The 57671-nt window shown below is 42.3% G+C and carries 44 protein-coding genes and 1 pseudogene (1 of these 45 running past the window's edge); 18 read left to right on the top strand and 27 right to left on the bottom strand.

Features of this window, described 5'->3' with window-relative positions; genetic code table 11:
* Window positions 1-20: 20 nt before the first annotated feature.
* Window positions 21-377: an IS3 family transposase gene (locus tag ACTQ9S_RS04620; RefSeq protein ID WP_440454050.1), complete on the bottom strand. Its 357-nt coding sequence runs from the start codon at window positions 375-377 to the stop codon at window positions 21-23.
* A gap of 952 nt (window positions 378-1329) precedes the next feature.
* Between ACTQ9S_RS04620 and ACTQ9S_RS04625 the strand changes: the two genes are divergently transcribed.
* Window positions 1330-3783, top strand: coding sequence for a hypothetical protein (locus tag ACTQ9S_RS04625; protein ID WP_440454051.1), 2454 nt, complete (start codon window positions 1330-1332; stop codon window positions 3781-3783).
* Between the two features lie 3 nt (window positions 3784-3786).
* Window positions 3787-9510 carry an RHS repeat-associated core domain-containing protein gene (locus ACTQ9S_RS04630; protein WP_440454053.1) on the top strand — a complete coding sequence of 1908 codons (5724 nt, stop codon included), beginning with the start codon at window positions 3787-3789 and terminating at the stop codon, window positions 9508-9510.
* 750 nt (window positions 9511-10260) lie between these two features.
* Here ACTQ9S_RS04630 and ppiC read toward each other — a convergent pair.
* Window positions 10261-10539 carry a peptidylprolyl isomerase PpiC gene (gene ppiC / locus ACTQ9S_RS04635; protein ID WP_350655732.1) on the bottom strand — a complete coding sequence of 93 codons (279 nt, stop codon included), beginning with the start codon at window positions 10537-10539 and terminating at the stop codon, window positions 10261-10263.
* Between the two features lie 277 nt (window positions 10540-10816).
* Window positions 10817-10945, bottom strand: a pseudogene (locus ACTQ9S_RS04640) (transposase); the annotation flags it as partial.
* Between the two features lie 460 nt (window positions 10946-11405).
* Here ACTQ9S_RS04640 and ACTQ9S_RS04645 point away from each other — a divergent pair.
* Window positions 11406-11933: a peroxiredoxin gene (locus ACTQ9S_RS04645; protein ID WP_440454055.1), complete on the top strand. Its 528-nt coding sequence runs from the start codon at window positions 11406-11408 to the stop codon at window positions 11931-11933.
* 330 nt (window positions 11934-12263) lie between these two features.
* On the top strand, window positions 12264-12581 hold the full coding sequence (locus ACTQ9S_RS04650; RefSeq protein ID WP_440454057.1) for a DUF1244 domain-containing protein: 318 nt from the start codon (window positions 12264-12266) through the stop codon (window positions 12579-12581).
* Window positions 12582-12674: 93 nt separating this feature from the next.
* Here the strand turns inward: ACTQ9S_RS04650 and ACTQ9S_RS04655 are convergent, their stop codons facing one another.
* From ACTQ9S_RS04655 to ACTQ9S_RS04675, 5 genes are all read right to left on the bottom strand, one after another.
* Complete coding sequence (locus ACTQ9S_RS04655; protein WP_440454059.1) at window positions 12675-13112, bottom strand: SRPBCC family protein; 438 nt, start codon at window positions 13110-13112, stop codon at window positions 12675-12677.
* A gap of 78 nt (window positions 13113-13190) precedes the next feature.
* Window positions 13191-14183: a 23S rRNA pseudouridine(2604) synthase RluF gene (gene rluF / locus ACTQ9S_RS04660; protein ID WP_440454061.1), complete on the bottom strand. Its 993-nt coding sequence runs from the start codon at window positions 14181-14183 to the stop codon at window positions 13191-13193.
* A 361-nt stretch (window positions 14184-14544) separates the two neighbouring features.
* The gene (locus ACTQ9S_RS04665) at window positions 14545-15258 is read right to left on the bottom strand and encodes a DarT1-associated NADAR antitoxin family protein (protein WP_440454062.1); all 714 of its coding nucleotides are present in this window, start codon (window positions 15256-15258) and stop codon (window positions 14545-14547) included.
* A gap of 180 nt (window positions 15259-15438) precedes the next feature.
* Entirely contained in the window at window positions 15439-16086 is a 648-nt protein-coding gene (locus ACTQ9S_RS04670) for a glutathione S-transferase (protein ID WP_440454064.1), read from the bottom strand.
* Window positions 16087-16458: 372 nt separating this feature from the next.
* Window positions 16459-16956, bottom strand: a complete 498-nt coding sequence (locus ACTQ9S_RS04675; protein WP_203226492.1) for a hypothetical protein — start codon at window positions 16954-16956, stop codon at window positions 16459-16461.
* A gap of 616 nt (window positions 16957-17572) precedes the next feature.
* On the opposite strand from ACTQ9S_RS04675, the gene ACTQ9S_RS04680 reads away from it, so the two are divergent.
* The 5 genes from ACTQ9S_RS04680 to ACTQ9S_RS04700 all read left to right on the top strand — a co-directional run bounded on the left by ACTQ9S_RS04680 (window position 17573) and on the right by ACTQ9S_RS04700 (window position 22967).
* Window positions 17573-18772 carry a sugar transporter gene (locus tag ACTQ9S_RS04680; protein ID WP_440454066.1) on the top strand — a complete coding sequence of 400 codons (1200 nt, stop codon included), beginning with the start codon at window positions 17573-17575 and terminating at the stop codon, window positions 18770-18772.
* A 407-nt stretch (window positions 18773-19179) separates the two neighbouring features.
* The gene (locus tag ACTQ9S_RS04685; RefSeq protein WP_440454068.1) at window positions 19180-20442 is read left to right on the top strand and encodes an MFS transporter; all 1263 of its coding nucleotides are present in this window, start codon (window positions 19180-19182) and stop codon (window positions 20440-20442) included.
* A gap of 132 nt (window positions 20443-20574) precedes the next feature.
* Entirely contained in the window at window positions 20575-21258 is a 684-nt protein-coding gene (locus tag ACTQ9S_RS04690) for a glutathione S-transferase family protein (protein ID WP_440454070.1), read from the top strand.
* Window positions 21259-21293: 35 nt separating this feature from the next.
* On the top strand, window positions 21294-22154 hold the full coding sequence (yghU, locus tag ACTQ9S_RS04695; protein ID WP_440454376.1) for a glutathione-dependent disulfide-bond oxidoreductase: 861 nt from the start codon (window positions 21294-21296) through the stop codon (window positions 22152-22154).
* Window positions 22155-22382: 228 nt separating this feature from the next.
* Complete coding sequence (locus ACTQ9S_RS04700) at window positions 22383-22967, top strand: TetR/AcrR family transcriptional regulator (protein WP_440454072.1); 585 nt, start codon at window positions 22383-22385, stop codon at window positions 22965-22967.
* A 17-nt stretch (window positions 22968-22984) separates the two neighbouring features.
* On the opposite strand, the gene ACTQ9S_RS04705 is transcribed toward ACTQ9S_RS04700, so the two are convergent.
* The 11 genes from ACTQ9S_RS04705 to maiA all read right to left on the bottom strand — a co-directional run bounded on the left by ACTQ9S_RS04705 (window position 22985) and on the right by maiA (window position 37220).
* Window positions 22985-23716, bottom strand: coding sequence for an ABC transporter ATP-binding protein (locus ACTQ9S_RS04705; protein ID WP_440454378.1), 732 nt, complete (start codon window positions 23714-23716; stop codon window positions 22985-22987).
* A gap of 28 nt (window positions 23717-23744) precedes the next feature.
* Window positions 23745-24968, bottom strand: coding sequence for an ABC transporter permease (locus ACTQ9S_RS04710; protein ID WP_440454074.1), 1224 nt, complete (start codon window positions 24966-24968; stop codon window positions 23745-23747).
* A complete protein-coding gene (locus ACTQ9S_RS04715; RefSeq protein WP_440454076.1) occupies window positions 24965-26242 on the bottom strand; it encodes an efflux RND transporter periplasmic adaptor subunit in 1278 nt (425 codons plus the stop codon). Before ACTQ9S_RS04715 ends, ACTQ9S_RS04710 begins: the two co-directional genes overlap by 4 nt.
* 121 nt (window positions 26243-26363) lie before the next feature.
* Window positions 26364-27215, bottom strand: coding sequence for an HpcH/HpaI aldolase/citrate lyase family protein (locus tag ACTQ9S_RS04720; RefSeq protein WP_440454078.1), 852 nt, complete (start codon window positions 27213-27215; stop codon window positions 26364-26366).
* A 159-nt stretch (window positions 27216-27374) separates the two neighbouring features.
* On the bottom strand, window positions 27375-28661 hold the full coding sequence (gene amaA, locus ACTQ9S_RS04725; RefSeq protein ID WP_440454080.1) for an L-pipecolate oxidase: 1287 nt from the start codon (window positions 28659-28661) through the stop codon (window positions 27375-27377).
* 17 nt (window positions 28662-28678) lie between these two features.
* Complete coding sequence (nhaC, locus tag ACTQ9S_RS04730) at window positions 28679-30142, bottom strand: Na+/H+ antiporter NhaC (RefSeq protein ID WP_068035120.1); 1464 nt, start codon at window positions 30140-30142, stop codon at window positions 28679-28681.
* Between the two features lie 223 nt (window positions 30143-30365).
* Window positions 30366-31856: an L-piperidine-6-carboxylate dehydrogenase gene (amaB, locus tag ACTQ9S_RS04735; RefSeq protein ID WP_440454082.1), complete on the bottom strand. Its 1491-nt coding sequence runs from the start codon at window positions 31854-31856 to the stop codon at window positions 30366-30368.
* Between the two features lie 159 nt (window positions 31857-32015).
* Window positions 32016-33425, bottom strand: a complete 1410-nt coding sequence (gene hglS, locus ACTQ9S_RS04740; protein WP_440454380.1) for a 2-oxoadipate dioxygenase/decarboxylase HglS — start codon at window positions 33423-33425, stop codon at window positions 32016-32018.
* A 137-nt stretch (window positions 33426-33562) separates the two neighbouring features.
* Window positions 33563-34939, bottom strand: coding sequence for a 2-aminoadipate transaminase (locus ACTQ9S_RS04745; protein ID WP_440454382.1), 1377 nt, complete (start codon window positions 34937-34939; stop codon window positions 33563-33565).
* A gap of 299 nt (window positions 34940-35238) precedes the next feature.
* On the bottom strand, window positions 35239-36201 hold the full coding sequence (locus ACTQ9S_RS04750) for a LysR substrate-binding domain-containing protein (RefSeq protein WP_440454084.1): 963 nt from the start codon (window positions 36199-36201) through the stop codon (window positions 35239-35241).
* A gap of 377 nt (window positions 36202-36578) precedes the next feature.
* A complete protein-coding gene (gene maiA / locus ACTQ9S_RS04755; RefSeq protein WP_440454384.1) occupies window positions 36579-37220 on the bottom strand; it encodes a maleylacetoacetate isomerase in 642 nt (213 codons plus the stop codon).
* A 292-nt stretch (window positions 37221-37512) separates the two neighbouring features.
* Here maiA and ACTQ9S_RS04760 point away from each other — a divergent pair, with 292 nt between their 5' ends.
* Window positions 37513-38370, top strand: coding sequence for an IclR family transcriptional regulator (locus tag ACTQ9S_RS04760; protein WP_440454086.1), 858 nt, complete (start codon window positions 37513-37515; stop codon window positions 38368-38370).
* 87 nt (window positions 38371-38457) lie between these two features.
* Here the strand turns inward: ACTQ9S_RS04760 and ACTQ9S_RS04765 are convergent, their stop codons facing one another.
* The 3 genes from ACTQ9S_RS04765 to fahA all read right to left on the bottom strand — a co-directional run bounded on the left by ACTQ9S_RS04765 (window position 38458) and on the right by fahA (window position 41578).
* On the bottom strand, window positions 38458-39522 hold the full coding sequence (locus tag ACTQ9S_RS04765) for a TRAP transporter substrate-binding protein (protein WP_440454087.1): 1065 nt from the start codon (window positions 39520-39522) through the stop codon (window positions 38458-38460).
* A gap of 59 nt (window positions 39523-39581) precedes the next feature.
* Entirely contained in the window at window positions 39582-40157 is a 576-nt protein-coding gene (locus ACTQ9S_RS04770) for a VOC family protein (protein WP_440454386.1), read from the bottom strand.
* Between the two features lie 137 nt (window positions 40158-40294).
* Window positions 40295-41578: a fumarylacetoacetase gene (fahA, locus tag ACTQ9S_RS04775; RefSeq protein WP_440454388.1), complete on the bottom strand. Its 1284-nt coding sequence runs from the start codon at window positions 41576-41578 to the stop codon at window positions 40295-40297.
* 406 nt (window positions 41579-41984) lie between these two features.
* Here fahA and ACTQ9S_RS04780 point away from each other — a divergent pair, with 406 nt between their 5' ends.
* Complete coding sequence (locus ACTQ9S_RS04780) at window positions 41985-42662, top strand: DUF421 domain-containing protein (protein ID WP_440454089.1); 678 nt, start codon at window positions 41985-41987, stop codon at window positions 42660-42662.
* Window positions 42663-42795: 133 nt separating this feature from the next.
* On the opposite strand, the gene nhaC (ACTQ9S_RS04785) is transcribed toward ACTQ9S_RS04780, so the two are convergent.
* From nhaC (ACTQ9S_RS04785) to hppD, 4 genes are all read right to left on the bottom strand, one after another.
* The gene (gene nhaC / locus ACTQ9S_RS04785) at window positions 42796-44199 is read right to left on the bottom strand and encodes a Na+/H+ antiporter NhaC (RefSeq protein WP_068326901.1); all 1404 of its coding nucleotides are present in this window, start codon (window positions 44197-44199) and stop codon (window positions 42796-42798) included.
* A gap of 91 nt (window positions 44200-44290) precedes the next feature.
* Window positions 44291-44644: a 4a-hydroxytetrahydrobiopterin dehydratase gene (locus ACTQ9S_RS04790; RefSeq protein ID WP_350655753.1), complete on the bottom strand. Its 354-nt coding sequence runs from the start codon at window positions 44642-44644 to the stop codon at window positions 44291-44293.
* A 154-nt stretch (window positions 44645-44798) separates the two neighbouring features.
* Window positions 44799-45644 carry a phenylalanine 4-monooxygenase gene (phhA, locus tag ACTQ9S_RS04795; protein WP_068326895.1) on the bottom strand — a complete coding sequence of 282 codons (846 nt, stop codon included), beginning with the start codon at window positions 45642-45644 and terminating at the stop codon, window positions 44799-44801.
* Between the two features lie 136 nt (window positions 45645-45780).
* Window positions 45781-46887, bottom strand: coding sequence for a 4-hydroxyphenylpyruvate dioxygenase (hppD, locus tag ACTQ9S_RS04800; RefSeq protein ID WP_068326892.1), 1107 nt, complete (start codon window positions 46885-46887; stop codon window positions 45781-45783).
* A gap of 146 nt (window positions 46888-47033) precedes the next feature.
* Between hppD and ACTQ9S_RS04805 the strand changes: the two genes are divergently transcribed.
* From ACTQ9S_RS04805 to ACTQ9S_RS04830, 6 genes are all read left to right on the top strand, one after another.
* On the top strand, window positions 47034-47963 hold the full coding sequence (locus ACTQ9S_RS04805; protein WP_068035100.1) for a LysR family transcriptional regulator: 930 nt from the start codon (window positions 47034-47036) through the stop codon (window positions 47961-47963).
* Window positions 47964-48170: 207 nt separating this feature from the next.
* The gene (locus ACTQ9S_RS04810) at window positions 48171-49367 is read left to right on the top strand and encodes an amino acid aminotransferase (protein WP_440454091.1); all 1197 of its coding nucleotides are present in this window, start codon (window positions 48171-48173) and stop codon (window positions 49365-49367) included.
* Window positions 49368-49843: 476 nt separating this feature from the next.
* Complete coding sequence (locus ACTQ9S_RS04815) at window positions 49844-50284, top strand: hypothetical protein (RefSeq protein WP_440454093.1); 441 nt, start codon at window positions 49844-49846, stop codon at window positions 50282-50284.
* Window positions 50285-50550: 266 nt separating this feature from the next.
* On the top strand, window positions 50551-52737 hold the full coding sequence (locus ACTQ9S_RS04820; protein WP_440454095.1) for an FAD-dependent oxidoreductase: 2187 nt from the start codon (window positions 50551-50553) through the stop codon (window positions 52735-52737).
* 214 nt (window positions 52738-52951) lie between these two features.
* Window positions 52952-54259 carry an ABC transporter substrate-binding protein gene (locus tag ACTQ9S_RS04825; RefSeq protein ID WP_440454097.1) on the top strand — a complete coding sequence of 436 codons (1308 nt, stop codon included), beginning with the start codon at window positions 52952-52954 and terminating at the stop codon, window positions 54257-54259.
* Entirely contained in the window at window positions 54256-56034 is a 1779-nt protein-coding gene (locus tag ACTQ9S_RS04830) for an ABC transporter permease (RefSeq protein WP_440454099.1), read from the top strand. The genes ACTQ9S_RS04825 and ACTQ9S_RS04830 overlap by 4 nt, the downstream gene beginning before the upstream one ends.
* A gap of 50 nt (window positions 56035-56084) precedes the next feature.
* On the opposite strand, the gene ACTQ9S_RS04835 is transcribed toward ACTQ9S_RS04830, so the two are convergent.
* Window positions 56085-56837: an IS5 family transposase gene (locus ACTQ9S_RS04835; protein ID WP_440453480.1), complete on the bottom strand. Its 753-nt coding sequence runs from the start codon at window positions 56835-56837 to the stop codon at window positions 56085-56087.
* 275 nt (window positions 56838-57112) lie between these two features.
* Here ACTQ9S_RS04835 and ACTQ9S_RS04840 point away from each other — a divergent pair, with 275 nt between their 5' ends.
* Window positions 57113-57671, top strand: partial view of an ATP-binding cassette domain-containing protein gene (locus tag ACTQ9S_RS04840; RefSeq protein ID WP_440454100.1) — the 5' portion only. It continues 86 nt past the right edge of the window; the window shows 559 of its 645 coding nt (coding positions 1-559); the start codon lies at window positions 57113-57115; its stop codon lies off the right edge, out of view.

The raw sequence follows: 57671 nt of genomic DNA on the forward strand, positions 1-57671 counted from the left end.
ATAGCGAACAACCTATAATTTTATTTTATAGGTTGGATAACATTACGGCTGTTAGTGGTCATCTTGTTCTTACCGCGCCAAACCCCTTGCAATCCATGCTGCTTCATTAGACGATCAACAGTACAACGAGCAACCTTTATGCCATTAGCTTTCATCTGCTGCCAGACTTTACGAGTGCCATAACGACATTTTCTATCCTGCCAGATGCGCTTAATCTCGCTGATATAGAATTCGTCATGCTGGCTGCGCAGTGATCGTTTTTCAGGATGAATTTCCAAGCCTTTAGCAAGACGATAAGTCGATGGAGCAATCGGTAGAGCCCTACAGATAAGCTTGATTCCATAAAACTGTTTGTTGTCATCGATGAAATTGATCATTACTTGGGTGGGCTAAAAAAGCGACCACCTTGGGTATGATCTAGTTAGCTTGCTTCAGCTCTCTCTTCTCACGTTCAAGCTCTTTGATGCGCTGACCTTGACTTTGAGCTTATACAGCTTCAAAAATGGTTTGTTCTATGTGCTTTTTATACCATGATCGTAGATTTTCAGGCGTGCAGCCAATCTTTGAGGCTATGGCTTGGATGGCTGACCATGTGAAGGGATAATCGCTTGATGCTTCAATCAGCATGTGAACAGCGCGTTCTTTAATCTCAGTAGTGTAGGTTTGTCTTCTTATTGTCGTACTTTCTCAGAAAGTTAACTCTCCGACAGTCTCAGGGCGATTTTTAGTGATCAACAACTTATGTGAGAATGTTTTAAGGTTTAATTTCACAATATATCTATGGGTTTTCAATATTGAGGATAATTTTTGATATTAAAAATACCTCTTAGAGCTATACCTAACAAAGCTTTAAGGGGTTAATACGTTTTAAGATTTTGTTAGATAAGATAATTAAACTTATGGTTTATATATAATGCGTATTACGTTCTAACTTAGAGTAACCCTAAATCCACACTTATAATTGTAACTGATTAATACAAAATATACATTTAGTCAAACTCAATATAGTGTAGGTTATTAGTATGTAATGAAAATTATTATCATTACTGATAAAGCTAGTGCTTCACGATTTCAGTCACCTGCGGAAAAGTATTCTAAGCTAGGTTTGGAATTTAATTATCCCCTAATTTGAAATCTGAAATCATTTGGTGATAACTAATATTTAATAGCGCTCACAATGTCTATCAAGCTTGGGAAACAATGTAATTGGATAAATGTAATTAAATATTGGTCACTCTCTAATTTATACATCATCTGGGATTCCACACTACCCATATTTGATGAACGTAAAAAGTTTTGGCAGTTGGCAAAACTTTGAAGGAGAAATGTATGTCAGGACAATATTTTAATTTACCTAAGAGTATTCCTTGGAGACAAATTGCCGTCAGCCCAGATATGATGGATGAAAAGTTCTGCAACAAACGATTTCCATTTCCTTGGCGATCTTCAATGGCCATATCAGTTTATGAACCTAAGCCTGAAGAGTTACCTGAAGAGTTATGTGGAGATCAAATCACTTATATTAAGGTTACTACTTCTATAACAGGCTATCAGCCAACCAAAGAAGAAATAGGTTTGTTAGACCATATTGTCGGTCCAACTGGAGTTCAATTTCCTGATTTTCCGGAGGAAGGTTTTAGAGGTTTTATAGATCGAATAGCACAAGACTACTTTGCTTGTTATGGAGTTATGCTTAACGTTGCGGTCTTCCCAAGTTCTAACAAAGCTCTATTAGAGCGTAATAGAATAGATTTTTCTAAACTACGAGAACAAGGCGCACCAATCGACGCTCCCCTATTGAAAGTGGGAACCAAGCTAGAAGACCCATACGAAGAAAGCGGGGTAAGCTTTAACTCTGGTCAACCATCTAATGACCTCGTTAATCTTATAACTTTGGATAACAACACAGATGCTGAACTTGACCTAAAAAAAGAGATGGTTATAGAAATTCCGGATACATCGGGAATAGCTGCTGTAGAAGCTAAAATCATTTATTTAGAAAGTACAGTTGTGAAGATGGAAGCGTTTTCTGCAGATGGTTTGGTTGGTACGAAATCATCAGAGTTGGAACCTAGTCAAGTTCATAAACTAATCATTGAAGCAGAAGGTATTCAAAAAGTAATAATTACTACATCTGGAGGTAAATCCTCACTTCTCGAATTTGCCTATTTTGTATTAGGAAAAGAAGAAGCAACTGATTTAGAGAATTTCCCTCACATCATTGACTTTGAACCCAAGCGCCGTGATCTTTATCAAGCCGCAACTGAAGCTGGTGAAGTTCTTACAGGATCAAGATCCGCATTATCGACAAACAAAGCGCTCACTCATACTGAGAGCACTGAAAACAGTGTTAGCTTTGAGGCTGGAGTGAAGGCCGTTATACCAATTCCAGAATTTCCTATTGGTGTAAATGCGTCTGTTTCAACTAAACAGACGCATAAAGAAACTGATCAAGACCAATGGAGTGTACAAACAGATGCCTCTCGTGAGAGACGCGAAACACAAGGAACTACTACACAATTAAGCCAAATGTACAACCTATTAACAGGTTACCATGCTGGTACAAATCGAGCTGTGTTCCTTAGTTTAGCACGCCCTCATGTACTCCAGCCCACAGATTATAGGACCTTTGTTCAAGGTCTTCGAGCAATTGAAGGAATGCAAGAATACTTCTTAATTGTTTCAAGACCAAAAGGAGTTAAAGGCCTTTGCATAGAAGCCTCACTTGAAACGGGACATTATCCAGAAAACGCAGTAATTGTCGAACCTCCAGAGGAGTATTACGAAACTCATTTTGATTTTCCCGTTCCTACTATGCGAGTGCCCGGCGGAAGTGGATCAGACGCTTTAGGGAATGGCGCAGGTGATGGTAAATGTGAAGATCTTAGTTTTATAAGGCCTTTACCAGAAGATTTTATTGTCGATCAAAGGCAAGAACGAAAAATAAAAGAAGGTGAGGATATTGATTCTGGGTGGCAAGAAGGGCATCCAGGAGTTGCCTTAATTTCTGGTCATAGCGAAAATGTTACAGCTTTGAATTATAGTGTTATAGCGGGAACACTTGTAGTGTCTGCAAAACTTTGTAGTGGTAGAGGTAGTAGTTCTGTGGGTGGTGGAGCTGCTGGGGATCTAGCAATTTTTCAAGGTGCTATTTTCCGAGTATTTATGAGATCAGAGCTTCCAAAAACCAGTCACGCAGAGTCTCATGCAGATATAGGAAGCCTATTTATTACTAGTCGTAAACTTTGTACTTGTTTCAAATCAGGAAAATGTATAGAGATTATCCCACCACCTCTTACTCCTCCACCTGAACGGGAAGAAGACCCTGATATTATTGAATTCATAGTCGATGAGCCAAAAATCAGAATTAATAAAGCATTAATGACTAAAAGTGCAATTCGTCAAAATAGAGCACCACTTGCAAAAGAATTTCTCTCAAAAGTACAGTCCGCACTAACGAGAAGTCACAATAGTATAAGCCGCCATTCATCAGACGACAAAGTAGGGTTTTTAGAAAGTGACTATTTTAAAAATCAGATTAAAGACATTTTGCCGAAGGAATATTTAGAAACTCCTATATCTAAGATTAAGGGACTACCGGAAAGAGTAATAAAGACTTTAGGAGCTAGCCTAACAGTTGATCAGGCTTTATCCATCGACTTGGCGCGATTCTCTCGAAAAACAGGCCTAGGTGTAGAAGAAGCATCAAACGCGAGACGCTTACTTTTGGGTATATCTATACCAGATGATAAAAGTGGCAGGCCAAACAGCAAGGAGCAGTAGATTATGAATACATCTAACTGTTCTAAATTAGAAAATCTTAATGACCAAACTAATAATGAAGATGAAAATGAAGAATATCAAGCTCGCTATATCGATGCAATATTAGAGTGTTTTCCAGCCTTAGCAGAAGAGCTTGCTGCGGCTCAGAAAGAAGGAAGAGATCCTGTTGATGTCGCGAACTTCATTGCAGGTGAGATGAGTCAGTCGAGCAATCCTGCATTGGAAATTGAAATATTAGAAAAGCTGATTCCAATCACAGAAAAAAAACAGCCTGTTCGCGCAGACCAACATAAAGATAACTTGGCCGATGTCGGTGCTGATCCAGTCATGATGTATAAAGGTCAGTTCATTCACAATGTAGATGACATACGTATCAATGGCGCGGGTATTGATTTTGTTTTTAGCCGCCGCTATAGAAATCAGACCATATTCAATGGGCCGCTTGGTTATAACTGGATACATAACTTTCACGTTTGGCTAAGGGAAGGCTCATCCTCTATTTTCCTATCTACAGGTGATTTTCGTGAAGAAACGTATATAAAACATCCCCGTTTCGGCGAGACAATAAATAATGAGTTTGATTACTGGATGCCACCGGATGGAAGCCATGGCGTTTTCTTCGCAGAAAACGGCTCCTATGTACTTCGTCAGCCAAATGGTGCGCGGCAAGTATTTGAAGTTGATCCAAAACACAGTTTTTTACACCGATTGGCAAAAATAGAAGACCGTTTTGGAAATCATTTAACGCTCAGTTATGATCCCGCTACCGACCAGTTAAAAGATATTGAAATAAACCATCCGGGAAGATATGTTCAATTTGCTTACGATACGCAAAACCGTATTTGCTCTATCAGCGATTATACCAATCGACAATGGAATTATACTTATGACTCTATCGGCGACTTAATTGCAGTTACTTCACCTTCAACAGACCGCTACAAGTGCGGCCTAACAGTTTGCTATGAATATAGTTCTACATTCCAAACTGGAGATTTGCAACATAACTTAACTCGAATAATTGATGCAGCCGGCCAGATATATCTTGAAACAGAATACGGTAGTTCTCCTGAGCTACAGAATTACAACCGTGTCACTCGGCAACGTCAAGGCGGCGGTCAATATCAATTTACATATGAAATCATCGATCAATTTTTTGATGCTGATTATCCAGCAGAACAGCGACCAACGAATAAAACCACCCTGATTGAAAGAAATGGTCAGTCTTTATGTCACATATATAATAAGTTTGGAAACTTATTGCAGCGGGAACAATGTGTCATTGAGAATGGTCTACTGCGAAAACTAATCGAACAGTACCGTTATGATCGAGATGGCAATGTCGTTTCATCACTGAGTCCTGAAGGTGTTTTGACCCAGCATATGTTCGGACGGGATTATTTTACCCGTCATCATCCGTTGATGGAAAATGGAGATATTCCAACAGAGCAATTGACATGGAAAGAGCGACAAGCTTTTAGTCGTATACTTACCACAACTCGCCGTGGCGGCTATGCAAATTTTAATAGCCTTACTTTAACGCAAGGTATATGGGGAAACTTCCCAGACATTCTTGATGGTCACTTCCCTGCAACTATAGATCGAAGCCAAGATATCGTTGTCAAAATGACTTATGAAGATGAATTTGGTCAGCTACTCACTATTTCTGATCCCCGATATACTGAAAGTGCTAATCCTGATGCTAACGAACTTCAACCCTATAAGGATACGCTCACTCATTATTCCTACACTGGCCTCACCAAACTTCTTTCAAAAGTTGAATACCCTCAGCCACACTTGCCCGATAATCAACCACAACCAATCGTTGTCGAACTATTTACCGATTATGATTCAAAAGGCCGATTGCTACGCTCAATAAATCCAGTTGGCGTTGTTACACAAAGTAGTTTTTTTGAAGATCAAAACGAATTATCTTTTGGACATTTGCAGCAGATCGTTGTCGATGTCGGCGGCTTTGACATTACAGTGCGTAATGAGGTAGATGAGCTTGGTCGTATAACTGCTGTTCATGCGCCAAAATCAGTAGCTACAGCTGACGGACGATTAGTGACTCACACTTCATATAACGAGCTCGACCAAGTTATCGAAACAACATCCACAGCTCCATTTAATTTCAAAGCCCAAAAGTTTTATGATCGAACTGGTAAGTTGGAAAGATTAGATATAGATTTAAAAGATGAATTTGGGCAAGCAGAGTTAGGTGGGTCAAGCGTCGCTACCTTTTGCTATGATGAAGAGTTTAACTTAGTTAAGACCACAACAGGAGGTATTGATTTAGACACACACCTCGTCACAAAGCATGTTTATGACAGTGCTGGTCAACAAATCCTGACCATTTTACCTAAGAGTAATCAAATCCGTACTTGTTATAACGAACGACAATTACCAGCCTCTCAAACGACTGGAGCAGGATCGGAAGATGCAGCCACAACAAAGATAGAATATGACGGCGATGGACGAGTACATCGTTCATTTGATGCTCTTGGTAACCCAACGACGTTCGAATTTGATGTATTTGGCCGTGCTATCGCCACAGTAGACTCTTTGGGTCACATCACACGAACTGACTACGACAAAGCCGGTAATGTTACCTGCGTACGATTCTTCGAAAAACAATTCAACGGTTACTTTTTATTGTCTCGTAGTGAGACCGAATACGATGAGCTCAATCGTGCTATTCGTAATGGCGTAGATCGCTTTGAAGAACCATTAGGCCCATTTTTATTAAGTCAGCTTGATACCATAATGTTAGATTCACCCAATCCAGCTGGTTTAGTCGAAACTAAAACAATATATGACGCTAATAGCAGAGTTGTAAAAACTGTTGATCCGCTTGGGCGTGAAGTACATTTTGCATATGATAACCTCGATCGCCCTACTCTTGTTACCGACTCACTAGGTAATCAAACTCTCACTCAATATGATGAGCATAATAACGTCATTCGCACAGACCAGATTGGCAGTGTGCTTGCAGAAGACGGAACAGAAATTAGTAAACGATTTTTTGCAAGCAGTTCAACATTCGATGAACTTGATCGTGTGACAAGTCAAACAGACAGTCTAGGAAATACCACTCGCATATTTTACGATAGCCGTGACAATATGATACGACTGATTGATCCACTAGGAAATGAGACAAAATCAACTTTTGACGTTTATAATCGGCTCATTAAATCCACTAATTTTCTAACCGATACTGGTATAGGACCAGTCACACCAGCAGCAATACCAGTGATGACGAAACAAGAATATGATCTTAACAATAACTTGATATCAGTGACTGATGCCTTGGGTCGAAAAACCAGATATGAGTATGATGCGCTCGATCGCCGTCGGGCCATCATTTACCCGAATGACAGTACGATGCTGACTGACTACGATGAAAATAGTAATGTAATTCGTACGCAGGACAATAATGGCTTACAGCGCTTTTTTACACTTGATGCGTTAAACCATACGACACGCATAGATGTGAATACAATTAATTTATCTACTGATCTCGTAGTTGCTGGAGCAACTTTTGAACGCTATGAGTATGATGGTCTTGATCGTTTGATGATGGCCGAGAATAATTTTGCTATTTGTTCTTTCCGATATAATTCACTGAGCTGGCAATTGCAAGAGACTATTACATATACTGTAAATGAAGCCCCGCTTAAAACTCCCTTCACCATCACTCGAAAGTTCAATGATGTCGGTGCTCTTACAGATTTGACTTACCCTAGTGGGCGCAGTCTACACATAGATCGGGATGGCTTAAACAGAAGGACAAACACACAAAACATCGCAAATGGAATTGATTATCCTGGCGACTCAGCATCGATTGATATTCGTCCAATTGCTCAAATGATTTACGCGGGTCTACAACCTGATCAATGTGTTTTTGCTAACGGGGCCAGCACAAGCTATCGACATGATGGTGGTGGGCGCTTGACTGAGATAGCTCACAATGGCCCGAATGTAGCGCATTTAATAATCCAATACCTTTACGATGCCGCTAACAATGTACGTATACGAAATGATGTGCTGACAGCTGGCACCCGTACGGAACGCTTTGCTTATGATTCAATTTACCGACTCGCGCATGAATTTAAGCCAGATACAACTGAGTCCTTTGACTTATCTAATTTTGGAATATCAAATACGGAACTAGCAAACCCGTTACCCAATCGCCAATCCGCTATCACGACCTTGATAGGTGCGTTAGAGCTGCCTCAAATACCGAAAACCTATGATTATGATCTAGTCGGTAATCGTGATATTGAAAGAACGTCTGATGGTAATAGTATCAATTATGATCCCGATCAATTGGATCAATACAGGTCTCGCGGTAACACAAACTACACCCATGATGACAATGGCAACCTTAAGGATGATCAACAGCAATTCTCTACTTACGATGCGCTCAACAGACTAGTGCAAGTATGTGCAGATAAAGAATGTATAAATGAAATTGCTGTCTTCTGGCACGATGCACTTGGGCGCCGTATTCTTGAGCAACTCGGTGGTCATGTTACCCAGTTAGTTTCTGATGGAGATGACGTTATTACTGAGTATCGAGATGGCAGCCTCTTTGCGCAATATGTTTATGATGATGGTATAGATAACCCTCTACACATTGCGACTAACGGTGTTGAGCATTGGTATCATACGGACTTAGTAGGGTCGATACGTCTGCTGACTGACGCTGACGGTGATTCATTTGGAGGATATCGCTATACGCCCTTTGGGGAGTTAATTGAATTACCGGTTAATGATACTTATAACCCTTGGCGTTACACAGCTCGGCGATTGGATGATGAGCTTGAAACGTATGACTATAGGTCACGGCAGTATGACCCAAAGCTTGGTCGATTTGTGCAGCGGGATCCATTGGGAATGATAGATGGAACGAATTTATTTAGTTATACAATTAATGATCCTTTGGTTTTTTCCGACAGCAGCGGAACATCCAGAAATGAGTATAGTTATTCAGGAACCATGGAGGAGCCCCCCTCCTTGACTCTTGAACAATCAAACTGGGGCAAGATGGAGACAGATGATTATATCAGCCTAAAAAGGGACGATATGTATTTTTGGCGTGAACGATCTAATCGAAAATTTTCTAACATTGTTAACAGTACATTTCCTTATTTACATCCGATTACAGCAGGTGATTGGTTTGGGTCGGAAGTAATAGCAACTTTCGGGGAAGCACCAATGAACCTACCTTATGAAACTGCCAAAAAAGCAGAGTCCGCAGGAGAAAGTGCAGCTAAGGCATATCTTGCACCAAGTCTGATGATAGCAATAGAACACAGTGCAGAGGCGGTTTTTTCACTTGCTGATGCCTTTATCAATACGGCAGGGGGTTTTACTGCAGGGCCACCTTTGCAAAAAGCTGTACTTAAGCCAAGTCCGAGGTCCATGAAAACAGGAAGTGGTAAGCGTCAAAGCAGTGGAGGCAATAGAAGCGGAAAGGAAAATTATCATAGAGAAGTTTTGAATACGGAGGAACACACTAAGTGGAGCAATTATATATACGAAGATAGGTATAAGGGGGCTCTTAGACCACGTGGGAGAATATTTGAAAGTATGGTCGAAACGGTAACTCCAAGGGGGCCCATAAAAGAGTTAGGAGAGTTGGGTGAATATTTCTGGGAGGTGATCGGAGTTCGACCTTTTACAAAGGGAAAAGCAAAAGGTAGATTGGGGAAAACTGGAGAATAGAGACGTATTGGATGTTGAGCAACAGAATCGCAAGAATACATGGGCCGCAAGTCGCAACGTGATTAAAAATTTGGTGGTGTTCTAAAAAGTATGCTGGCGATAAAAGTCAATAAGAAATCTATGCTACGTTCTCTGATTCTATAGGGCATTCAAGGCTTCAAGAATTGTTCAAATTTTAATCAGCATACTTTTTGACACACCACCAAATCATTAACTATCAACAAAAGATGCATCACATAGCTGATCAAAGCAGAAGAAAGACTTCCTTTATTATTCTGTTTAAGTTGACTAATCACAGTTAGCACATAGTCATTATAACTATCTAAGCTTGTAACCTCACCTTCAAAACTAGGCATGTCCTTTTCAAACTCTTGAATTTTTTTAGCTTAGCCGTATCATTTGCAACCGATCGATTAACCTTTTTGACAACCCTCTCTCGGATGCATCGAAAACTGTCAATCAATTTTTGGATATTTTTGGTGGTAAGGCGATTTAGAAAGAAATAGAGCACATAATATAGAAAACCCAGTTTGAGATGATTTCCCAATGCTATGCTTACTTAGACGATGTTATATGTGAGTACTGCAATTATCCTTGTCTGATTGAAGTAGCTGTATATGTGAGCATAATTTTTGGCAGACAGATAAGTATTAATCATAAAAAAGCCAGACAGCTTAGTTGTCTGGCTTTTCTTGTCCATCATCTATTAAAAACAGTCCAAAGCCTCTATGCCACTGCAGACTCTAACGCTTACGTCCTGTAAAGCACCTTAACCACATGCCAGCCAAATTTGGTTTTCACTAAATGTGGGGTAAATAGTTCGCCGTTGAAGCAGACTTTATCAAATGCCGGTACCATGTCGCCTTGTTTAAACTCACCTAAGCTGCCGCCTTTTTTACCTGATGGGCAGGTTGAGTGTTTCTTAGCCAGCACATCAAACTGGGCGCCTTTTTTAAGCTTGGCAATAATGTCGTCAGCCAGTTCTTTGTGTTTTACTAAAATATGTAATGCGCTAGCTGTACGAGCCATAATGTAAACCCTTCATAAAATATCGATTATCGGAGCATTATATCACTACTTACCTTGGTTGCTAAACTCACTTGTACGCTCTACTTCATAAAAAGTCATTATCTACACAGGCGCTACTCTTTGGATGAGAATCGATATCTTTTGAGTGTCGCTGCCACTACACCATAGGCTTTATAATGCTGATGTGATTCATTACTTCAAAGTGAAACGTCCCGATACTGTCGGAGACTCAATATGCTGAGAGAATACGACAACCTCCATTCGCTGTATTTTGTCAGTTAGATAATGTCTGCATGGCTATATCTAGCTGCTTTGCAGTCGCTGAAACATTACCTTTGTTATCTGCTATCTATTCGATGATTTCAGCTTTGAAAGCTGCACTGTAGCGTTGCTTTTTCTTGGTCATGATAAACTCCTCATAGAGTCGTTAGTTTACCAATTTTAGTTGTACGGTTTCTTCAGCATAGCTCAATCCTCTTTCAGATGTATCAGAGACTGTCAGTCGATTTTTAGATGGGATTGGTAGTAAGGTGAATTGGTAAAAAGTGGTGTGAAGCGCCTCAGTATAGTCATATACTCTCAGAATCTTGAGCCTACACCAATCCTTAGGGCAGTTCAGCAACCACTATATTCAATAACTTGTCTTCTGCATCTTTCCCTTTTTAGTCAGGGTTTGGAAGGTAGCTCAGTTTACGAGAAGGCCAAAGCAGCTAGCGTAGCTTGTAAGGTCTAAAAAAAGTCATATATTTTGATAGCTTATATAGTGAATATCAGCTTAAAGATTTGCTTATGAACTACTATAACTATTATCATATAAATGCTGGATTTTGAAAACAAAAAGACAATAACCTAAATCGGAGTAAATAATGATTACCCATGTACCTGATGTGACTTTCAAAACCCGTGTTCGTGATGAATCTATCGAAGGAGACAACCCATTCAAATGGCATGACCTAACCACAAATGAGTTATTTGCCAATAAAAAAGTGGTTGTGTTCTCATTACCAGGTGCCTTTACGCCAACATGTTCGACCAGCCATCTACCTCGCTATGAAGAGCTTTACAATGAGTTTAAGGCGTTAGGCGTAGATGAAATCGTTTGCATTTCTGTCAATGATGCGTTCGTCATGTACCAATGGGGCCTAAAGCAAAACCGTGAAAACGTTTTTTTGCTTCCCGATGGTAATGGTGAGTTCACCCGTAAAATGGGTATGCTTGTTGATAAGAGTAATCTTGGCTTTGGTATGCGCTCATGGCGTTATTCGATGTATGTCGACAATAAAGTCATCAAAAAAGTGTTTAAGGAACCTGATTTTGGCGACAACTGCCCAATAGACCCATTTGAAGTATCAGATGCAGACACTATGTTAGAGTACTTGAAAAGTAATGCTTAACCACATTGACGCTTGACTGTTGTTATTAAGTGTTATCAGGCATCGATAGATGCTCTAATACTATCAAACTGCCGAACTGCGTAGCCCTTAAATGTAGTCCTTAAATATAAGGGCTACGCAGTTTTTTTATGGTTTTTAAAAGAATGGTCTCTCAAACCCGTGGTCAGCCCTTAGAAGAGTAAGTTGTAAATATAGATAAACTGTAAATATAGAAGAGAATCATTTGATATTATTACATCTGTAATAGGCGGGCAACCAATATATAGGTTACCATTGCTTTTAAGACACCATACATAACCACAAACACGCATTAACGCTAAGGAAAAATTTATGGCAAGATTAGAATCAAACATCGAATTAGAAGCTGCGGCATTTCGTTGCTTATTAGCTCACTTAGACGAGCGCAAAGATGTACAAAACATCGATCTCATGAACCTTGTCGACTTTTGTCGTAACTGTTTATCCAAATGGTATAAAGCGGCTGGTGAAGAGCGTGGTATCGAAATCGACTATGAAGATGCGCGCGAACTTATTTATGGTATGCCTTATTCTGAGTGGAAAGAGAAGTATCAACAACAAGCCACACCGGAGCAATTAGCACGCTTTAATGAAATTGAAGCTGCCAAGAACAAGACTAATCAAGAATAACAGTAGTTGCCCGTACTCCATGAGCTATGCTTAGATCAAACCATAGAAGGCACTACTAAAAGACTGAGATAGAAAGTAAACGTTGCCGCTAACTTAGCGGCTTTCTAAAGACTTGAGCATACTATTAAAAACTATCATGCCTTGTTTCTGCATTTTGCGATCGAACAAACCCCCGATCAGTGGCACAACCAGTCGGCCTTCAGACACCCAAGTCACGTGTGTGGTTCCATCCCCTAAATCTTTTAAATCAATAATGCCCTTGTAGTGTTCCATTTTTATAGGCTTGGCTTCTTCGATTTGATATTGCATATGAATAGGACGCTCAAACGCAGTAATTCGCTCCCATACTTTAAAGGCTCCGGTTTGTACCGTTCGTAAAGCGCCAGTGCCATTGCGCTCTTCATCACCTTCAGTCAACAACTTAGCAACACCTACAGATTTAAATAACGCATAACTGGCATGGTCACTTAGTGCTTCAAATACCTCGTCAATCGGTTTTTTGACAATACGTTCTACTTTTATTTTAAACATAATATTATCTCGTCAAGGTTAAAGTTCTCTAGCTTATTGCCATTTCAAAAATGAACGAAGCAATCACACTCTAAAAACCTACGACCGTGAAGACCGCTTAGACCCTCGACCTTTTGCAGGGCGCCTGCCATTTGCTGCAGGTTTGCCATTGCCCCCAACCTTCTTACCATAACCAGAAGGACGCCCACCTTTAGAACCCGCTGGTTTTCCAGCACCGTCTTTAGGGTGTTTACTATTCCCCTTTGCTGCGCCCCTTGGTTTTGAAGACGCCTTTGACTTTGAAGAGGTATCAATGCGAGGTTTTTTTCGTGGCGCATTACGAGATTTCTTGGCCGGAGCACTAGCATTGGCAGAAGAATCTTCTATAGATTTAAGTAGTACAGACAACTCTTTTGGGGTTAAATCTCGCCAATCTCCAACTGGAAGACCCTTAAGATTCACATTCATAATCCGCGTACGCTCAAGCTTCACGACTTCATAGCCAAAATGCTCACACATGCGACGAATTTGACGATTCAAACCTTGTACTAGCGTGATGTTAAATACGTTAGGCGCCACCTTAGTAACCGGGCACTTTTTCGTCATCTTTCCCAAAATAGGCACGCCACCAGCCAAACCCTCAATAAAATTATCCGTTATCGGCTTATTCACCGTCACCAAATATTCTTTTTCATGGTTATTGCCAGCACGTAATACCTTATTAACCAGATCGCCATTACTGGTCAAAAAGATTAAACCCTGAGAATCTTTATCCAAACGGCCAATCGGGAAAATACGTACGCTATGTCTGACAAAATCAACAATGTTATTTTTCTCGGAGCTTTCCGTGGTGCTTACAATGCCGACTGGCTTATTTAATACAATAAAAACAAAGTCATCAGCTTCTTTCGGCTCAATGAGCTGCCCGTTTACTTTTACTGTATCTCCAGCAACCACTTGCTCACCCACCGAAGCACGCTTGCCATTGACGTACACATTGCCTTGTTCAATAAAGCGGTCAGCGTCTCTTCGAGAGCAAATACCGCTTTCGCTGATGTATTTATTTAAACGAGTCGAGGAAGCGTTAAACATAAAGCACCGTTTTTACCTAATGAAAAGCCTTCTTTGCTAAGAAAAAAGCCTAAATTGAATGGATCATCAACAACGAAATAGCTCACATTATATAGGAAAGTCAGTGCCCATTTCAGGAGAGATGGGCAAAATCCTAGAAATGTATCCAGAATCGTATAAATCGAGATGGCGTTGAAAGAGCTTCTTCATGATGTTAAAAGATCAAAAAGCTTATACGAATTAAAAGACGTAGGACGGACAAACGAAGCTACTCTCTAATCGAAAAACGGCAGTGAAAGCAGATCTTTCATTTTAAACCGCCCCAATATTTTCGTATTAACTCAGAATGTTTCGTCTTCGACAATCTTGGGACGGTTCACTATCAAAACCACCCCTCTTCCAAAAGATGCTCTGTATTACTCAGTTTAAACTCAGTATGTAGATCGTAAAACGTTCCTGGATCTTCAACATTACCGAGCAACTCTCGCTTACTGAGCGCCACAAACATCGCCAGCGAATAAGCCGCACAATGGATAGACTTTTTTGGATTAAACTCAATATCAGTAAAGGCTTGATATTGCATCACTTCTTCATGGAGCTGAGGGTTTTGCTTTAGCGCATTGATATACAGCCAATCATAAAACGCAGTTAGTGGCTCAAGACCCCACTCTACACCAAAATCATTGTAGCCAATAAGCTGACCTGAGTCGTGTAAGCGCTCATCTTTTTTGGCTTGTCTTGGCGGGGCTGTCAGCAAGTCAGTATAGGGACCACCCTGTTCAAAAACCTTACTGGCCTGAAAGATGTTTTCGACACTATACTGCCCGCCGCTATGCTCATCAGTGAGCTGTAAGCTGAGTGGACTCAGCAAAAAGCTTAACTTATTGCCAGACTTACTAGATAGCTCTAAGACGTGACTGAAACCATATTTTTTGCGAATGACTTGATGCAGGTCATTGATGGATTTTTTCTTTTGGCGACTGGCAAATCCCACATGCCGCTCAAACCTAACCATATCCGTTTTTACCAGATTGTCACTGTTGACTCTAGGCATAAATACGGGTTTTTGTTCTACAGCGTTTTTACTTTGTTCCATAATTTATAGTCTTAATTTCATAACGATGGGCATTATATCAATAGTTTTGTATAAATGTTCTTTGATAGCGGGTCTGGTATAAATAGTATTCAAATAAGCAGTGATTTAAATACATTATAATCTGACTAAGGCTTGAACCAACATAGTCAGTTCAAAATAACAGCTAACAAGACTTAAGTACTAAGAAGGAAAAACTACCACCTCATCATCTTCTTGCCAAGGTTGATACTTAGTCATTACTTGCAAAAATATCGGATGCTCCAGCCAGTGTTGTAGCCAACGCTGCAAATTTGGGTAAGGCAGATTGTAAAAAACATCGCGATCCACATGAGCGAATTGACGCACAAAAGGCATGATAGCTATATCAGCAATGGTTATAGTGTCCCCAAGTAAGTAGAAATTTTTAGTTAGCAGTTTCTCTAAAATCTGTAAAAACTCTTCACCCTGTAGCCGATACTCTTCTTGAGTCATCTCAAGATGACGGTCTGCATATTTATAACGATCCAGCCAATGTTTAAATTCGTTGTCGTTTTTATCAATCAGTGCATTGGCTTGATCTAAAACTTTTGCATCAAGCAATCCTTGCGAATCTTTTTGCTCAAGTGCCCACTCCATTATCTCCCGACTTTCCTCAATCACAGTACCATCGATCAGCTGTAAAACGGGTACCGTGCCTTTTGGACTAATCGCTAGCATTTGGGCTGGTTTATTTTTTAGCGTTATCTCTCGCAGCTCCACCTGCAACTCCGCAAACAAAATGCCAAGCCTAGCACGCATGGCGTATGGGCAGCGGCGAAAAGAGTACAAAAGAGGTAATGAAGCAGTCATAGATGTTTTTCTCAGTTGAATCGAGATGAGTGACGTCAGAAATGAAGGCTATTATCTTACTATTTACCATATTCTATGCTAAATCATAGAGACAACACCTTTACTGCTCATGATAACAACGCGAACACTTGCCTTCAATGATGATTATATTACCCCCATGTTAGAACTCCTTTGCTCTATCCAAACTCTAACACGTTAAGCTCTAGTAAATTGCAATCGAAGACCCGAAGCCAAGCTAGTAGTAAGCCATTAATCATAATATATTAGAAAGCAGTTGGTAAAAAAAAGCCCCACTATAATAGTGAGGCTATGCTATGTTGATATGTTTAAAAATTCGCTGTTTACGACTAAAAAAACTTTAAGTACTTCTTCTTAAGCACCGCTGGCTTTTGCCAGTTTACGCTCCACTTTATCAATCTCCGCACTCTTCTGCTCAACAATCAACTTATAATCCTTAGTAGCATCACGAGACATCCAATGTACACTATTAAACCTAAAACCAACGTCTGACGGTAAGCTATATTTGGGTGAATAATTAGGTAAATGCGCCAACTGATATTTAATCTGGGCGATATCTTCTACGAATGGCTCATAAGGTATATCAAGTATTAAGAAAAGCTTTACTAGAAACTCCTCAGCCGTAAAGCATTTATCAATATAACTACCATCAAGCCCAAGATGTTTATTCGACAATACATGACGCAGGCGCTCACAGGCGGGTATGGTATGCTTTAGAGGGTAACCCATAATTTTTACAATATCTTGCGCACGCAGTTCAAGCGTGTCTATTTGAGTAATAGCATATTGTGCTAAAGGATGACGCGGATGATAACGGCGAGTATATTTGGATTGATTAGTAGAGTGGCTCATGGTATTGAACACCTTAGATTCCTATAACTCCGACAAAAAAGTATAAAATCAGGCACAAATGAGGATGTCGGATTACAGGCTCATGCGCTTTACCAGGATTGTTTTATATCGTGCTGGAAGTTGCAAGGTTTGTACGTCACCATTAATTGCAATTATGATAACTTGCAATAGCGGTTGGCAATGACAAAGCTGTTAAACCCACGATAGTTTGTTGAATGATGATAGCATATCAGATGAGAGTAAATAAATACTAATATGTGTGCTTCTTTTTTAGAATTATTGTTAGTCCGTAACATATAGCCGATTCGCTTTAAAACCGATACAGTGCTGCTGGGATATATTTTGCGCAGCCTCTGGCTGCAACGACATAGCAAGCAAGTAAAATTTATACCAGTAGCACGACATTATTGATGTATCAATTTTATTTCGAACTGACCATCTAACGCTAAACCACTTATTAACAATCATTATCAAAAAAGCCCTTTCACTAATGCCCTTGACTTGGTATCTTGCCTCGCCACTCTTATATCGTTAAAGACTTTTATTACCAAATATGTTTGACCCTACTATTGGCTAACCCTCCTTTTATATTAATACCTTTTTTGTATTGGATCTTATGAAACACAACTTTAAGGCGAGCTCAAATGCTCGCCGGACTCAGTATTTTCAAGTGTTTTTGATGGGCGTCAGTGCCTTTATCATGAATACCACAGAATTTGTCCCTGTCGCCTTATTAAGCGACATTGCTCAAGACTTTTCTATTACTACAGCTGAGACTGGCTGGATGTTGACGCTGTATGCTTGGATCGTCGCTGCCATGTCATTGCCGCTGATGCTGCTGACCAGTCGCTTTGAGCGTAAAAGCTTGCTCTTAGGCCTGTTTGCAGTATTTATTGCCAGTCATGTATTGTCCGTATTTGCATGGAGCTTTGATGTGCTGCTCATTAGCCGAGTTGGGATTGCACTATCACATGCGATATTTTGGTCCATCACGGCGGCGATTGCCATACGTGTGGCACCTGAAGGCAAAAAAGCACTGGCACTTAGCGTACTTGCGACGGGTACCTCATTAGCGATGGTGCTAGGTGTGCCTTTGGGACGTTTGGTCGGTCAATGGTTTGGCTGGCGCGCGACATTTGGCGGTATTGGTGGTATCGCCTTTATCGTATTTGTGCTGCAAATGAGACTGTTGCCAACATTGCCTAGTATGTTTGAAGGCTCTTTTAGAAAAATTCCAGAACTACTTAAAAACCCGTTATTGGTCTGCCTGTATTTACTCATCCTACTGGTCTTTACAGCGCATTATACCGCCTACTCTTATATTGAGCCTTTCATGCGTCAGGTCGGTTCAGTCAGTGAAAACTCAGCTACTTTTGTCCTGCTCTTATTCGGTGTCGCAGGGATTGCAGGTAGTGTGATATTCAGTCGTTGGGGTGATAGATTTAATACTAGGCTAATGCTGATATCGACGATACTGATGCTACTGTCTATGCTCACTTTGTCGCTTGTAGTAACGTCGATATGGGCGCTCAGTATGAATGCGTTACTCTGGGGAGCTGCACTTATGCTGCTTATTATCTCCATGCAGGCTAAAGTCATCATGGTCGATGTTAATGCGCAAGACATGCTGATGTCGATGTTCTCAGGTATTATCAATTTAGGGATTGGTACAGGTGCGCTATTTGGAGGTTATGCGGTGACGCATCTCTCGCTATCAAGCGTGGGCTATGTTGGGGCAGCTATCGCTGTTATGGCATTACTACTGATGCTGTTTATGATAAAACGCTTTCCTGAGTTAAGTAGAAGACTCGGTTAGATAAAAGGCTAAAGTTGTAGCTAAAAAGACGATGTTAAAAAGTAACAGTCAAAATGCCAGCCATTTAAATGAGCTGGCATTTTCTTTAATAGAGCTACTTGTAAAATCATTTCAGTAATCTAGTCAAATACCAATTGAACGAACGTTCAGGTAAAGTTATACTCATTTGTAATAGGCATGATTATGCAATAGTCGATGAAAGACTTACATCAATAGCTAAGCAAGGAGCGAAAGCTATTTATGTCAATATCATGCAAGAGTCAACCAAAGACCTATAAGAATTAAGCACAAAAGGATGAGTGTAAAATGGATAAGATTCAAAACAGGGAAGTATTTTTCTTCGGTCTAAATACAATTATTATAGGCATCATGAACTTTCGAATTCTTCGACTTGTCGGAGATTCGTGATGCATGATGAAATTACTCAACGAAAAGACCAAGATAGCACTCCTCCTCTCAGACTAGGCGGGTTAAATTATGCTTGGATTGTAGCCGCTACAGGCTCTATAGCGATGTTCTGTGGACTTGGCTTAGGACGATTTGCATTTGGTATGTTGCTACCGTCGATGTCTTCTTCTTTGGGATTAAATTACACTCAAAGCGGAATATTGGGCTTCACTAACCTGATAGGATACCTCGTTGCCGTTCTTTTAAGCCCGCTCATTATACCTCGATTTGGTACTCGAATCACTGGTACTGCCAGCCTTCTCTTAATCGCCGTCTCTATGCTCGGTATGGCTTTTACCACAAGCTTTCCCCTACTCTGCGCACTTTACGTATTGACTGGTATTGGTAGCGGCGGCGTGGTCTTACCAATGATGAGCGTCATGTCACATTGGTTTTTCCCTTCACATCGTGGGCTCGCCTTAGGACTCGTCATGGCAGGCCCTGGATTTGGCATTATTCTATCAGGCTTTGTCGTACCAAAGCTCTTACCCATCTCCGGTCTACTGTCTTGGCAGACGGGTTGGCTCATTTTTGCAGTTATTAATGTCATAGTGGCTTGGCTTACCTTCACTTTGATTCGCAATCATCCAGATGATGTTAATCAAAACCCTTTTGGACGTGTACCCACCTCACCTGTAAAAAATAAGAAAAAGCTAGAACGTAGCAATGTTAGGCTGCTCGTACATTTGGGCGTTATCTTTGCCATTTATGGCGCCACTTATATGGTTTACGTGACCTTTATCGTGACTAGCATGGTTGGATCGTATCAACTGAGTGAAGCGACTGCGGGCGGTATTTGGGCGTGGATTGGTCTGCTTAGTGTCTTTTCAGGCATGCTCTTTGGTTGGATCTCTGACCATATTGGACGTCGCCTTGGTCTCGCGCTGGCTTTTTTCTTCCTTGCTATCGCTTATCTTCTGGTTGGATTGACTGATTGGACTTTAGGGCTTTACTTGTCAATTATCTTGTTTGGCTTAGTGGTTTGGAGCGTTCCTGTCATTATGGCGGCCTCCGCTGGCGATTATTTTGGACCTGCAGCGGCGGCAAGTGCACTCGCGGCGCTGACTTTTGCTTTTTCAGGCGGACAGGCTCTTGGGCCAGTGGCAGCAGGCTATCTCGCAGAAATCACAGGAGACTTTAGCATCAGTTATATGCTCTCTGGCATCGCAGCCTTTATAGCGATTGGACTTGCCTTATTATTACGTCCACAAAAATCTGCTTAGCAAAAGGCTTTTTTATAGTTAGCGCCAATAAAATGAACGATTGCTCAAAATTACTTGAACGGTCGTTCATTTTTGTTTATAGTGGTTGTAAGATTAACACCTAAACCTTTTGAGCCCTTTAAGGATACCAACATGCTTAAGTTTTATTTTCACCAAACCCCAAACCCTATGAAAGTGGCTCTTTACTTAATGGAGACGGGTTTAGCGTACGAATTAATACCAATAGATACGATGAAAGGTGAGCAACATACGCCTGAATATCGCGCGATTAACCCGAATGGTAAAACGCCAGCTATCGAAGATGATGGCAACCGTGTCTTTGATTCGACGGCTATTTTGATGTACTTAGCTGAAAAAACAGGCCAGCTTGCAGGAAAGGCCGAAGATCGAGGTGAAATGCTCTCATGGCTAATGTTTGTCGCGACAGGCTTAGGCCCATTTTCCGGTCAATCCGTGCATTTTAAACATAAAGCACCCGAAAAAATACCTTATGCGATCAATCGCTATCTTTGTGAGGCTGAGCGTCATTACGAAGTGCTAGATAAGCATATGGAAGGCCGTGAATATGTGGTTGGTAACGACTATTCTATTGCGGATATCTCCGCTTGGGGCTGGGTCGATAAGGCAACGTTTGTATTGGGCGAAGAAGGATTAGATAATTATCCAAACCTCAAACGTTGGTTTGCTAGTATAAACGCTCGTCCTGCGGTAGATAAAGCGCGCAATATTGCTAAGGATATTGTGTTCAAATCTGATTTTGATGACGCAGCTGCACGCGCCCTATATCCACAAAACTTTGCGAAAAACATCGAATAACCCCAAACATAAGAATACACATAAAAATAGGAATAATAATGGAAAACCAATATATACCCCCAAAAGTCTGGACACATGATGCAGAGAGTGGCGGTAAATGGGCAAGTGTGAATCGCCCCGTTTCAGGTGCTACCCATGAGAAGGAATTACCAGTAGGCAAACATGCTTTGCAACTGTACTCAATGGGCACGCCTAACGGTCAAAAAGTCACTATCATGCTAGAAGAGTTATTAGCATTAGGCAAAGACGCAGAGTATGACGCCCATATGATTAATATTGGCGAAGGCGATCAGTTTTCATCAGGCTTTGTAGATATCAACCCTAACTCTAAAATTCCAGCTTTCGTTGATTACTCTGGCGCTGAGCCTGAAACGGTATTTGAATCTGCTTCTATTTTAGTTTATCTTGCTGAAAGATTTGGGGTCTTGTTACCTGAAGAAGGCAGCAAACGTACCCAAGTCTTTAACTGGTTATTCTGGTTACATGGTTCTGCGCCCTACTTAGGGGGCGGTTTCGGGCATTTTTACGCTTATGCACCCGAAAAGTTTGAATATGCCATCAATCGCTTTACAATGGAAACTAAGCGCCAGTTGGACGTACTTGATAAGCAGTTAGCGAAAAATCAATTTATTGCTGGTGATGAGTATAGTATCGCTGACATTGCCACTTGGCCTTGGTATGGCAATTTAGTCTTAGGCAATCAGTATGAGGCAAAGGACTTTTTGCAAGTCGATGACTACACCCATGTGCAGCGTTGGGCAAAAGCCATCTTAGCGCGACCAGCCGTACAACGTGGCCGTATTGTTAACCGTACTCACGGTGAAGAATGGGAACAGCTGGAAAATCGCCATAGTGCGACAGATATCGATAAAGTGTTGGCATTAAAGCCAGAGTAACTGGTTATTGCCAATACAGGGCTGCTGGGATAAGTTTTTTGCAGCATTGAACGGCTAGCTATAACGCAAGAAAAAATTATCCTAACAGCACGTTATAATGGTTATGCTTTTGTTGTTTAGGATTAACGCTACCAATAATGTTAGTGTGACTTGGTTTTCCAGATTTTAAGACTATATTTTTAATAAGCTCATATCTTTAATAAGATACTAGCTTTTAAGGTGAAAATTATGAGTGCACAAGCGAAGTTTAATCGTGATGACGTCATCGAAAAAGCCAAAAATCTCTATTGGGAAAAGGGCTATCACGCTACCTCTATGAGAAATCTGCAAGATGTCGTCGATATGCGCCCCGGTAGTATCTATGCCGCTTTTGGTAATAAAGACAATTTGTTTAAAGAGGCATTAAATCGATATGCGGAAGAAGGTGCTGCGAATCTTGCCAATAATATTGCCCAAGAAGAAACAGTGCTTGCTGGCCTAAAACGGTTTATTCATACCGTCACTGTTTGTAGTAAAGGCACCGCACCCAGCGGCATATGTATGGTGGTCAAAACTATTGGTGAGTTGACGCAAAACGATAGTCCAGAACTGCTTAATCACGCGACAAGCATTTTAGAACGTGTTGAAGCTTCTTTTGTTAAGACCTTTCAGCAAGCCATTGATAATGGTGAAATTAGCAGTGATAAAGATCCAGCTGAACTGGCCTGCTACTTTCAAATTCAAGTAATGGGTTTAAGAACTTATGCGCAAGTCAGCAATGATACGGATGCGGTAGAAAAGTATATTGATGGTATATTCGAAGGTATTCTTTAATAAGGTATCCACTAATTTTATTTAGTATTTAACGTGTCACTTTCGATCAGCCCATCTACCAAATTGATGGTGCGATCACAGGATGCTGACAGACGTGGATCATGAGTGACCAAAAGTACGCCACAATCGTGTTCACGATTGACCTTACGGAACAGCTCAAACACTTCAGCAGCTGTGACTGTATCTAGATTACCAGTCGGTTCATCAGCCAATAATAGCGCAGGTTCCGTTATAAGCGCTCTTGCAATGGCTACTCGCTGCTGTTGACCACCTGAGAGCTCGTTCGGCTTAGTATCAGCAAACTTCTCCAGCCCAACCGCAGCCAGCAAGTCACGTGCTTTTTGTATCGCCAGCTTATCTGGGCGACCTTGAGTCAGCATCAGTGGCATCAACACATTGTCTAACGCTGTAAACGCCTGAATGAGGTGATGAAACTGAAAGACAAAACCAATACTATGGCCTCGCAAAGCAGTACGTCCAGCATCATCCATATTACTAGTGGCCTGTCCTAACAGATAGATCTCACCACTGGTCGGCTTATCGAGCAAGCCAAGCACGTTTAGCAACGTACTTTTCCCAGAGCCAGAGGGGCCAATCAGCGCAGCAAAGTCATGTTTATCAATCCTTAAGTCAATACCATGCAATACCTCAATCTCGTTAGGCTGACCAATGTTGTAAGATTTTTTCAACGCCTCTAAACGCAGGACTTCATGAAGGTTATGAGAGTTATTAGATGTATTGTCAGACATAGTATTAGGCTCATGATTAGGCATATGATTAAACATAGCGAATAGCCACTACTGGATCCAGAGCAGCGGCTCGACGTGATGGTATCGCAGCAGCCAGAATACCACTGAGCGTCGCTAGTAACATTGCCAGCATGATCAAGTTTGCAGACACTGGAATATAAAATAAACCTGGTCCAAAAGTATTAAACACCCATACTAGAGCATAACTTGCCACGCTACCTAGCATTGATCCAAGTAAACCAAAGACTGCACCCTGAATCAGAAAAATTCGTAAGATTTGCTGACGGGTTGCGCCAGTTGCTCGTAAAATACCGATCTCTCGAGTGCGCTGCACAACGCTGACGGACAGCACACTCGCAATACCAAAGGCCACCGAGATAGCCACAAAGACAATAATCATATTGGTAGATAGGCTTTGCGCGGAAAGCGCATTCATCAGTTGCGAGTTGGTCTCAATCCAGCTCTCCGCTTGCAATGAGGTCAAGCGACCGACCTGCGCGGCGATGTCTTCTGCCGCAAAAATATCTGCGACGGTTAAATCAATTACGGTGACCCCGCCTGGGAGACTGAGTAGTGATTGTGCCTGCTTCAAATCTAGGTAGACATAGCGTGCATCTAACTCACGTACACCTAAGTCAAATATACCGACGATATTTACCACTGCATTATTCTGCTGCCCAGTTTCTATGCGCAGCTTACTACCTACTTGCACTCCTAGGTTTTTTGCCAATTCGCTGCCAATCAGGACATCATCAGCGCCTACTCGCAGCTCGCCATTGATGAGATAATCTTCCAGCGGAATGATCTTCTGGTAACGTTCAAGATCAGTACCAACAAGTGCTACCGACTCTAATGCATCACCGCGACGGACGAATGCTGGCCCTGATACCGTCGGCGATACTGCCGTCAACAATGGCAGCTGATCCAAAGTGGTCGTTACCTGCTGCCAGTTATTGATTGAGCGTAGTCGCTGCGGGCGTTTATCTTCTTGTATTAACTGTACAGTACCAGCTTTAGGCGGAAGCACCCGATTGACTTCATCCGGTGACAACAAACGAATATGCGCCTGAGTGCCAAGGGTGTTTTCGATAAGATTAGACTGCAACCCCTGAACCAGAGCCGTAATAAAGATGATAACAGCCACACCCACTGCTACGCCTACGGTAATCATTAGCGACTGCGCACGCCCCTCGCGCAAAAAACTCATCGCAATGATTGCTTCAATCCATAGTCGCCCGAAAAAATTTTTCAATTTAATTTCACCGCTGGTTCATTACGGGTAGCTGAATTATTATTGTTAGTTGAAACTTTGTTAGTTGGAACGTTGCTATTTGGATCATTGCTATTTTCAGAGAATGGCATTGCTTGTACTTCAGTGCGTACTCGCGCGCCATCAGCCAATGATGAAGTTGCATCAACTAATACTTGATCGCCAACGTTTAAACCCTCGATAACTTCGGACATTGCCAAGCCACGCAGGCCTAAAGTTACCTTCTGCCGTTGTACTTTGCCATTATGCAATAGCAGTACTTGGGCATTATCTTCTTGGACATTCGCTAAAGCATCGTTTGGAATCACTAGCGCTTGCTCGCGGCGACCTGTTTCGATGTTTACCGATACCGTCATGTCTTGGCGCAAAAATTGAGGCACTTGATCAACGCTTAATCTAGCCTCGACTGTACCGCGCTGTGAGTCGATGCTTGGTGCAATGAAGTTGATACGAGCAGGAAAAGGTTTGTCTGGATAAGCATCAGTGACTCCTATCGCACTTTGCTGCAATGCTAGCCGTGATAAGTTGCGCTCATCAAGCGGCACCTCAATCTCCGTACTGCCATCGAGCGCAATAGTAAATAAAGTTCGACCAGGCTGCACCAAATCACCAGGCTCTACATCTCGAGTTAATACCGTCCCTGATACCTCGCTACGTACTTCAGTTTTATCAAGTTGCGCCTGCAAGGCCGCTATTCGCTCACGTAGTAAAACCTCCTCAACGCCGCCAGATGCTAATGCTTCTGCTCGCAAACGTGCTGCTTCGAGATCATTACGAGCCTGATCCTCCGCTTGCTCTGCTTGCTCCATTTCTTCATCTGAAATTGCCGAAATCGCTGCCAGTTCGCGCCGACGTGCTACGTTACGACGAGCTTGTGCTAGCTGCACTTTCGCTTTGGACAAATCCACTACGGCTTGTGGTCGTGTACTAGTTATAAGTTCAGCCAACTCAGCCTCAGCTTGACGTACTTGAGCAGCAACGCCATCTGAATTTAGTACCAGCAATAGATCACCCTTCGCAACTTGATCACCTTCTTGTACCAAGCGCTCAAGTACCACACCAGTTACTTCACTGCCCACTTGAGTACGTGACGTCGTCACTACACGTCCGGTCGCTACCACCGTCTGTACCAGTGGCATGGATGAGACGCTGTAACTAGGCAACAACGGCCCTCGCCACCAACGGAATATCACAAAACCAACTGCAAGCATCAGCAGTACGATAACAATCACATACTTATAGTTGACAGCGCGCAATAGGTTTCTCCAGTTCAAATTAAAAGTGGTTATATCGATAGGCAAAGTAGCTTATACATAAACATTGTAAATCTAATTTTGTACATAACAAGTGTGTCAAAACGCAAATTTTCTTCTTAACCTACTTAGCTAACAGCTGCACACAGCGCTGAATCACTGGTGCATCGACCATTTCACCATCTACTTTAAATACAGCTTGTCCACTGTGCTCATATTCTTCTACCACACGCCTAGCAAACTCAATTTCAACATCTGTCGGTTGCAGCGCATTTTGCACAATAGCCACTTGCTTAGGATGAATACAGAGCATGCCGGACATTCCCATTTGTGACCACAGCTGTACGCGAGCGCTTAATCCCTCAGTGTCATTAAAATCGGGATACACGGTATCAATAGGCGGCAATAGCTGATTGATTTTTGAAGTAAGGATTAATTGATAGCGAATCTGATTGGCGATGATATCTGCCGCAGGCGTCCCTACTTGGACTCCCAGATCATTGCATAAATCTAGAAAGCCATAACTGAACGCGATTAGTCCTGATGCTTTTGCCATAGCATCGACTTGATGCAAACCGATGGCATTTTCTATTAATGCAATGATAGATAAGCCGGTTAAATGATGAATGTATTCGATATCTGTGGCTTGTTCAGCTTTAGGCAGTATGACTCCAGCGAGATTGGGCATCTTCTCACATGCTTTTATATCTTCAGCAAAATCAGTACTACCTGCTTGATTAATTCGTACCCAAACTGGTTGATAGTCTGCACTATCATAGTATCCTTGTAATGCTTTGCGCGCTTGCGCTTTATCCTCTTGAGCAACTGCATCCTCTAAATCAACAATCACTGCATCTGCACCACTACCAAAGGCTTTGCTTACTCTATCTATTCGAGTCGCTGGGACGAATAACCATGTCTTGGTATTTGCCACGTTAGCCATATGAGTGAAATTTTTATTGCTAGGTGCTTGCATGTTAGTGTCCATTTTTTTAAATATAATTGTCTTCTGAGTGATGAAAATAGAAGAAAAAAGCCAGACAACATAAATGCTGTCTGGCTTTAACCATAATAGTAATACGGTTATTAATCAATACTTTACTGATTTATATAGCTTACAAGAATGCTCATCAATTTATCTGATGATTTTTAAACATTGTCCCGCATGATACAGCGTCAATCCTACTTCAGTAAATCCAGATTTGAGTCCTCCAAAAGAGACTTTTGCTTCTTCTAAAGTCTTAAATGGTAATGGAATACTGTCTCTATTGCCCGTCAGTATATAGTCTGCAAAGCACTTGCCCATTAGCGTGCCTGTGGTAATACCGCGTCCGTTATAAGCCGTTGCTGTCAGTAAGCCTTCATCGGGCTCCATTACTCGAAAGATATGATCTTGCGTAAAGCCAAAGCTACCAGTCCATTCATACTGCCATTTAAATGCTGGCAAATCTGGATAATAGCTCTTTTGTACAGCGTTGGCCCATGATTGGTAAAAGGATTTTGGTTTAAGCTGCGTACCACCGACCGTTCCTAATAACAGGCGATCATCGTCATCACGACGAAAGCTAGATAATGCTAAGCGCGTATCCCATGCACCTGTTCTGTATGGCAAAATACGATCTGCAGCCTCTCCGCTGAGTGGCTCAGACGCAATCTGATAGTAATAAACCAGATAAAACGTCTTGGTAATTTCTGTCCATTCGCCTTCGGTATAGGCATTAGTCGCAATAATGACACGCTCAGACTTTACGCGGGCTTTAGCAGTCCTTGTGTACCAATGGCCATCTACTTTTTCTAGTGCTTCAACAGCTGAATGCTCGTAGATAGTGACACCAAGACTGGTTGCTACTTTTGCGAGTCCTCTGACATAAGCCAACGGGTTTATGGTACCAGCACGATGATCTAGTAGTGCTTTATTGATACTTTTGGTACCGCAATATTCATGGCATTTGCTTCCGGTCAATACCTCAATATTCGCACCGCGACGGCTTAGTTGCTCGTATCTGATATCGACATCAACTTCACCTTTGGCATTATGTGCCATGTGGATATTACCGGCTTGAGTGGCTTGTGCATCGATATTATAACGCTTGATTAAGTCAAATACTAAGCTTGGCGCTTGTCCAAGGGCTTCTGTCAGACGCTCACCTGCCGCTTCACCTAAAGCAATATTCAAGTCATCAGGCCGTGCCCAAGTTCCTGCATTGACTAGCCCTACGCTTTTCCCTGAACCGCCACTACCGATCGTTTGACTCTCAAGCAAGATAACCTTGACGCCTTTTTCAGCCAAATGAATCGCAGCCGATAGCCCTGTGTAACCGCCTCCAATGATACAGATGGTCGCTTGAGTATCGCTACTCATCTGGCTGTAGGTTTCAATATTGGGCGCAGTTATGTTCCACAAACATTGCTCTTGCAACATCTCATACTCCCTTCGTATCACACGTCACTAATTGAAGTTGAAGTAGCTGTGTCGAGCTTTTCTACAGTGGGCTCTTCACGCGGTATAAACTTGTCAAGGAACGCCCATAACAAGCCGAATAAAGGCGACAACCAACACGCAAAAGCAAAAGGTGCATAAGTCAGTGTTGCTATGCCCAGTGTCGCTGCGACAAAGCTACCGCCCATGTTCCAAGGAATAAGCGGTGACAATAGCGTACCACTGTCTTCGATAGAGCGCGTTAGCGTCGTGCGCTTATAGCCCATCTCTTTATATTTCTCTTTTAATAAACGTCCTGGCAATACCAAAGTGGTATAAACGTCGCCGATTAAAGTACCAACACCAAGGACACTGGCATAAGTCGTTAGAATTAAACCAATACGCGATTTTACGGCCTTATCTATTTTCGCCATGATGGCTTTCAATGTGCCGTAATGCTCAAGTGAGCCGACAAAAGCGAGTGCAAAGATGGTCAAAGTAATGACCCATGTCATTGACATGACGCCGCCTTTTGATAACAATTTATCAACGACCTCAAAACCCGTTTCGCTGACAAAGCCGTTTTGTAAAACATTAAAAATATCACTGACCCCAACGCCTTGTAGAAAAAACGCAATAACTGATGCCACGACAACGCCGCCTAAGACAGTCGGTATCGCTGGCATTTTCATAACAGCCGCGATAACAACCACAAGCGCAGGTAATAAGGTAATAATGCTTAAGTTGTAGTTGTCAGCTAGGCTTGTTTGTAAGGCTCGGATAGAAGATAAATCAATACTGTCATCGCCATAACCCATGCCAATCCAGGCATAGAGTGCTAAGGCGGTAACCATTGCTGGGACGGTCGTCGGCAGCATACCCCTAATATGATCCCAAAGCTCAACGCCTGCAGCAGCAGGAGTTAGGTTGGTAGTATCCGACAATGGCGACATTTTGTCTCCAAAAAAAGCACCGGAGACGATAGCACCGCCTGTAAAGTGGGCTGGAATCCCAAGCCCCATGCCGATGCCCATCATCGCGAGTCCAACCGTACCAACTGTGCCCCAAGAAGTGCCGGTTGCGACAGAAATAATGGCGCAAATAATACAAACTGAAAATAAAAATGAGGAAGGAGAAAAAATACTAAAACCGTAATAAAGAATGGTCGGAACTGTCCCTGCAATAATCCATGAGCCAATGAGCATACCGACGCCCATTAGAATAATCATCGCTGGCAGGCCTATTTTAATAACCTTTAAGAACCGCTCCTCCATACCCTGCCAGTCACGGCCACGCATCTTCATAAATAAGCCAGTGATTAATATGCCACAGGCCAACGGTATATGCGGAGTAAAGTCTTTAAATACGAAAAACTGCACCATGAGAATCATGGCAGTCAATACTAGAGGGGCAATATCAAGTAAGAAGCTAGAAGATGGACCATAGCCATCATTAGCGGGGTCATGCGGTTTGTCATCGATCATGATAATTCTACCTTCCTTAGTAGTCGTCAATGGTAATTGCAACCAATCCTTGATTGCTTATAATTATTAGCCTACCAAGCATACGCAGAGTATGCTTGGTAGTTTATGTCCAACAATTTGTACTCAGTAATTTGTACTCAGCGATTTATGCTTACTAAATACAAATCGAATTAAAAGCTAAAAAACCAAATGCTCAAACATCAAGCGCTTAAACAGAATGGTATTAACCGAAGCTAATACCTTGGGCAAGTGGCAGCTCTGTTGAATAGTTGATGGTGTTGGTTTGACGACGCATATAGGCTTTCCATGCGTCTGATCCTGACTCACGTCCGCCGCCTGTTTCTTTTTCGCCACCAAATGCACCGCCAATTTCAGCGCCACTAGTACCGATATTGACGTTAGCGATGCCACAATCACTACCACGATCGCTGAGGAAAGTTTCAGCTTCACGTAAGTCATTAGTAAAGATACATGACGAGAGCCCTTGCGGAACATCGTTTTGCATCTCGATTGCATCATCAAAGTCTTTATACGTCATGACATATAAGATAGGCGCAAAAGTTTCGCTTCTAGCAACGTCGTTTTGCTCATCAAACTCTACAATGGCAGGCGTTACATAATAGGCATCAGGGTATTTGTCTGCTAATACGCGCTCGCCACCTGTTACTGTGCCGCCAGCTTGCCGAGCCTTTTTCAACGCTGCTTGCATGTTATTAAAGCTGTCTTCATCAATCAGTGGACCGACCAAATTGCCTTCTAATGGATGGCCAATACTGACGGTCTCATAAGCTGATTTTACGCGTGGTAAAATATCGTCTTTGATAGATTCATGGACGAAGAGACGGCGTAATGTGGTGCAACGCTGACCCGCTGTACCAACCGCTGAAAATATAATGCCACGTAGCGCAAGATCTAAATCAGCTGTTGGCGCCAAGATCATAGCATTGTTACCACCAAGCTCAAGTAAAGACTTGCCAAAACGATCTGCAACTTTTGGCCCGACAGCTCTACCCATACGCGTGCTTCCAGTGGCGCTCACCAAAGCTACGTCTTTGTTTTCAACTAAGGCATTACCGATATCCGTTTTACCCAATATCACTTGAGACAAATGATCTGGTGCATCACCAAACTTTGCTAAGGCTTTTTCGAACATGGCCTGACAGGCCAAAGCAACCAAAGGCGCCTTCTCTGACGGTTTCCAAACTACGGGGTTACCACAAACGATGGCCAGCGCTGTATTCCAAGACCACACTGCTACAGGGAAGTTGAAAGCAGAGATGACACCGATAACACCAAGCGGATGCCATGTCTCGCGCATATGGTGACCTGGGCGCTCTGAGGCAATCGTCAAGCCATAAAGCTGACGCGAAACGCCGACAGCGAAGTCACAGATATCGATCATTTCTTGAACTTCACCTAGGCCCTCTTCTTTGATCTTGCCTGCCTCAAACGACACCAGCATGCCCAAATCTTCTTTATGCTCGCGCAGCACTTCACCCAGCAGACGAATCAATTCGCCACGCTTGGGTGCAGGCACGGTACGCCATTCCTTAAACGCTTTTTTGGCGTTTAGGATTTTATTATTTACTTCGTCAACGCTATCTAAGGTTATCTTGCCAATAACGGTACCGTCTATAGGCGTATTAACTTCAAAGTCGCCATGTTGATATTGTTCTTCTTTGACACCCATGGCAGACATGTATTGCTTAATCATATTCATTCCCTTGTATATTAATTTATAACGTCCTTAATAGACCTTTAAGCTACCCTGCAACCGATTAAGTTGCAAAATAATAAATTTCCTACGGTCATTCCATTTTGGAATAGTAAATAAATAAAAAAGCTATGTACTTTTTTATACATAACTAATTTTCTATACATAATTGCCTAAAGACATCAGGCATTTCTCCAAATTGCCTAAAGACATCAGGCAACTTTCCAAGCTTTGAGCTTGTATATCTTGATATAAAGCAAGCTCATCATAAATACTAGCACCAAGTGCTTGCTCAAACTCATGTTTATTTGAATTGCCATCATAGTTGCTCTGCTTATCTTGCTGAAGATTAGATTGAAAAATACCAGCAGCACTAACAGGTAAAAAGTCTTCATAGACGATAGGCTCAATCCGGATAGCGCCTTTCTCAATCAAAGTATTAATTGCTTGTTTTGAATCCATCATTTGTACATCAACTGTTTCCAAACCAAGCATAGCACTATTTATATCTGCAGCACTATCGACTGGTTGATAATAAAAGTAAGCGAGCTCCTCATGATGCATCGCATGATAATCATCAGGGAACGCTTCAAATGTACTCTCTAAAATTCGATAATACTCTAAGGCATTGTCTTCGTTCGGAGTCGCGTCTAATTGATTGCGTGCTTGACTAAGCAGCTGGTCATATAATGCTCTACCCTTTGGTGTTAATGCCACACCGCGCTGCTCAATCTCACCAAATCGTGCAGTATGATGACCCTCTTCATAATCGCCTTCCGAATTTTTAAAACTAACCGCTTCCTCTAATGCCTTAAAGCTCGTCTGTCTTAATAAAATCGGACATTCCCGTTTTGGTGGCCCTTCGATAATGGCTTTTGGCGGGATACCTTTTGCCTGCATGCCTTGCTGTACGGTATCTATATCCAGCGTTCTAGGGGTCAAATGATTGATATGCGGGCCTTTAAAGCCAACCACGTCAGCAATGAGGCCATGCTGCTCTAATAAGCGCTGATATAGCTCTTTTGAGACCGGCGTTTTATCATGCCAGCGAAACGTCTCTAAAGCTTCTGTTACAAACTGCTCACCTTCCTCTGACGTTAAACCACCCTGCTCTTCAAAGCGTTCAATAAGGCTGACGACATTATCGGTAAAGATATTGCGATTAGCCAATGCATTTGAGGCTTCTTTTTTTAGTGCTTCATCAGCAATTAAATCTAGGCGCAATAAAGAGGTAAAAACTCGAAACGGGCTTTGATTTAATGCTTGCGCATCGATAGCTCGAAAAGCCGTAGAGTGCACTGGCACGCCAGCGGGTGCCAAATCATAATAGCCAACAGGATGCATACCCATTACGGCAAAAAGCCGACGCATCATACTTAGCTCGTCCGCTGTGCCCAATCTAATCGCACCGTGGCGCTCCATACTGAGTCTATCAATCTCTCCAGTGTGATCAAGCTGTTCCTTAATCTCAGGATGCTTCGTTAGCACCTCAGTATTTACCTCAGCGACTAAATCGAGCAAGTCACCATATAGTGGGACTTCGGTTTGGTACATGGCTGACATTGCCATAGAGAACTCGTGGCGAATAGCATCGCTACTTATAAACGTATGATTCACAGATAGACATCCTTGTTAAAATCTCAGAAATTTCTATTAATATCAAGTTGTTAAATACAGGTGATTAAAGATAAGTTGCTAATTAATAGTCACGTGGCAGAAAAATAATTTGCTGACGCTGGAGTCATTGCTGTTTCAAACGCTGACGCTTTGATTGCTGACACTCTAGTCGCTAAATTTTCAATAGTAGAATCTTTATTCACTGCTATTTCATCAGGAATAGTACTTAAAACCTCTTTTAGAATATCAAGGCCAGCTTGCAGGGTTTCAGGCTCAATCGTTAGAGGCGGTAACAGGCGAATAATATGACGATATTTACCGCTAGGCATCAGCAGCAGACCACGCTTCCGTGCTTGCGTTAACACATATGTCATCACGCTTGGATCGACATCATGTTCAGGATGGCGAAGCTCGATACCACGCATCGCACCGATACCAGTGAGACCAAACAGCCAAGGCGATACGCCCTCTTGCTGCCATTGGTTCACCGTCTGCTCAATGGTGTGGGCATAATGTCTGGCAGATTCCCATACCGCATCTTCTTGCATAATGTCCAACGTGGCATTGGCGGCGGCACACGCGACTGGATTACCTGAATAAGTGCCGCCTAAGCTACCTTTAGGCAAGCCATTCATGACGCTCGCTTTGCCTATCACTGCCCCTAACGGCAAACCACCTGCGATGCTTTTGCCTAGCAATATCATGTCAGGCTCAATCCCTAAATGTGTAAAGGCAAAAGGTGTACCCGTACGACCATAGCCCGATTGAATTTCGTCCATAATGAGCAAAATGCCCTGCTCATCACAAAAGGCGCGCAAATATTTGGCGAATGTGGCCGACATTATCTGAAATCCACCCTCGCCTTGTACTGGCTCTACGATGATGGCGCCGATATTATCAATATCGGTCTCTACAGCAAATAGACGCGCAAGCGCATCGATAGCCTGCTGATCGCTCACTTCATTATCTGGGCTAGGAAAAGGAATATGGTAAACGCCACCTGCTAAAGGCCCGAGCCCGCGCTTATAAGGAGCGACTTTACCATTTAGATTTACTGCAGCCAGTGTGCGCCCATGAAAGCCACCATCAAAGGCAATCACACCCACACGACCTGTCTTTAGGCGGGCAATTTTTATAGCATTTTCGGTGGCTTCTGCACCGCAATTAGTCAGCATGCCTGATAGCTCACCACTGATTGGAATCAGCTCACAAAGCCGTGGCATAAGGGTTTGATACGGCTGATGAGCAGCCGCATTGTAGGCGTAATGAATAAGAGATTGTGCTTGATTGATAATCGCGGAGACGATATGAGGATGACAATGACCAAAATTTAAGACACCGATACCGCCAACAAAGTCGATGTAGCAACGGTCATCACTGTCCCAAACTTTTGCGTTTTTGCCTTTGGTAAGAGTCACAGGATGCACCATCGTAAAAGCATCCGTGACGTTATAGCGCATATCCATTGAGCGTCTCTCATCTTCCTTGAGTGTGGCTCTCATTTCAGCAAAACCCTGCCTACTCAGCAAACGAATAATAGTTGTGCGCTCATTCCTTTTTGTCATTGCCATTAGAACAACAGACTTAAAAATGACTTGGCAAAATAGAAGATACTTATCTTTGCCAAGAAATATATGTTTAAAAATGGGTTTTAGATTCAGCAATGGGTTTTAGATTAAGAATAGATTTTGGATAAAAAATGGTCTTTAAATGAAGTCCGGCACAGACTTATTGATGCACTTAAATACTGGAACCAATTTGAGATTTAGAAAACAAAATCTATCGCATCCTCATGCTGATTAGAGGTTTCAAGATACACTGAGACCCATTCTAAAATAACTTTTACCTTATGCGATCTGCCTAAGGACAAGGGATAAGTTATATAGTAAGAGCCCCGCCCTTTTGATGCATAATTCCATGCTGTCACTAGCGTCCCTGACTGCAGCTCAGGAGCGACCAAACGCAGTGGTACGAGTGCGATACCATAGCCGAGCAAGGCTGCAGCAATACACGCATGAAAAGTATCAAAACGTGGGCCTACAAACGTTCCATCAATACTGATGCCTTGTTGCTTAAAATACTCATACCAAGCACTTGGGCGTGAGCTCAACTGTAGCAAGGTGCATTTATCTACATTGCTCGTACAGGGGTTTTTATCTCGATTTTTATCATACAAGTATTCAGGCTGGCAGACCGCCACGCAATACTCGTCAAATAGCTTAATCGCCTCCATTCCGCCCCAAATACCATCACCATATAAAAAGGCAATATCGACGTTTTGGTCTTCAGAAAAAAACGGCCCAGCTTGCTCTTTTATATCTAGATTAATCAATGGATAAGCTTGGCTAAAACCACTTAGCGCAGGGATCAACCAGCGTGAACAAAAAGTCGGGTGTGAGGCAATCTTGAGCACTTCTGTATTATCACTGTGTGACATCAAGCTAGTAGTCGCCACCTCGATATGTTTGAGAATTTCCAACACTTCAAGATAATAAGTCTTGCCAGCTGGCGTCAATGAAATCCGGTGCGGCGTACGATAAAAGAGCGAAATGTTTAACATCTCCTCTAGCTGTGCGACCTGCTTGCTGATGGCGCTTTGCGTCATATGCATCTCTTGCGCGGCATTGGTAAAACTCAAATGGCGCGCAGCCGTCTCAAAACACTGCAAGGCAGTAGTCGATGGATATCTTCTAAACGCAAGGGGCTTATTGGTTTCGGTTTTCATCATTTATATTTATTATCTCATGTAGGGCGTGTTAAATATTTACAAATAGGCACTGCTGATAGTAGCTAGTTTATCAAAACTGGGAGATTGTTTAGACGTTAGTAACGCTGTACTGATAGCCTGATTAACAAAAGCTCTTGTTAAATTATTAAGATTATATCTCAAATTGAGGCATTGGACAGTAGGTACTGATATTGAGCCTAGTGATTCACTCTCTTTGATAGTCTAATCAAAAGTATTACTTTAAAAAACACTCTATCAGTTATAAAAGCAATGCTAAAAAGCCGATAACAAAAAAGCTATCGGCTTAATAAATTGAGTGACAGTGAAGTGAGTAACAGTTAAATAAGCGGTTAACTTACTTGAACATTATTGTCTTTTTAATGCGGTGCATCAGGTTGATTCATAGGATCCGCATCAAAAAATTCTTGAAGCGTACGACAATGCTCATCAATGGCCATAATGTTTGGATAAGGCGTCAAATCCACTTTGAAGCGGCGAGCTGAATAGACTTGCGGGATTAAATAGCAATCTGCAAAAGTCGGGCTATTACCGTAGCAAAATTTGCCGCGTGACTTATCTTTTGCTAGTAACGTCTCTAACGCAGCAAAGCCTTCCTCTATCCAGCGTTGACACCATGCCAAAACCTCATCTTCATCGACTGACAACTCATTGCGTAAATATTGTAGGATACGGCGGTTATTAATCGGATGAATGTCACAACCAATCATCGCGCTTAGCGCTCGCACTTGCATACGACCAGCAGCATCTTTGGGCAATAATGGGTTATGCGGATAAACTTCTTCTAACCATTCTAAGATAGCTGGGCTTTGATAAAGCAGTAAGTCGTCTGTCTGCAAAGCAGGTACTAAACCTTGCGGATTAATGGCTTTAAATGATGGCTCAGACTGCTCATCCTGTGCCAAATTGATAGAGATAGCATCATAATCTAAGCCCTTTAGATTCAACGCGATACGAGTACGGTGTGACGTACCACTGCGAAAGTAGCCATAAAGTTTCATCATAGTTATTCTCCTGCATATGTTGTTATAGGTGCTTAGTTGTAAGTGCTTAGTTGTAAACACTTAGTTATGAATGCTTCGTTATAAATACTAAGCCATAGGTGATTCCATTCAAAAAACTAGGTCAAGCTTATAATCATATTAGCCGTTAAAGGGAGTTTTTCTATATATATCAAACGCTCATTATTACCTATATAATTAGTCACAGTGATAAACCTGCTAAATTCAAACTATCGAATATAGCTATCAAACATAACCGTCAAATTGTTCTTTTTATTCAACCGGACTATCAATGTCATCAACAGAAACAACAGCAAATAAAAACCAAGGTGGCATACAGTCACTTGAGATTGGTCTCTCTGTATTAGATGTACTTATAGAGTATCACGAACCTATGATGCTAAAAGACATTGCTCAAGCGATGCAAATGCACCCTGCAAAAGTACATCGTTATTTGGTTAGTCTCATTCGTAAAGACTATGCGCGCAAGCTAAGCGACGGACGCTACGGATTAGGCGCCCGAGTCAATGCACTAGGTCATACCAGTTTCGATCAAAATAATATTTTGCAGCGACTTACTAATGCTGCTACTGAAATTAAAAATGCCGTTAATTGCGGGGTGCAAATCGCCAAGTGGTTTAGTGAAGGGCCCATCGTTATTCATTCATTTGAGCCGGACAGTCCAATTAGTATCATTACTCGTATAGGCTCACGCATGCCTTTGACGTCTTCTGCAACAGGTAGGCTGTTTGCCAGCTATCAACCTGATACTATTATCAAACCTTTAGTGCTTGCAGAGTGGCAAGGAGATATTGATATTTTGTCCTCAGCTCCTACATCCACCTCTACTGCTAAAGCCGATAAAGCCGAGCTATCCGTTAAATGGCAAGCGTTTACAAAGCTGCAAACTGGTATCTGGGCGCAAGGATATGCCACGGTTACCGGAGATATGCTAATGGGGATTAATGCTATTAGCATACCCGTTATTTTACCGCAGTCTAAAGACGTTAACGATATCAGTGCATCTGCTAAGGGTGGGCTATTAGAATACGCGCTCACCATTATCGGTACTGCTGAACAACTGCCACTGGATAACCAGCAAGTAATGGATAAAATACTATCAATAGCTAAGCGTTATCAGATTGCCTAGCTATTTCGTTAGCTAGCTTATTAATCATCTTGTTAATTATGTTGTTCTGCACAAACCGCTCATCTAACCTATTAAATAATTTAAACCTTACAGACAGGCTGCGCTGGCCGCTTTGGTTTTTTCATAGACGGTTTGACCATCCAAGCCTTTAGCCGCTAACTCATCCAGATATCTCTGCGTACCCTCAAGTAACGGGCCTTGCCAATCAGAGTCATTTAAAGGGTCTGGAATATCAATCATCGTATCGCCTTTGGCACGAGCGGCAGCCATTGCTTCATCATTACTTCTATCAAATATTTTAGCGATACGATCTGACATGACTAGCCCTGAATTATCATCAATAACTTTTTTGAGATCATCAGGCAGACCATTGTATTTATCCTTGTTCATAGTGACTACAAAGGTAGAGTTATAAAAAGGTATGTTGGTGTGCGCGCTCAGTAGCTCATCGAGACGGAACGCTTGAATAGGCTGCCAAGTAAAGGCTAGACCATCGATGACGCCGCGCTGCAGCGAAGTATAAGTATCACTAGCAGGCATCCCCACGGGAGCCGCACCAGTAGCTTCAATAATGTGGCTGGCAACTACAGATGGTTGACGAATTCGCATACCCTTCATATCTGCTGGCGTACGAATGGGCTTTTCAACGGTATGCAGCGCCCCCTGTCCTGAACCCATCAAAGCGAGCAGATGGGTGTCCTCATATTCATCTGAAATAACCCCATCGTCATAGAGCTTATATAGTATGCAGGTCTGTTGCTCTGCGGTATTGGATATACCCGGTAGCTCTACCACTTGGGTTAGAGGAAAGCGCCCAGCGGTATAGCCTTGCACTTGCATACCAATATCTACAGTGCCTTTTGCCGCAGCATCATAAGTGGCACCTGGCTTGCTTAAAGTGGCGGAAGGATAAATCTCAATCTTTAGGCGTCCATTCGAGTCTTCTTCAATTTTTTGCGCCCAAGGCTCAAAGCCTTCAGTATTCATATTGTCATTAGCCGTCATAAAATGTGAGAATCTAAGCGTTGTCACATCGTCTGAGTCGCCATTAGCTGATGTAGCTTGATTATTATCAGAGCAGCCAGATAATGCTAGCCCAGACATGGCAAGTACGGCAGCCACAGTGATTCCAGTAGATAGTTTGGTTTTCATCGTAGAGTCCTTTCTTGATGATTGAGTTCTCACTATTAAAGCTTAGCATGAAGCAATGCCTACTCCCCTATAGGCACCTGTTCTTTAGCTTCTTTCAATTCTTCGGCATGCAAAAAATGTGTATGAGCTGGCGCACGTTTAGTACGTGACCATTCTTCTAACATGTCGTGTTTTATCTCTTCGGTAATCATCGAGACTTTTTCTTCTGAGGTAATATCATCGTAAGTGAGTTCCATACGATGACCATTAGGATCGAAGAAGTAGATAGAATGGAAAATACCGTGATTGGTCACACCAATGACGTCAATCCCGCCATCCTCTAAATGCTTCTTCGCAGCCATTAAAGTATCGCGATCTTTTACTTTCATGGCCAGATGCTGTACCCAGTCTGGCGTATTAGGATCAGAACCCATTTCAGGTTGATTGGGTAATTCAAAAAACGCCAACACATTACCGTTACCTGCATCCAAAAAGATATGCATGTAGGGATCAAAGGCTTTAGTAGAAGGTACGTGGTCTTCGGCAAAAGCTAAAATGAAATCCATATTCAAGTGTTTTTTGTACCACTCTACGGTTTCTTTAGCATCTTTGCAGCGATAGGCCACATGATGAATTTGTTCTATTTTAAAGCTCATATCAATATCCTTTTGATAAGGCGTAAAACCTGAGGTTGCTACCGCTATAAGGTTTTTGTGTCGATCTAACCTAAGTCGTATAGCTCCTAATCTTAATAATGCCAATCGATTGTTTTACGCCTGTTCTTTATAAAAGTTTATGCGTCAAAATCAAAGTTTAAAGCAGGCAATACTTTACCGCGCACTTCACCAAACCCAACACGAATGCCACCTTTTTCGCTATAGCCTTTCATGATAACGGTATCACCGTCGTCGATAAAAGTACGTGTGCCCCCGCCTTTAAGCTCAACAGGTTTGGTCGCGTTCCAAGCGATCTCGAGCATTGAGCCATAAGAGTCTGGCGTTGGCCCTGAGATGGTACCCGAGCCCATCATATCGCCGACTTCGACTTTACAGCCAGTAATAGTGTGATGCGTCAATTGCTGAGCCATCGACCAGTACATGTATTTAAAATTGGTTTCAGAGATGACGGTAGCGCTATCAGCATTTTCTGGAAGCAATTCCACTGACAAATTAATATCAAAGCTGTTATCGGATTTTTTCTCACGTAGATAAGCCAGTGGCTCCGGATCCTGAGTTGGGATTGAGGTTTTAAAAGGTTCTAGCGCATCTAAGGTGACAATCCAAGGAGATATCTCAGAAGCAAAAGTTTTAGCATTAAAAGGGCCTAAAGGAACGTATTCCCATTTTTGAATATCACGAGCTGACCAATCGTTAAACAGCACCATACCAAAAATATGATCCCATGCGTTTTTGATAGAAATTGGCTCTCCGATTTTATTAGGTTGACCTACGATAAATGCAGTTTCAAGCTCAAAATCAAGACGCTTACAAGGCGCAAAAATAGGACGCTCATCTGGATTGGGTTTTAGCTGACCTGACGGACGAATGATATCTGTGGAGCCCGTCACAAAGACCGTACTAGCACGGCCGTTATAACCGACTGGCATTTCCTTCCAGTTCGGCAATAGCGCATTAGCAGGATCACGGAATAGCGTGCCGACGTTAGTAGCATGCTCTTTCGACGAATAAAAGTCAGTATAACCAGGGACATGGACAGGTAGATGCATCGTAACATCGGCTTGCTTAAATAACGCCTTACTTTGCAAGTCTTGGTTATCACGTAGAGTGTCAGTGTCGGCAGCTAACAGTGTCTGGATAGTGCTACGCGCGGTAGTCCAATTATCTCGACCAGAGTCAATAAAGGCATTAAGTGTCGGCTGATCAAAATAGCTCTCACCTTCTAATTTAATTAGACCTTCGGTTTCAAGTACCGCTAAATCCAAAACGTGTTCACCAATGGCGACACCAGCGCGGCGCTTGCCATCGGCAGTTTCACTAAAGATGCCATAAGGCAAATTGTGAATAGAAAAATCAGAGTCGCTTGCGATATCGAGAAATGAAGAGAGGTTTGTGTCAATCGTTGACATGGTTAGCTCCTTGCTGGTCAATGAGTCTTATGAATATAGTTTTATGGAAAACAGTTTATAAAAAATAGTAAATTACGTATAGATTAACGTCTTACATATAATGTAATTTATATTAATTTACATTGCAAGCGATTACTGAGTAATTTAATAAGGTATAAAAGCTATTTTGTGGTTTACTGCTTCCTATTTTAGTCTCAATTTTGATTTGTTTTGTAAGGTAATGAATTTATTAATTTATAATGCTGCAGCAATGGAGAAATTCGGCAGCGACTCGGCACAAGCCCCATTGCTTAACATCTAATATCTGACATTTCACGCAAAGTAAGTGCCTGTATTAACCACAATAGAAATAGCTATAACGTGTTTTGATAGCCAGACTTTAAAAGGAAAGACATACATGGATTTGGCAAGTATCTTTATTCATGACACAACTTGGGCGTTTGCTGCCGAAATCGTCATACGCGTGATTGTTATGTTTAGCATGATTATCATATTTTTACGTTTCACTGGTAAACGCGGCGTCCGGCAGCTGTCTATTTTTGAGCTGACCATTATTTTGTCACTGGGTTCTATCGCTGGTGATCCGATGTTCACCGAGGATTTACCGATTATACAAGCGGTACTCATCATGAGTATCGTGATTATCATGTATCGGCTCTGCACTTGGATAATGATGAAATACCAGCCCTTTGAAGATCTTTTGGAAGGAAAGTCGATTTATATTGTAGAAGACGGCGTCTTAGTAATAGATAAGATTAAAAGAGGCAAGATGTCGCATGATGAGTTTTTTGCTGAAATGCGCCAACAAGGCGTTGAACATCTAGGTCAGGTACGTGTAGGCTTATTAGAGACGGATGGCTCATTTAGCTTATTGCTGTTTCCACCTGATGAAACGCGTTATGGTTTGCCACTTTTCCCCAAGCAGTATCAGCCAGTTAAAGAGATAGATCCAAAGCATTGCTATGCTTGTATGCATTGTGGCTATGTCGATTATATTGCGAAGCCAGATCAGCAATGCGTGCGCTGTGAATGTGAAAGTTGGGCGAAGGCCTTGGATAGCGGGATTGTTAGATAATGAAATTGTAAGACAGCCTGAAATCGACTTTTGCTTTGTCTAAAATTAATAAAGCCGTCACCATTAAATTGGGACGGCTTTACTTTGTACGAGCTTTATCAATATATAGAATCGTGACTAAAATCTAACCTAACTATCGGGCTGATACTTTAGTTCCATCTTTACGACTAATTGTCAGTCCTGTAAAGCCAAATAGTATCGTAAGTAATAGCGATAGATAACAGAAGAACGCATAAGGCAGATAATCCAGTACTGGTACGCCTAAGGCTTGACTAATAAACACCCCGCACACACTCCAAGGTACGAGCGGATTGATTACCGTCCCTGCATCTTCAATAGTACGAGATAGGTTTTTTGGGTGTAAGTTTAAGCGCTCAAATATCGGACGAAACGCCGTGCCTGACAGTAGGATACTCAAATACTGCTCACCGATAAGGACGTTAATGCTCAGTGCTGACATGGCAGTTGCAAATATTGCGCGTCCTGGACTGGTTAGAGTATCTCTTATCCCTGATAGCAACGCTGGCAAGATACCTAAAGCGCTCAGCAATCCACCAAGACTAAGTGCCAATATCACAATCATTTGAGTAAAGAACATGCTTTGTACACCGCCACGCGAGAGCATACCGCCTACTTCCCCAAGATCTAGCGATTCAGCGGGTGCATAACCTGCAAAGAAGTACCCGCCCAATTGTCCAAAGCTTGGCGAACTATGCAAGTAGGTAACAATCAATGCGGTAATAATGGTACAGATAATAGTATAGATGGCGTTGACCCGAAATACAGCCAGTCCAACAAGTACCACAAACGGCAATACTGCATAACTATGTACCAAGCCACTTGCGATCAGCTGTCCTTGCAAGACAGTCACCTGACTCAAGTCACCACTAACAGTCTGTCCAGAGAAGAACCAAAAAAGTATGACAGTCAGTATCCACGCAGGCACCGTGGTGTACATCATATTGCGAATATGCTCAAATAAATCAATACCCACGACCGATGAAGCAATAGTACAAGTATCAGATAATGGCGACATCTTATCACCAAAAAACGCACCCGATACGACAGCGCCAGCAGCGATAGCGACATTGGCATCAAACGCATTACTCATACCAATAAATGCCACGCCTAACGTTGCCGCAGTAGTCAAACTACTGCCCAATGCAATACCAATGATCGAAGTAAGTACAAAGGCTGATATGTAATAAAACTCTGGTGATATCAGCTCAAAGCCAAAATACATCAGTGTCGGTATAGCTCCCGACATCATCAGAGCGGCAACCATCAAGCCAATAAAGAAGAATAAGTAAATCGCACCGATACCGCTCATCACTCCAGAGGCCATTTGCGCTTGCATATCATTAAAGCTAAGGCCCTTAAATAGACCGATAGCCAATAACACGCAGATAGCGAGTATCAATGATAAATGTGGCACCCAGCCAAGGCCAATCATGGTGACACCCATAATGGCGATGACAGTGGTAGCAATAATAAATGCCAGTTTGGGTGAGAACTGGGTTAGTATTTTTGGAGGCATCACACATCCTTAGATAACCAGTTGAATTTGGTTTAGGGTTGGCTTTAAGTGTAGTAAGTTTAATGAGTTGCTTTGATTATTGCCACCCTCATTACTTACTGAATAGACCATCCGTCTTTGCTGCCATGATAAAATCATTGCGATGCAGACCTTTGATGCTGTGCGACCACCATGTCACTGTCGCTTTGCCCCACTCTACCAATATGCCGGGATGATGCCCTTCCTCTTCCGCGATATCTGCAAGCCGATTAGCAAATGCCATCGCTGTGACGAAGTTTTTAAACTTATATTGACGTTGTAATTGATTGATGCCGTCGACTTCGATAAGCGACCAATCAGGAAGTTGTTGTAACAGCTCGCGTGCCTCAGTATCGTCAACTTTTGGCGCGCCGACACGGCAGGCTTCGCAGCTGGCTTGAGATAGGGTTTGTAGATGCTCAGTCATAGTAAATTCCTTTTATTTTAACTATTGAGTTTTCATTAAATGTACGTCCATGTTGACGTGATTGTCTATTTAAGCAGCCAATGTTTAAGTGTTCTTAATTAAGCTATCACTTGCTTTAATGATCAGTTGATTAAACAGTCAATTGATTAAGCAATCAACTGGTTTCAACTTTATAGGTTGGCTCAAACATTCCGAGTGACATCGCTTGCTTGACCACCCCCATGATGTCGCTATTCACGATGTCAAACAGCGTATCTAAATTATCAATGACATAATAGATAGGCTGAATATGGTCAATTCGATAAGGGGTTCGTAACACATCTAGCAAATCGAAGGCTCGGTGTTCAGGTTGATGATGTGATTGATGATTTGATTGATCGTGCGATTGATTTTGAACCTCATCATTGAGTGCATAAATAGTTTCAGATGGTGAGCTTAAGATGCCACCGCCATAAATTCGGCGAGTATCCCTCGTTTGCCCGACCAAACCAAACTCAATAGTAAACCAATACAGCCGTGCTAAAAATAACCTTTCTTCTTTACTGGCATTAAGACCAAGCTTGCCATAAGTCTCATTAAAGGTAGCAAAGGCAGGATGAGTCAGCAGCGGACAATGTCCAACAATCTCGTGAAAGATATCCGGCTCTTCGATGTAGTCCATATCATCAAAGCGTCGGATAAAGGTCGCAACGGGGAAGGATTTATTGGCCAACAGCTTAAAGAATTTACCAAAGCTAATTAAAGCTGGCACCGCAGCTGTTTGCCAACCTGTGGTCGCTTGCAGCACTTCATCGATATCATGTAATTGCGGAATACGATCTGGCGGTAGATTTAGCTTTTTGAGCCCATCTAGATATGCCGAGCAGGCACGATTGGGTATTTGCTTGGCTTGACGCTCAAGAAGCGCTTGCCACATGGCATTCTCATTATCACTATAATGAATATGACCATTGGCATCAGGTTGATGCGAAAGATAAGGTTGTTTGCTTTGGCGTTCCATGCCGGTATTCCTTTTGCCATTAGTCCATTCTATTTGGACCAGTATTTCAGATTTACTATATCAATTATTATAGTATTAATAATAACAAGACAAATTCCTTTTTGTCCTGCCATGTTTGTTTAACTTATTAATAAATTTACTCTGTTTCTGTCTCTGTTTCAGATTGTCCGATAGCGCCGCGTCGCACTTGATCGCGCTCTATTGATTCGAATAGCGCTTTAAAGTTACCTTCACCAAAGCCTTCATCGTAATCGCCTTTACGTTGGATGAATTCAAAAAATACGGGGCTACCTAAGATAGTTTCAGAGAAAATTTGTAATAGCAGACGCGGTGTGCCGCCTTCCGTGGTGCCATCTAATAAGATGCCACGAGTCTGCAATTCAGAGACGTTTTCGCCATGATTTGGTAAGCGCTCACTCAGCATTTCGTAATAAGCAGCGGTTGGCGCTGTCATGAGCGGTATACCCGCCTCTTTTAGTTTATCGATACTGGCCAATAAGTCATCACTGGCTAAAGCAATATGTTGAATGCCTTCACCATTGAAGCTCATTAGATACTCTTCGATTTGTCCGCCGCCCTGCTTAGATTCTTCATTTAAAGGAATACGGATTTTGCCATCAGGCGCGGTCATGGCTTTACTGGTCAGCCCAGTGTATTCGCCTTTGATATCGAAATAGCGAATTTCACGGAAGTTAAAGATGCGCTCATAGAAGTTTGCCCAGTAAGCCATGCGACCACGGTAGACGTTATGGGTAAGATGGTCAATAACTTTGAAGCCATGTCCAACAGGATACTTATCTACATCTGGGAAGAACTCAAAGTCGACATCATAGATAGATTCACCGTCTTTAAAACGGTCAATCAGATAAATCAATGAGCCGCCGATACCTTTAATAGCAGGAAGTCTCAGCTCCATTACCCCTGTCGGCACCTCTACTGGCTGTGCGCCGTTTTCAATCGCAAGCTCGTAGGCTTTTTTGGAATCTTTAACACGAAAGCCCATGCTACAGGCCCCTGCTCCATGCTCTTCCACAAAGTAGCTGGCTTGGCTTTTTGGTTCACGGTTCAATATGAGGTTGATGTCACCTTGACGGTATAAAGAGACATCTTTTGATCGGTGATTGGCAACATGGGTAAAACCAAGCTGCTCAAAAAGTGCTTCTACCGCTTTCGGTTCAGGCGAGGCGAATTCAACAAAATCAAACCCTTGCAATCCTATTGGGTTTTCGAATAAATCTGCCATTGTAATCATCCTTAATTTCAATTGGTGGTATAAATCAGTGTAAAAAGTTGTATATAACAATAAATATTGTTGACGATGTATTCATCTTAGATTAGCTTGATTTATAAGACTAATCGTATTTTTTGATTTATTTATCAGGTTTACTTATGAATATCAGCATTCGCCAATTGACCGCTTTTATCAAAGTCGCTGACAACGGTAGCTTTACCCGTGCTAGCGACCAGATGCATTTAACCCAATCTGCCGTCAGTGGACTGATAAAAGAATTGGAGTCAAGTCTTGGTATTGTCTTATTTGACCGTACCACCCGCCAGCTATCTTTGTCGGTAGTAGGCAGACATTTATTGCCACAAGCTCGCCGAGTGCTTAATGAGATGCAGTTATTTGAAAACGAAGCGAGCAGTCTGATGAGCTTAGCGCAAGGTCAAGTGCGACTAGCAGTATCGCAGTTTGCCGCCTCCTCCATGCCTGCAGTCATCGCCCAATTTTCAAAAGACTATCCTGATATCAGCGTGTCTTTGTTAGATTGCTCTGCAGAAAACGTCCTGCAACACATTCAGGATATCGAAGTAGATTTGGGCGTTGGTACCGAGCTTGGTTTTATGGAAAGTGAAGACGACATTAGCGCTGATTTGTTATATGAGTTGCCGTTTTGTGTAGTGATGCCAGATAACCATGCGCTGGCTCAAAAAACTGAGGTAACGTGGCAGGATTTGATAGATATCCCGCTCATTACCTTACAAGGGCCTTTTATTGAGCAAGTGACCGCTGAGCTGGATGAGACCGTTGCCACTCATATCCAGCAAGCGCGCTACAAAGTGAACTTTATGTCCACAGCGCTTGAGATGACGCGCCAAGGCTTCGGTATTACCTTATGTCTGCCTTATATGCCTGAGGTCATTGATTGGGTGAGTGCCAATGGCTTACAAATGCGGTCGCTCGCACAGCCTGTTAAGATGCGTAGATTCTTTATTTATCAACGCTCCTCAAGAGCACTGTCGCCTGCCAGCATTGCCTTTAAACAGTTTTTGCAGACTTATTTTGCCTCTCACTTCAACGACTTGCAGAGTAGCTAGAGTAAGTAGGTACTATTCTATAGCTGTTCTTAAATGCTATATTCTAAATGGTTATTAATAGTCTAATCAGCTTAAAAAGCATTTGGATTATCAAATAGCTCATCTAATCAGTTAATTAATCAATATCGATGAATCTCTCGTTGAGTTAATAGCCAATCTAGTTTATGCTTTTTGGCGGCTTTGTTTCTATTCTAGTAAGGAAAAAAAATGTTTGAACGTATCGACTATTATGCTGGTGATCCAATCTTAGGTTTGATGGACAAGTTTGCAGAAGATAGCAATCCCGATAAAGTGAATTTGGGCGTGGGTGTTTATTACGACGAAGACGGCAAAATGCCAGTACTTGAGTGTGTAAAAACTGCTGAACAGCGCATTGCAGACCCAATTTCTCCTCGTCCATACCTACCAATGGCAGGGTTGCCTGGACACCGTAAAGGCTGTCAAGAACTGTTATTTGGCAAAGATGCTCAAGTATTGAAAGACGGTCTGGTTGCGACTATTGCCACTATTGGTGGCTCTGGCGCGTTGAAAGTAGGCGCTGAGTTCATCAATCAATGGTTCCCGCAATCTAAATGCTACGTGAGTGACCCTACATGGGGCAATCACATTGCTATTTTTGAAGGGTCTGATGTCGAAGTTGGCAAATACCCGTACTACGATAAGGCCACTGGCGGCATCAAATTTGATGAGATGATTGCGTTTTTTGAAACGTTGAATAAAGATGATGTGCTGTTATTACACCCTTGCTGTCATAACCCAACGGGTGTGGATTTGACTAAAGAGCAGTGGGATAAAGTATTAAACGTTGTTCAAGAGCGCGAGCTGATTCCGTTTATGGATATCGCTTATCAAGGTTTTGGCGAAGACATGGACAGCGACGCTTATCCTATTCGTAAAGCGGTCGATATGGGTCTGCCATTGTTTGTGAGCAACTCATTCTCCAAAAACCTATCACTATACGGTGAGCGTGTCGGCGGCCTATCAGTCGTTTGCCCAACTACCGATGAGACTGAGCGTGTATTCGGTCAGCTGACCTCTACGGTACGTCGTATCTACTCAAGCCCACCATCACATGGCGGACGCGTCGTCGATATTGTTATGAATGATGAAGCCTTGCACGAGCAATGGGTTGGCGAAGTTTATACGATGCGTGATCGTATCAAAGCTATGCGCATGAAGCTAAAATCTGTGCTAGAAGCTAAAGTCCCTGGTCGTAGCTTTGACTACCTAACTGCTCAAAACGGCATGTTTAGCTTTACAGGATTAACCCCTGAACAAGTTGAGCAGCTACAAAGCAAATTGGGTATCTATATGGTATCTAACTCACGTATGTGCGTCGCGGGCTTAAACAGTAGTAATATCGACTATGTTGCTAATGCGATGGTTGAAGTATTAAAGAACTAATCATTTAAAAAGTCTTTAACAAAGCTATTTTGATAAAAAGGTTGAGCATTGACTCAGCCTTTTTTATTTGTCTATTTCTTCTACCCGCTCCTACTTAAAAATGCATTCTTCTGAAAACATTTAGGAAAAACATTTCCCATTACGATATGTGCTGCTCAAAAAGCTAATCATATACAACGTCGATTGTATATAAAACAATCACCTTTAAGCTAGCATTGCTGATTTATTGAAAGAGTGTAACGAATTCTTGTAACCATAATATACAAGACAATACGAACTTGAACAATCATTCAAGAACAACTACAATAAGTTTCTTTATAGCATCTAGCAGCAATATTGTATTCATTTTTGAGCAATCACTCAATATAGTAAATATTTTTCTTTATGTTTATTTTATAATGATAAAAAGTATCGATACTCATTTCATTCATTAATTTTTTGAACCCATTTTTAAAACTTTTCAAAAGCGAAAACTTATGCAAAAAGTTATGCCAAAACATTTACCACTTTCACTATTATTGCTTCGACTTGGTATCTTCATTGTGTTCTTCTTTTGGACACTCGACAAATTTGTAAACCCTGAACATGCTGCAAGTGTGTTTGCTAAATTTTATGCACTAGAAAATTTAGGCACCAGCATTGTTTACATTGTTGGTAGCTTGCAAATTATACTCATCTTTTTGTTTGTGGCAGGTTTGTTCAAAAAGTGGACATACGGCATCATTTTATTGCTACACGCAGCCTCTACTTTTGCAACCTTTGGTCTCTACCTAACGCCTTTTGATAACTTACTGTTTTTTGCCGCGTGGCCTATGTTGGCTGCCTGTGTCGCGTTATTCTTAATGCGAGATTGGGACACGTTAACATTAGGCAAAAGAACCTCTTTTACGCAAAATCAGATAGTGCCTATTGAATAGGGCTTACTCGATAGGGCTTATTAGATCGTGCCTACTGTTAGACTAAAGCCTATCCTCATTTTGATAATGGTAATAAAAATGCCAGTCAGCAGAACACAGGCTATATACTGTTAATACTGATAAGTTAGCTATTTTATAGTAGATAAACTAATAGACCATTCGAACCATTCAATGGAATGGCTGCTGCTATTAAAACAATGAAGATGCTCAACCAAAAAAATCACTGTGATTTTTAACCTTTGCCCCACTATTTAGCCGGACATTTCATGATTAAAAGAATATTTTTAATACTGTTAATATTGATATTAGCGGCAAGCTTTTTTTATTTTGACCTAAATCAATTATTGACGCTTGACGGCTTAAAAGGGTCGATGGCGCAATTTAACGACTACAAAGCGCAATCACCGCTATTGATTATCGGTGGGTTCTTTTTACTTTATGTGGTCGTCACCGCTCTATCCTTACCGGGAGCTGCTATTTTGACCTTGGCAGCTGGGGCGCTATTTGGCTTATGGCAAGGCTTATTGGTTGCCTCGTTTGCCTCTAGTATTGGTGCGACACTAGCGTTTTTAACCTCACGTTATTTACTGCGTGATACGATTAAGCAGCGTTTTCCTGAACGCTTAGCAGCCATTGATGCTGGCGTTGAAAAAGAAGGCGGGTTTTACTTATTTACCCTGCGCTTAGTGCCGATATTTCCGTTCTTTTTGATTAATTTACTCATGGGCGTCACCGCGATTAAAGCGAGGACATTCTACTGGGTAAGCCAAGTTGGTATGCTCGCGGGTACTTTTGTATTCGTTAATGCCGGTACGCAACTGGCGCAAATTGACAGTTTGTCAGGGATTTTATCGTTTAATTTGATTGTCTCATTTGCGTTGTTAGGTTTCTTCCCATTAATAGCAAAAGGGATATTAAATATGCTAAAAAAGCGCCGCGTCTATAAAAACTATAGCAAACCTAAAAAATTCGACCGTAATATGATTGTGATTGGCGCTGGTGCTGGCGGGCTAGTCACCAGCTATATCGCGGCGACCGTCCGAGCAAAAGTAACATTAATCGAAGCGGGTGAGATGGGTGGCGACTGCTTAAACTATGGCTGTGTACCCAGCAAAGCTTTGATTAAAAGCGCGAAAGTCGCAGAACAGATGCGCAATGGTGAGCGTTATGGTTTGGAAAACACACCACCAGAGTTTTCATTCAAAAACGTTATGATACGCATCCATAAAGTCATCGCTGATATCGCGCCAAATGACAGCGTCGAGCGTTATACGGACTTGGGTGTCGAAGTGTTAAAAGGCTACGCTAAATTTATCGACCCATGGACGGTAGAGATTGCGCTAAACGATGGCGGCACGCAAACACTAACCGCACGTTCCATTGTTATCGCTACTGGCGCGCGCCCCTTTGTACCAGACTTGCCAGGCTTGGAAGAAACCGGCTATGTGACCAGCGATACCATATGGAACAAGTTTACTGAGCTTGATGAAGCGCCGAAAAAGCTGGTCGTCCTTGGTGGTGGGCCTATCGGCTCTGAGCTGGCGCAAGCTTTTGCACGCTTAGGCTCCAATGTGACCCAAATCGAAAGAGGCGCGCGTCTTATGAAAAAAGAAGACGTGGAAGTCTCTGAATTTGCACAGCAAGTACTCGTCGAGAGTGGCGTAAATGTCTTAACCTCGCATCAAGCGATTCGTTGTGAAGCTCGCGATGGTAAAAAGTTCATTATCGTTGAACCGCAAGGCGACAGTACAGTTAAAAAAAGCGGTACAGATAAGCAAGAAATCGCTATTGAATATGACGAATTGCTTTGTGCCGTTGGACGCAGTGCGCGCTTAGAAGGCTACGGCTTAGAAACATTAGGGATTGAAACTGAACGTACCATCGAGACTGATGACTATCTAGAAACGCTCTACCCTAATATTTACGCTGCTGGTGATGTCGTTGGCCCTTATCAATTTACTCACGTGGCCTCTCATCAGGCATGGTACGCAGCCGTAAATGGTTTGTTTGGACATCTAAAGAAGTTTAAAGTAGATTACCGCGTGATTCCGTGGACGACTTTTATTGATCCAGAAGTCGCACGCGTGGGCTTAAATGAGCAAGAAGCTATCGAAAAAGGTATCGACTTTGAGGTTACCCGCTACGACTTTAAAGACTTAGATCGTGCGGTGACGGAAAGCGCCAACGATGGCTTTATCAAAGTAATTACGCCAAAAGGTAAAGATAAAATACTCGGCGTGACCATCGTCGCTGAGCATGCTGGTGATTTAATGCCGGAATTTATATTAGCAATGAAACATGGCTTAGGGCTGAATAAAATACTCGGCACCATTCATATGTATCCAACGTGGGCGGAGGGTAATAAATACGCGGCTGGTGAATGGAAACGCAATCATGCACCTGAAACGGTATTAAACTGGCTTGAGAAATATCAAACATGGCGTCGAGGTTAATTAGCCTTCCAGTGAAACTCGATGCTGTTGCAATTCATTAATTTCATCGTCTTTTAGACGATCGATTTTTTTAGAAATAAGTGCTGTTGGGATAATTTTTTTCAAGCCTCTGGAGTGACGAAGTCACACAGCAAGCGAAGAAAATTTGTACCAACAACACGCTTCAGAATCTATGATTGAATGACATTTAATACAGGTTATAACGAGAACATAAATGTACGTTATTAAATCTTTACCAGCTTTGACAATGTTAAAAAATCTAAGCCGCTATAGCGCCTATGCTATGGCGCTTAGCGTTTGTATTGGTATATCAGCAAGCACTGCCTCACCCACTACCAGTAACCTTAATCAAAATTTATCATCTTGGCAGCAGATAGAAGCCCAAGGTAAAAACCAAGACGTTTACTTTTATGCATGGGGCGGTGACCCGCAAATAAATGCCTATCTACAGTGGGCCGCCGAAGAAGTGGATGATAAATATGATATCAATTTGGTTCATGTCAAATTGAGCAATACCAGTGAAGCCGTTAGCCGTGTACTTGCAGAAAAATCTGCCAACAATAATGATGAAGGTAGCGTTGATCTCATCTGGATAAATGGCGCCAACTTTGCCACCATGAGTGAGAATTCATTATTACTGAAACAATGGGCGAACAAGCTGCCTAACTTCGCGCTGACCGATCCAGAGAATAATCCTGCCGTTAACTTTGATTTTGGTGTGCCAACCGATGGTATGGAAGCGCCATGGGGACAAGCCTCGCTGACCTTTTATTACGACAGCTTATCGACGAATAAGCCACCAACCACCCTGAATGAGCTAGTCAATTGGACAGCGCAAAACCCTGGGCGTTTTAGTTATCCAAAGCCGCCTGACTTTTTAGGAATGAGCTTTTTAAAATACGCTTTAGTCATGCTGCACGAAAAGCAGGATGCTAAAACAGGCGAAAATACCAAAGCACAGCTCAACCTGCCAGCCACTGAGCAAAATACAGATATGGTATTAGACCCGCTATGGAAATTTTTAGATGATTTGCACCCTGCCCTTTGGCGTAAAGGTGAGCAGTTTGTGCAAACGGGCGCGCATATGCGGCGTTTGGTCGATGATACCGAGCTTAGTTTAGCATTTAGCTTTTCCGCGCCTGAAATTCCTGCGGCCGTACAGCGGTATGATTTACCCCAGAGCATTCGTAGCTATGCAATGAGCGATGGCAGCTTAAGTAACACCCATTTTGTGGCCATTCCTTATAATGCCAGCCATCCACAAGCCGCGCAGCTGGTCGCAAACTTTTTGATGAGTCCAGAAGCACAAGCAAAAAAACAAACACCTGCTGTATGGGGTGATAAAACCGTACTCGTCCAATCTACGCTTGACCCTGAGCAACAAGCATTATTCAAGACTAACAAACCCCATCCGAGCGCCCTACCTGTTGACGCTATAAAACGTACCGTGAATGAACCACATCCGAGCTGGGTTGATGCCATTATGCAAGGCTGGCAGACACATTATGGGGTCAGCCCATGAGTGAAGATTCTAATAATAAAACGGCAAGGAAAGATGTCAATTCTGCAATAAGCACTGGCATGGCAGCGCCTTATCAAACAGACCTATTTACAAGCATTGTATCTTTGAGTCCGAAATTTTTACTGCTACTGCTGATACTACCCGTACTCGGTGGTTTACTCAGCGTGCTGTTACCTGCCTTTAGCTGGGTGCCTGCACTTGAGCAAACGACCGTTAGTCTAAAAGGCTTTAACGATCTTTGGCAGACGCCGGGTCTTACCCAAATGGTAGCGTTGAGTATTGGCACTGGATTAATCAGCACGCTATTCGCTTTTGTCATGACCTTAATGATATTGGCAGCATTTTTTAATAGCGTTTGGCTGACCCGTATTGAGCGTTTGCTGAGTCCAATCTTAGTCATTCCTCATGCAGCGGCAGCCATTGCAGTTGGTTTTTTAATTGCGCCTTCTGGTATGTTTTCACGCCTTATTTCACCTTGGCTAAGCGGCTGGGAGTTGGCACCAGGCGGTATGTTTCCACATGACCCATACGGTATCAGTATTATTTTGGGTTTGACATTGAAAGAGCTGCCGTTTTTATTATTAATGACATTAGGCGCTTTGGCACAACCAGAGCTTGGTAAAAAATTACGCCAGCAGTATAAAGTTGCGCTAAATCTCGGCTATTATCCCATCACTGCCTTTTTTAAAGCCGTACTTCCTGTCCTCTATCCTTTTTTACGTTTGCCTATCTTAGCCGTGCTTGCTTATGCCAGTGCCAGCGTAGAGATGCCATTGATACTGGGTCCAAACACGCCGCCAACGCTTGCGGTCACTATCATGCAATGGTTTAACGATGTTGATTTAAACCTACGTATAAAAGCCTCGGCGGGCGCTTTATTACAGCTGGCTTTGACGGGTGGTTTAATCGCCTTGTGGCTTGGGGCTGAGAGAGCGATAAAAACTTGTTTTAATGGCACGTTGATAAATGGCAAGCGCAACTATGCTGATGCACTATGGCAAAAAATCACCGCAGCGTTGACCACTATAGTGATTGGCTTTATTTTGCTGGCGCTCATTGGTCTGGTGATGTGGTCAGTGGCTGGTTTTTGGCGCTTTCCAGCAGTATTGCCAGAGCAGTTGGTGTTATTACATTTTCAAAGTGCCTTTACGCAAATGAGTACGCCATTATTTAATACCATTACGATCGGTATCGTGAGCACCGTATTTGCCATTGTGCTGACTTTATTATGTTTAGAAGCCGAACAATTAAGTAAAAATCCTATTTCAAAATTTACCAGTTTAATTATCTACTTGCCGCTGTTAGTGCCCAGCATTGCCTTTTTATTTGGCTTGGTTTGGCTACAGCAGTTGGTGAATAATCAAACGGCGTTTTTTAATGTGGCCTTTACGCATCTGCTCTTCGTGCTGCCCTATGTGTTTTTATCACTTGCCAGCAGCTACAGGCGTCTAGACCCGCGTTTTTCTCATGTAGCGGCAGGCCTTGGTGCGACCCCGGCCAAAGTATTTTTGCAGGTGAAATTACCACAACTGTTTGCGCCACTGTTAATTGCCATTGCCCTTGGTCTAGCCATTAGCTTTGGTCAATACTTGCCGACGTTGTTAGCAGGTGGCGGACGTATCGCCACCATCACCACAGAAGCTGTGACTCTCGCAAATGGTGCCAGTAGGCGCACCAGTGCGGTGTATGCCATCATCCAAATGGCGTTACCGTTAGTTGGGTTTATATTGGCGTGGATATTGCCAAAATATTTCTTTAAAAGTGGCACTCGTTAGAAATAACATCTATTAATTTATTTTAAAAGTAACTAGGGCGTGTTGAACATTCATAATTTTAGCCAGATATAAGCACAAGCAAGAGCGACCGTATTCTCATAACTCTGTCTTAGCTTATCAAATCTGGTGGCAACCGCTCTATACTGTTTTAGCTTAGCGAAAGCATTTTCTACTAAATGTCGTGCTTTGTACAAGTCCCAATCCATATGGTCGTTAGAGGACTTGGTGTTTCGTTTCCGAGGGATATTATTACAAGTTGCTGTTTGTTCAATATACTCTCGTAGTGTGTCAGAGTCATAGCCTTTATCTGCACATACAACGTCTGTCTTGCTCAAATCAACCTTATCTACTAAGTCAGATGCGACTTTAACATCGTGGGTTGTGCCATCTGACAGAATAAAGGTAATCGGATTGCCATGAGCATCGACCGCTAGATGAATTTTAGTGGCACGTCCTGCGACACTCTTACTAATGGCTTGAGCAGCTTCATGACGACCACTACTGTGCTGATGTGCCTTGATATGAGTACCATCTATAAACACCCACTCAAGGTCAGGCTCTCTGATAACTAAAGCAAATAGTCCAATGAGCTTATTACTGCGAAACCAGCGTTGATAAGCCTTGTAGACAGTATTGGGCTTTCCAAAGTAAGCCGGTAAATCGCGCCAAGGACAGCCAGTTCGCATACGATAAAGGATGCCCTCAATGGTCAGTCTCAGATTTCCTTTGTCATAGATATTAAGTTCTAGTAATATAGGTCTTAGTCTTGTCCAGTGTTCATTTTTGAGCATAGTACGAGGCATAGCGAACGAGATCTTTTTTGTGTGAGAACTTAAAGATTACCCGTTCGCTATTTTTTTTGCCAGAAATTTATACTCAATGTTCAACACACCCTAGTAATGGGAAATTATGTGGGTGTATTAAATTTTTGCAGCCTCTGTCTGGTTTACGCACAGCAAGCCAGAAAATTCTAATACAGCCACACATCAATACTAACGATTTCTCTTTATTTTATTGCAACTATGAAAATACCAATCGTTAAAAATTCAGTCGTTAAAAACGCAAAAAAGGGTTCTTGATGCAATCATCTTTACAGATAAAAGACTTACAGTTATATCGAGAAGGCAAGCTATTACTCAGCCTAGATGAGCAAATTACTGGTGGTGAAATATTGACTGTCATGGGCCCATCTGGCAGTGGTAAATCGAGCTTATTGAATTGGCTGACAGGTACCTTACCAAATGGTTTTACCGCTACTGGTGAGGTCTGGCTAAATGATAAAAATGTAAGCCACCTGCCGACGCACCTGCGCCATATTGGAGTACTGTATCAAGACGCCCTACTGTTTTCGCATTTATCGGTAGCGGGTAATATTGCTTTTGCGATACCTAAAAATAATAAAATGGGCGATAGAAAACAGCGTAGTGAAAAAATAGAACAGGCGCTGGCACAAGTGGGATTAGCAGGCATGGGAAATCGCCATCCTGATAATTTATCGGGCGGACAACAAGCACGAGTGGCGCTCCTTCGCACCTTGCTCAGCAAGCCAAAAGCGATACTACTCGATGAGCCTTTTAGTAAGCTCGATACCCAACTTAGAGTAGATACGCGGCAATTGGTGTTTGAGCAAATTCGCA

Source organism: Psychrobacter sp. ASPA161_9 (genome assembly GCF_051970275.1).
Lineage (GTDB): Bacteria > Pseudomonadota > Gammaproteobacteria > Pseudomonadales > Moraxellaceae > Psychrobacter.

Excerpts from the sequence above, each read along its gene's own strand:
- ACTQ9S_RS04620 (WP_440454050.1), bottom strand. The coding sequence starts at position 377 with ATGATCAATTTCATCGATGACAACAAACAGTTTTATGGAATCAAGCTT.
- ACTQ9S_RS04625 (WP_440454051.1), top strand. The coding sequence starts at position 1,330 with ATGTCAGGACAATATTTTAATTTACCTAAGAGTATTCCTTGGAGACAA.
- ACTQ9S_RS04630 (WP_440454053.1), top strand. The coding sequence starts at position 3,787 with ATGAATACATCTAACTGTTCTAAATTAGAAAATCTTAATGACCAAACT.
- ppiC (WP_350655732.1), bottom strand. The coding sequence starts at position 10,539 with ATGGCTCGTACAGCTAGCGCATTACATATTTTAGTAAAACACAAAGAA.
- ACTQ9S_RS04645 (WP_440454055.1), top strand. The coding sequence starts at position 11,406 with ATGATTACCCATGTACCTGATGTGACTTTCAAAACCCGTGTTCGTGAT.
- ACTQ9S_RS04650 (WP_440454057.1), top strand. The coding sequence starts at position 12,264 with ATGGCAAGATTAGAATCAAACATCGAATTAGAAGCTGCGGCATTTCGT.
- ACTQ9S_RS04655 (WP_440454059.1), bottom strand. The coding sequence starts at position 13,112 with ATGTTTAAAATAAAAGTAGAACGTATTGTCAAAAAACCGATTGACGAG.
- rluF (WP_440454061.1), bottom strand. The coding sequence starts at position 14,183 with ATGTTTAACGCTTCCTCGACTCGTTTAAATAAATACATCAGCGAAAGC.
- ACTQ9S_RS04665 (WP_440454062.1), bottom strand. The coding sequence starts at position 15,258 with ATGGAACAAAGTAAAAACGCTGTAGAACAAAAACCCGTATTTATGCCT.
- ACTQ9S_RS04670 (WP_440454064.1), bottom strand. The coding sequence starts at position 16,086 with ATGACTGCTTCATTACCTCTTTTGTACTCTTTTCGCCGCTGCCCATAC.
- ACTQ9S_RS04675 (WP_203226492.1), bottom strand. The coding sequence starts at position 16,956 with ATGAGCCACTCTACTAATCAATCCAAATATACTCGCCGTTATCATCCG.
- ACTQ9S_RS04680 (WP_440454066.1), top strand. The coding sequence starts at position 17,573 with ATGAAACACAACTTTAAGGCGAGCTCAAATGCTCGCCGGACTCAGTAT.
- ACTQ9S_RS04685 (WP_440454068.1), top strand. The coding sequence starts at position 19,180 with ATGCATGATGAAATTACTCAACGAAAAGACCAAGATAGCACTCCTCCT.
- ACTQ9S_RS04690 (WP_440454070.1), top strand. The coding sequence starts at position 20,575 with ATGCTTAAGTTTTATTTTCACCAAACCCCAAACCCTATGAAAGTGGCT.
- ACTQ9S_RS04700 (WP_440454072.1), top strand. The coding sequence starts at position 22,383 with ATGAGTGCACAAGCGAAGTTTAATCGTGATGACGTCATCGAAAAAGCC.
- ACTQ9S_RS04705 (WP_440454378.1), bottom strand. The coding sequence starts at position 23,716 with ATGTCTGACAATACATCTAATAACTCTCATAACCTTCATGAAGTCCTG.
- ACTQ9S_RS04720 (WP_440454078.1), bottom strand. The coding sequence starts at position 27,215 with ATGCAAGCACCTAGCAATAAAAATTTCACTCATATGGCTAACGTGGCA.
- amaA (WP_440454080.1), bottom strand. The coding sequence starts at position 28,661 with ATGTTGCAAGAGCAATGTTTGTGGAACATAACTGCGCCCAATATTGAA.
- nhaC (WP_068035120.1), bottom strand. The coding sequence starts at position 30,142 with ATGATCGATGACAAACCGCATGACCCCGCTAATGATGGCTATGGTCCA.
- amaB (WP_440454082.1), bottom strand. The coding sequence starts at position 31,856 with ATGATTAAGCAATACATGTCTGCCATGGGTGTCAAAGAAGAACAATAT.
- hglS (WP_440454380.1), bottom strand. The coding sequence starts at position 33,425 with ATGGCAATGTCAGCCATGTACCAAACCGAAGTCCCACTATATGGTGAC.
- ACTQ9S_RS04745 (WP_440454382.1), bottom strand. The coding sequence starts at position 34,939 with ATGGATATGCGCTATAACGTCACGGATGCTTTTACGATGGTGCATCCT.
- ACTQ9S_RS04750 (WP_440454084.1), bottom strand. The coding sequence starts at position 36,201 with ATGATGAAAACCGAAACCAATAAGCCCCTTGCGTTTAGAAGATATCCA.
- maiA (WP_440454384.1), bottom strand. The coding sequence starts at position 37,220 with ATGAAACTTTATGGCTACTTTCGCAGTGGTACGTCACACCGTACTCGT.
- ACTQ9S_RS04760 (WP_440454086.1), top strand. The coding sequence starts at position 37,513 with ATGTCATCAACAGAAACAACAGCAAATAAAAACCAAGGTGGCATACAG.
- ACTQ9S_RS04765 (WP_440454087.1), bottom strand. The coding sequence starts at position 39,522 with ATGAAAACCAAACTATCTACTGGAATCACTGTGGCTGCCGTACTTGCC.
- ACTQ9S_RS04770 (WP_440454386.1), bottom strand. The coding sequence starts at position 40,157 with ATGAGCTTTAAAATAGAACAAATTCATCATGTGGCCTATCGCTGCAAA.
- ACTQ9S_RS04780 (WP_440454089.1), top strand. The coding sequence starts at position 41,985 with ATGGATTTGGCAAGTATCTTTATTCATGACACAACTTGGGCGTTTGCT.
- nhaC (WP_068326901.1), bottom strand. The coding sequence starts at position 44,199 with ATGCCTCCAAAAATACTAACCCAGTTCTCACCCAAACTGGCATTTATT.
- ACTQ9S_RS04790 (WP_350655753.1), bottom strand. The coding sequence starts at position 44,644 with ATGACTGAGCATCTACAAACCCTATCTCAAGCCAGCTGCGAAGCCTGC.
- phhA (WP_068326895.1), bottom strand. The coding sequence starts at position 45,644 with ATGGAACGCCAAAGCAAACAACCTTATCTTTCGCATCAACCTGATGCC.
- hppD (WP_068326892.1), bottom strand. The coding sequence starts at position 46,887 with ATGGCAGATTTATTCGAAAACCCAATAGGATTGCAAGGGTTTGATTTT.
- ACTQ9S_RS04805 (WP_068035100.1), top strand. The coding sequence starts at position 47,034 with ATGAATATCAGCATTCGCCAATTGACCGCTTTTATCAAAGTCGCTGAC.
- ACTQ9S_RS04810 (WP_440454091.1), top strand. The coding sequence starts at position 48,171 with ATGTTTGAACGTATCGACTATTATGCTGGTGATCCAATCTTAGGTTTG.
- ACTQ9S_RS04815 (WP_440454093.1), top strand. The coding sequence starts at position 49,844 with ATGCAAAAAGTTATGCCAAAACATTTACCACTTTCACTATTATTGCTT.
- ACTQ9S_RS04820 (WP_440454095.1), top strand. The coding sequence starts at position 50,551 with ATGATTAAAAGAATATTTTTAATACTGTTAATATTGATATTAGCGGCA.
- ACTQ9S_RS04825 (WP_440454097.1), top strand. The coding sequence starts at position 52,952 with ATGTACGTTATTAAATCTTTACCAGCTTTGACAATGTTAAAAAATCTA.
- ACTQ9S_RS04830 (WP_440454099.1), top strand. The coding sequence starts at position 54,256 with ATGAGTGAAGATTCTAATAATAAAACGGCAAGGAAAGATGTCAATTCT.
- ACTQ9S_RS04835 (WP_440453480.1), bottom strand. The coding sequence starts at position 56,837 with ATGCCTCGTACTATGCTCAAAAATGAACACTGGACAAGACTAAGACCT.